Genomic DNA, 57,671 nt, shown 5'->3' with positions numbered 1-57,671 from the left:
ACTGCGCCGGATACCGCCACCCGCCCCCTTGCTCCCGACGTCGAGCAGGCCGAGGCCGCCATCGTCGAGCACTACCCCCGGCTGGTGCGGCTCGCCTATCTGGTGCTGCCGCCCTCCCTCGGCCGCAACCGGCGGGTGCTCACCGCCCATTCGCTGACCCAGCGGGCGCTGCCGCGCGGGCGGCGGGGGGTCGTCCCCGTGGACGTGCGGGGCGGGGTCCCGGCGCAGCGCGGCGAGCCGGGCGGGGCCGAGTCGGGGTACGCGTACGTCCGGCTGCGGGTGCTGCGCTCCGCCCTGGAGGCGGGGGTCCCGCTGACGTTCCGCTCGCTGCCGCTGCGCGGGCAGCTGCCGGCGCCGCTGCCCCGCGTGTGGGGGCTGCGACTGTTCCCGCGGGCGGGCGGGGCCGAAGAGCTGGCGCTGGACCAGTGGCTGGCCACGCTGGGCGGCCCCGGCCGGGCGGCCTGCGTCCTGCGGGCGCTGGAGGGGCTCTCGGAGCCGGAGGTGCTCCGGGTGCTGGCCGAGGCCGGGGTGGCGGACCCCGCGGGGGCGGTCGCGGAGTCGGGGGACCCGGCGCACGACGCCCTGTTCTCCTCCCCCGAGTTCGATCCGTGCGTGCTCCAGGCCCGGCCCACCGACCTGCTGCGCCGCCGCCGGTTCGCCCGGGCCTCGCTGGCGGGCGCGGCCGCCCTCGCGGTGTGCGGGGCGCTGCTGGCGCTGCCGGGCGGGGGCTGGGGTTCGGACGGGCCCGCGGCCCCGCCGTACGCGCTGAACGCGGCGGCGCAGGCGGCCCTGGACCCGGGGCAGCTGGTGCGGGTCGCTCCCGCGGTGTGGCGCACGTCCTCCCGTACGGACTACTCCGCCTGGCCCGCGCGCGGCGACCGCGCCGGGGACACCGGGCTGCTGCGCCGGGCGCTGGCCGTGTGGGCGCGGCCCGGCCGGGCGGTGGTGGTCTCGGCCACGCCCGGCACCCCGTCGGGTCCGCCGATGGGCCCGGCCCAGCTGCTGTTCGCGGGGACCGTGGACCAGGCGGTGGTGGTCCTGATGTACGACGGGCTGCGCGTGGTCCGGTACGCCGAACCGCGCACCGGCACCGCGGGCGCGGCGCTGGACTTCGCCCGGACCGACGGGGCCTCGGCGGACACGGCGACGGGTCTGGTGCTCAGCCGGGTCGACGGCAACGTCCGCTACCTGACGGCCCCCTGGATCACCGGCGCCGCCCTGCGCGACCTGCTCAAGCCCGCCGAGGCCCCGGCGCCCCTCAAGCTCACCCCCGACGGGGTCACCCCGCCCCTGGTGGGCCCCGCGCCGGGCGGGAACTGTACGAGCTGGAACGCCCTGTCGCTGACCGGCGACGGCGCGACCCGGCTGGTCACGGACCTGGGCGAGCTGACCCCGGCCCGGCTGACCTCCGGCGCGCCGGGGGCCGCGCGGGACGTGACGGAGGCGGCGGAGCTGGGCGACTGGGCGCGGATCGCCTGCCTGCTGCCCTCGGTGCGCTCGCACGGGGTCCGTACCGTCAACGCCTGGACGTACGCGAAGCAGCCGCTGCCGGAGAACGACGGGACGGCCGCCTGGCTGTGCACCCGGGCGGAGACCTGGCAGGGCACGGCGGACCGGGTGCAGGCCCAGTTCCTGGCGCCGGGCGCGCCCGGGGCGGCCCAGGCCGCGAAGGCGGAGGGCTCGCCCGCTTGCGGGCCCCGGGAGCCGCGGGTGCTGGCCGGAGTGCTGTGGAAGTCCCGCGCGGGGCAGTGGTACGTCCTGGCCGCGGGCAGCGCGCAGTTCGCCTCGCTGTCGGTGTCCGGCGGCGGGGTGACCGGCTCCGCCACGGGCAACCGGCTGGCGGTGAAGGCCCCGGAGGGCGCGCAGGTGGACCTGACGGGCAAGCTGACGGACGGCACCAAGGCCGGGGTGCTGCGCTAGCCTTCGCCGTCGCCCGCCCGCCCGCCGGGGCATCAGCCCGCCCGTCGGGCCATCAGCCCGTCAGGGAGCGGCCCGTGGTGGAGCCGAAGCCCAGCCAGGTGTGGCGGTTGCCCCACCAGCACCAGCCGACCTTGGGGGCCTCGCGCCGCTCCCGGCCGTCGCGTCCGGTGCCGTTGCTGATCCAGATCGCCGGGGTGCGGGCGTCGGGGGTGCCGTTCGGCTTGCGCAGCCGGGAGCCGATGGTCATGAAGCAGCGGTCGCGCTCCAGTACCTCCGGCCGCTGGAGGATCCAGTGGATGCCCTCGGTGAGCACGAGCGGGCTGCGGCCCTCCCGCGCGAGCGCGGGCAGCGCCTCCTGCGGGCTCCGGTTGGCCATGCGGTCACCTCGGTCGACGCCGGTCACCAGGTAGAGGGGGGCGTCGGGGAGCTCGACGCCGTCGGGGGCGAAGCGGTCGACGTCCGTCATGTCGACCACGACGAAGCCGGGCTTGCCCGCCCGGACGAGCAGCGGTGCGAGGACGGAGGCGGGCGCGCGGTCCGGGTGGACGGCGAGCAGGACGTCCTCCCGCGCGCCGCCGGCCGCGGCGGCGAAGGCGCGCAGCTCCTCGACGGGGATCCCGGCGAGCGCGTGCACACCGAGCCGGACCAGGTGTTCCGCCTGGGCGGCGAGCGGCGGCAGGGACGGGAGGGGCGGCGCGGGGTCGGATACGGGGGCGGGGGCGGGAGACGGGAAGTCGCTCAAGCCGGTCCTCTGTTCGCAGGGCGCACGCGGGGTCCACCCTGAACGGAACCACCCCCCGAAATGTTCCCGGCGAACCGGCGAACCGGCGAACCGGCGCCCCACGGGCCCCGATCCGGGCGCGGGGGCGGCACATTGGCCGTGCAAGGGGGTTTTCCTCTTCCGTACCCATCAGTACATTGACGCCATGTCTAATACGCCGCTCGCGCCCGCCCCCGTGGCGACGGAACACATAGACCTCCACCCGCGGAACGTCTCGTTCTCCTGGGAGGACACCCCGCTCCACTGGCTGCCCGGCGATCCCTTCGCCGGACACACCATCAACGTGCTGCACCTGCTCCTGCCCGCCGGTGAGCGGTGGTTCGTGCACGTCTACAAGCAGGTCCTCCCGTACATCACGGACGAGCGGCTGCGGGCGGACGTCATCGGCTTCATCGGGCAGGAGGCCATGCACGCCGCCGCGCACGACGACGTCCTCCCGCACCTGCGGCGCCTCGGCCTCGACCCGACGCCGTACACCGCGCAGGTGGACTGGCTGTTCGAGAAGCTGCTCGGGGACCGTACCCTGCCGCCCGGCAAGGCCCGCCGGTGGTGGCTGATGGAGCGGGTCGCGATGATCGCGGCGATCGAGCACTACACCGCCTTCCTCGGCGACTGGGTCCTCAACGCCGACGAACTCGACCGCCGCGGCGCGGACCCGATGATGCTGGACCTGCTGCGCTGGCACGGCGCGGAGGAGGTCGAGCACCGCTCGGTGGCCTTCGACCTGTTCATGCACGTCGACGGCAGCTACCGCCGCCGGGCCAGGACCTGGGCCACCGCCTTCACCGCCCTGGTCTTCCTCTGGCAGCGCGGCGCCCGCTTCTTCATGGAGAACGACCCCTCGCTGCCCGCCGCCAAGGCCTCCCTCGGCCAGTTCTTCCGGGCCGGACAGCAGGGGGTGCTGCCCTCGGCGGGTGCCATGGCGAGGTCGATCCCGACCTACCTCTCCCGTACGTACCACCCCTCGCAGGAGGGTTCGACGGCCCAGGCCGTCGCCTACCTGGCCACCTCCCCCGGCGCGTCCGGCGGGGTGCGGCCGTGAGGCGGGCCCTGGCCGTGACGGCCCTCGCGGGGGCCGCGGTACTGACCCGGCGGGCGCTGCGCAGCCGTATCGGCCGCTCCCCGCTGTGGCCGCTGCCCGCCCTGGACACCCCCGTGTCGGGGTACTCGCCGCGCCGGCTGCTGCGCGTACGGGTCGCGGCCCGGGCCGAACCGGCCGACGGGGTGGTGCTGCTGACGCTGGAGTCCGCCGAACTGCCGCCCTGGACCCCGGGCGCGCACGTCGACCTCGTCCTGCCCTCGGGGCTGGTCCGCCAGTACTCGCTGTGCGGGGACCCCGCCGAGCAGGGCCGCTACACCATCGCGGTCCGGCTCGTCGAGGACGGCCGGGGCGGCTCCCGCGAGGCGCACGCCCGGCTGGAGGTGGGCACCGAGCTGGAACTGCGGCCGCCGCGCAACCGGTTCGAGCTGCTCCCCGCCCCCTCGTACGCCTTCGTCGCGGGCGGCATCGGCATCACCCCGGTCCTGCCCATGCTCCGCGCGGCGACGGCGGCGGGCGCCGGCTGGACCCTGCTGTACGGGGGCCGCTCGCGCGCCTCGATGCCGTTCCTGCCCGAACTCGCCGCCTACGGGGACCGGGTGACGGTGGTCCCCGAGGACGAGGCGGGCCTGCCGGACCTGACCCCGCTCGGGGCGGCCGCGCCGGGCACCCTGGTCTACTGCTGCGGGCCCGAGCCGCTGATGCGGGCTGCCGCGCAGGCCGCGGCGGACCCCTCGGCGGTGCGTCTGGAACGCTTCGCTCCGGCGGTGGCCGCAGCGGCCCGCCCCTTCACGGTGGAACTGGGCCGCTCGGGCCGCACCGTCGAGGTCGGGGCCGGGGAATCGGCGCTGACGGCGGTGCGCCGGCTGCTGCCCGACACCCCGTACTCCTGTGAGCAGGGCTTCTGCGGGACCTGCCAACACCGGGTGCTGGCGGGCGCGGTGGAGCACCGCGACGAGCTCCTCACGGACGGGGAGCGGGCGGACTCGATGCTGCTGTGCGTCTCGCGCGCGGCCGGGGAGCGCCTGACCTTGGACCTTTGACTTCCGCTTCCCCCCGAGGGGAGAAGTAGGGTGTCGGCATGACAACCGGGGTGCGACGCAGGATGGGTGTCGAGGAGCGGCGGCAGCAGCTGATCGGGGTGGCCCTGGAGCTGTTCAGCAACCGCTCCCCCGACGATGTGTCGATCGACGAGATCGCCGCGGCGGCCGGAATATCCCGGCCGCTCGTCTACCACTACTTCCCGGGCAAGCTCAGCCTCTACGAGGCCGCGCTGCGGCGGGCCGCCGACGAGCTGGCGGATCGTTTCGTCGAGCCGCGCGAAGGCCCCCTCGGGGCCCGGCTGCTGCGGGTGATGGGCCGCTACTTCGCCTTCGTCGACGAGCACGGTCCGGGCTTCTCCGCGCTGATGCGGGGCGGTCCGGCGGCGGGCAGCAGCCGGACCAACGCGATGATCGACGAGGTCCGGCAGGCCGCGTACGAGCAGATCATCACCCACATCGGCGTGGCGGATCCGCCCGCGCGGCTGGAACTCGTCGTGCGTTCCTGGGTGTCGCTGGCCGAGTCGACGGCGCTGCTGTGGCTGGACGGGCGGCGGATCCCGCGGGCGGAGCTGGAACTCCAGCTGGTGCACGACTTCGCGGCGCTGGCCGCCGTGAGCGCCGCGTACGACCCGGAGATGGCGGGGATCCTCGTTCAGATCCTGGCGGGCGAGCCGGCCGACGGGCCGTTCGGGGAGCTGGTGGGACGGCTGGCGGCGCTGGTCCCGGCCTCCCTTCCGGGCGAGTGATCCGGTCCGGAACGCGATAATGCCCGCGTGATCATTGACGACGGGATCTTGTTCCGGCAGGCCGGGGAGAAGGACGCCGCCACGCTGGTGAAGCTGTACGACCAGGCGGCCCGCTGGATGCGCAAGCAGGGCATCGACCAGTGGAAGCCCGGGGAGAAGGACGTCGCCCATTTCCGGTCGGTGATGCGCACCGGGGAGGTGTGGCTCGCCGAGGACGCCGACGGGCGGGTGGTGGGCGCGTACGAGCTGTGGTGGTCCGACGAGGAGGCCTGGGGGGTCCAGCCCCCCGTCGCGGGGTACGTCCACCGGCTGATGGTGGAGCGGGAGGCGGCCGCCCCGGGGACCGGGCTGCGGATCCTCGACCACGCCGAGCGGCGGACCGCCCGGACGGGACGGGAACGGGCGCGCCTGGACTGCCGGGCGTCGAACCCGCGGCTGCTCGCCTACTACCGGGCCGCGGGCTACCGGATCGTCGGCGAATGCCCCTCGAAACAGGGCGACGGCGGCCGGGTGTACGGGGTGATCCTGCTGGAGCGGCGCCTCGACGTCTGAGGCACGGCGCCCGTCCCGACCGCAAGCACCCCGCGTGCGCCATGCCGGGGCGGCTCTCGGCCGTGCGTCCCGGTTGGCGTTGCCCCCGCGTCCGGAGCGGCGGTACTGATGGTCGCGACCAGTCGGTACCAGGAGGGGAACACCATGAGGAATTCCACGAGCAGGACCGCGGGGGTCTTACTGGGCGTCGCGCTGGCGGGCGTGCTGGGGGTCTCGGGAACGGCCACCGCCGCGCCGCGGCCGTCCGTGCCCGCCCCGGCGCCGGCCCCCTCGGCCGCGGCGGCTCCCACGGCCGTCGCGGCGGCGCCCGCGTCGGTGATCGCCGAGGTGGAGGCGGCGGCGGCCCGGCACGAGGCGCTGGCCCCGGCCGCCCGGACGGTCTGTTACGCCGCCCACGTCGAGGGCGTCGGGTGGCAGGGCACGGTGTGCGACGGCGCCGTCGCCGGGACCACCGGGCAGGGCCGCCGGATGGAGGCCGCGGTGATCGCGACCGCCGGGACGGGCGGGGTCTGCGCCAACGCCCACCTGGCGGACATCGGGTGGCAGGGCTGGGCGTGCGCCGCCGACGGCAGGGCGGTGACGGTCGGCACCACCGGCCAGTCGCGTCGGATGGAGGCGCTGGGCGTCCAGGTCGGCAACGGCAGCGTGGCGGCGCAGGCGCACGTGGCGGACTACGGCTGGCTGAACGCGGCCGCCGGGAACCCGGTGTACGTGGGGACCACGGGCCAGTCGCGGCGCATGGAGGCCGTGCGCATCTGGGTCTGACGGGCGCCGCATGGCGCTGAACGGCACGGAACGGGCCGGGCGGCGCTGAACGGAGCTGACCGCGGGTGAGCGGGTGGGGCGGTGCCGGACCGCGGCCGGCACCGCCCCGCCCGCCCCGCGGTCAGGACCGCTTGAACACGGCGACGGTCCGCGCCGGGACGGTGAACGTGCCCGCGGCCGCCTCGTAGCCGGACCGCTTCACCACCGGGTCGGAGCCGGCCGCCTGGACCGGGTGCAGGGCGTAGCGGGTGCCCGCGAGGGCCTGGACGCGCTGGGTGCGCTCCTCGGGCGCGGAGTTGAAGACCACGACCAGGTCGCCCAGGGTCATGGTGAGGACGCCCGGGGTCTCCTCGGTCCCGGACAGCGGGAAGGCCAGCGCGGCCTGGACGGCGTCCGCCGTGGTGAGGGCGAAGGCGCTCTCCGTCGTACGGATCCTCAGCAGGTCGCGGTAGGCGGCCGAGGTGGCGCCGGTCTCGGCGCAGCCGGGGACGGCCGTCCCCTTCAGCAGGGGTGCGGCGTACGGCCACTTGGCCCGGTTGTCGGCGGCGGGCGGCAGGCCCCGGCCGAAGCCGTTGCCGCTGCGGCAGTCCCAGTGGATGGCGTTGAACCAGTCCCCGCTGTCGAAGGAGTTGCGGTCCAGGGACTTCGAGCGGAGCAGGTCGCTGCCGGCCTGGGAGAGCGCCGGGCCCTGCGAGAGGGCGGCCGTGGCCAGGGCGAGGACCTGGGCCCGGCCCCGGTCGGCGGGGGTGGTGGTGGCGGGCAGTTTGTAGGCGAGGGCGTCGTAGAGGCTCTCGTTGTCGTGGGCGTCCACGTAGGCGAGGGCGTCGCCGGGGGCGGCCGCGTAGCCGGCGGGGGCGCCGTTGTAGTCCACCTCGGAGCCCTTGGTGCGGCGGCCCGCGGAGTCGGTGAACGCGTAGGAGGCCAGATTGCCGGTGAGCCCGACCTTGATCAGGTCCTGGTCGTGCAGGAGGCGGGCGCGCTGCTCGTCGGGGGTGCCGTTGGCGGGGGCCCCGTTGGGGGCGGTGAACAGTCCGGAGGCGAAGCCCTGGACGCGCGGGTCCTCGTCGAAGGGGCCGCCGCCGCGCACGGCGTCACGGGCGCGGTCGGAGAAGGTGGCGATGCCGGTGCCGGCCATGTTCTTCTGGGTGGCCTGGACGAAGCGGGCGTCGTCGGCGACCTCGCCGAAGTTCCAGCCCTCGCCGTAGAGGACGATCTTCTTCCCGTCCACGCCGTCCTTCGCGGGGGTGAGCGCGTCGAGGGCCGTGCGGACGGCCAGGATGTTGGCCTTGGGGTGGTGGCCCATCAGGTCGAAGCGGAAGCCGTCGACCTTGTACTGCTTGGCCCAGGTGACGATGGAGTCCACGACGAGGCGGCCCATCATGGCGTTCTCGGGCGCGGTGTTGGAGCAGCAGGTGGAGCTGGCGACGGCGCCGTCGGCGAGGAGGCGCTGGTAGTAGCCGGGCACGATGCGGTCGAGGACCGACGCGTCCGACTGGCCGGCCGCCGCGGTGTGGTTGTAGACGACGTCCATGACGGTGCGCAGCCCGGCCGCGTTCAGCCCCTGGACCATCCTGCGGAACTCGACGGTGCGGGCGGTGCCGTTCGGGTCGCTCGCGTACGAGCCCTCGGGGACGGTGTAGTGCAGCGGGTCGTAGCCCCAGTTGTAGGCGTCCTTCGGGGCGGCGGCGGCCACGCAGGCCTGCTGGGCCTCGGAGTCGGGGGCGTGCGCCGTGAGGTCGCAGGCGGGCGGGGTGCGGTCCGCGGCCCGCTCGGGGACGGTGGCGAAGTCGAAGACGGGCAGGAGGTGGACGTAGGAGGTGCCGGAGGCGGCCAGCTCGCGCAGGTGGCGCATGCCGTCCGAGCCGGTGTCGGTGAAGGCGAGGTACTGGCCGGGGTGGCCGCTCGTGGGGTCCTCGGCGGAGAAGTCGCGCAGGTGCAGTTCCTGGATCCGCGCGGAGGCGAAGGGGACGGGCGCGGGCTTGCGCAGGCCCTGCCAGCCGGGCGGGGCGAGCTTCGGGTCGGCCAGGTCCACCACGAGGCTGCGGGTGGAGTCGGCGGTCAGGGCGGTGGAGTAGGGGTCGGTGACGAGGTTGCGGACGACCTGGCGGGTGCTCGGGGCCCAGACGGTGACGGCGTAGCGGTAGGGCTTGCCGGTCCAGGAGCGGTCGCCGCGCACCGACCAGACGCCGGTGGCGTCGTCGCGGCGCATGGCGACGGTGCGGCCGTCGAGTTCGAGGGAGACCTCCCGGGCGGTGGGGGCCCAGACGGAGAGGGTGGGGCGGCCGTCCTTGAAGACGGGGCCCAGGGGTGCGTTCGTCGCGTACAGGTCGTCGAGGACGCCGGCGAGCTGGACGCCGGTGGCGGCGAGGACGGCCCCGTTCGCGGCGCGGGCGCTCGCGACGAGCTGGCCGCGCGGGGCTTCGCGGACCCGGTCGCGGTCGCGGGGGTCGACGGTGAAGGCCCGGTACGCCGCCAGGTGCGGGAACTTCTGCTTCTGGGCGGGGGTGAGCGCGGTGCGCTCCAGCCGCAGCCAGCGGGCGCCGTTCTCGTGCAGGACGCCGTTCTCCGCGGTGATCCGGCCCTCGGGGGAGGCGAGGAGCTGGGCGGAGGCGGCGGCCTCGGGGGCGTTCCAGGCGAGGGTGTCGCGGTCGATCCAGACGGCTTCGGCCTTGGTGAGGTCGAGGGCGGCGGCCGCGGCGGCGGGCTGTGGCAGGAGGTAGTGCTCCGTGCCGCCGAGCATCCACACCTCGTGGCCGGTGGCCTTGAGGTCGAGGGACTGGTCGGTGGGGAGGTCCTTCTGGTCGCCCTTGTGGAGGATGTAGCTCAGGCTGGTGGCCCCGGCGGCGAGGGGGACCTCGTAGACGGCGCCGTAGGAGTCGGTGCGGACGGGGAGCAGCGGCTTCGCCCAGTCGGTGGGGGTCGCGGCGCCGGTCCACACGTGCAGGCCCCAGCCGTCGTAGGAGCCGTCGGGGCGCTGGTAGTGCAGGACGGCCTTGGTCTGGTCCTGGGGCGGTGCGGCGGGGGGGTCGGTGCGGGCGGGTTCCTGGCCCTGTTCGAGCCAGATCTCGCCGGTCCTGGTCAGGTCGACCGTGCGGTCGGCGGGGACGTCCTTGGTGCCGTCCTTGTCGATGACGAGGTAGTTCAGCGTGGTGGCGCCGGGCTTCAGGCGGACGTACGCGAAGGCGCCGTAGGCGTCGCGGCCGGTGAAGGGGTGGCCCTGGGGCCAGGGCGTGGCCTCGCCGTCGGCGAGGTCGCCCCAGGCGTAGAGCCGCCGGTCCGTGTAGTCGCCGTCGGGCCGGTGGTAGTGGACGACCGCGTAGTCGCGCCGGGTCGCGGTGGGGACCTCCGCGGGCGGGGCCTGTCCGGCGGTGGAGGCGGCGAGGGCGGAGGCGGTGCGTCCGGTGGCGTCGACGGCGACGGCCTTGTAGCGCAGGGGTGTTCCGGCGGGGGCCGTGACCTGCTGGGTGACCGTGTAGGGGGCGTGGTCGGCGGAGCCGAGGACCTGCCACTTCCCGGCGCCGGTCTGGGCGGCGAAGACCACCCGGTTCAGGCCGCCTCCGGTGACGTCGGCGGACAGCTCGACGGTCCCGGTGGCGCCGGGCGCGGGGGGCTTCAGCGTCAGCGCGGGCGCGGTGACGGGCGGGGCGAGGGGGGCGGCGGCCCGCAGGACCACCGAGCCGAGGGCGGGGACGGTGACGGTGAGCTTGCCGGCGGCGGAGGCGCGCGGGGCGGCGAAGACGGCGGCGCCGCTGCCGGTGCCGGTGCCGGCGTAGAGGGTGCGGTAGGTCGCGCCGGCCGGGGCGTCGAGTTCGACCGTACGGGCCCCGGTGCCGTTGTTGGATGCGACGAGGTACTCGGTGCGGGTCTTGGGGTCGGTCCGGGCGAAGGCGTACACGGAGCCCTCGGAGAAACGTTCGCTCTGGATGCCGTCGCGCAGGGCCGGGTGGTCCTTGGTCAGCTTCGAGAGAGCACTGATCTGCCGGTAGAGCGGGTGTCCCGGATCGTAGGCGTCGCTCGCGTGCGTGCGCGCCGTCCCGAGCTGGTCGTCGTCCAGGTAGTCGGCGATCCCCGTGGCGAACAGCGGCTGGCGGGCGTCCTTGTCGCCGCCGGAGCCGGTGAAGCCCTGCTCGTCGCCGGAGTAGACGACCGGGTTGCCCCGGGAGAAGAACATCAGCTCGTTGGCGAGCCGGTAGCGGTCGAGGAGCTCCTGCTCCCCCGCGCCCGGCCGGTCCTGCTTCAGGAAGGTGCCGAAGCGGCCCATGTCGTGGTTGCCGAGAAAGGTCACCTGCTCGTAGGCGTTGGCCTTGTCGGTGGTGTACCGGTAGTCGGCGGCCAGTACGGAGCCCAGCCGGCCCGCGTCCGCGCCCTGGGAGGCGTAGGCGCGGACGGCGTCCTGGAAGGGGAAGTCGAGGGTGGCGTCGAGGCGCCCCCGCGTCACGTACGGGGAGGTGACGGCGGTGTCGGCGGAGTAGACCTCGCCGAACATGAAGAAGTCCTTCCGGCCGCGCTGGGCGGCGTACTTCTCCAGGGCGGTGGCCCACTTCGTCCAGAAGGGGGTGTCGACGTGCTTGACGGTGTCGATGCGGAAGCCGTCGACGGCGAAGTCCTTGACCCACTTCTCGTAGATCTTCTCCATCCCCTCCACGACCTCGGGACGCTCGGTCCACAGGTCGTCGAGGCCGGAGAAGTCGCCCTGCTCCGCGGACTCCCCGGCGAAGGTGGAGTCGCCCCGGTTGTGGTACATCGCCGGGTCGTTGAGCCAGCCGGGCGCCTTGAGGTCCCTCTTCGCGTCGGGCACGAAGGGGGTGCGGGGGAAGGTGGCGGGGCCGGTCTTCGGGAAGCCCTTGCCGTAGGCGGAGTCGTCGAAGGGGACCCCGTCCTTCGTCAGGTACGGAAAGGCCCCCTTGGACAGGTAGTCGTGGGAGCCCTCCCGGTAGTCGACCACGTCGGCGGTGTGGTTGGTGATGACGTCGAAGAAGACCTTCATCCCCTTCGCGTGCGCCTTGTCGATGAGCCGCGTCAGGTCGGCGTTGGTGCCGAAGTGCGGGTCGACCTGGGTGAAGTCGGTGATCCAGTAGCCGTGGTAGCCGGCCGACTCGTCCTTGCCCGTCCCCTGCACCGGCTGGTTCTTGAAGATCGGCGCCAGCCAGATGGCCGTGGTGCCGAGCCCCTTGACGTAGTCGAGCCGGTCGGTGAGCCCCTTGAGGTCCCCGCCCTGGTAGAAGCCCTTGTCGGTGGGGTCCAGCCCGGTCTGCGAGCGGCTCCCGGTCAGCCCGCCGCGGTCGTTGCGCGGGTCGCCGTTCGCGAAGCGGTCCGGGAGCAGGAAGTAGAACTGCTCGCGGGTCAGGTCGTGCCGGGCGGGCTCGGCGGCCAGTTTCGCGTCCGGGGGCGGTGGCGGCGGCTGGGCGGCGGCCGAGGCGGGGAGGGCGGGCAGGAGCGTCACGGCCAGCGCGGCGGCGAGCGCTCCTGCGGCGGGGCGTATCACGGGGGATCTCCTCGGGTACGGGGGTGGGTGCTGCGGATCAGCCGCGCCAGGTGTCGGTCAGCGTGACCGTGCCGTTCGCCGGGACGGTGGCGGTGCGGTTGGCCCCGCTCTCCCAGGTAACGGTCCCGGCGGCGTCCTTGCGGAGGTACTTGTAGGCGAAGGCCGCCCCGGCGGGCAGGCCCACGTCGAGCTTCCAGACGGGGTACGCGGCCGGGTCGAGCCTGAGCGCGGCGCCGGCGTTCCAGCCGCCGAGCTCGGCCCGGTCCCCGGTGACGTACACGTCCTGGCCGGGCACGGTGGTGGCGCTGACGGCGAAGGAGGCCCCGGCCCCGGCGGGCGCCTGCGCGCACGTACGGGCTCCGGCGTGCAGGGCGAGGGCGGTCCCGGCGCCGAGGGTGGCGGTGAACCGTCCGCCGGAGTCCACGCTCACGGCCCGGCCGCTCTGCACGTCGCAGTAGCCGCCGGCGGGCAGGGAGGTCTGGAAGGTGCGGGTCAGCGGCCCGGTCTCGTGGTTGATGACCACGTACGCCTTGGACCCCCGGCCGAAGGCGATCTGGTCGGCCCCGTTGTCCCACCAGTCGGTGACGCCCTGCCCGCGCGCGGAGTTCCGGAAGCCGACCATGGAGGAGATCTCCCGCCAGGCGTGCTGGCACTTCCACCCGTCGGCGTAACAGGTGTTCACGGAGCCGCCGTTGGGGGGACCGGCGTCCTTGTCGGTCCACTCGTAGCCGGAGTGCACGTCGGGCGATCCGTAGGGCCAGGCCAGCATGAACACGCTGGCGAGGGTGTAGGCGGAACCGTCCTTGTAGCTGAGGGTGTCCCCGCCGCGCTCGGTGTCGTGGTTGTCGACGAACACCCCGGCCTGCCCGCTCGGCAGGTACCCCCACGCCTCCCCGAAGTTCTTCAGGTAGGCGAGGTTCTCGTTCTGGAACACCCGCTTGAGGTCCCGCCCGTAGCGGAACTCCTGCACGTCGCCGTTCCCGAGGTACTCGCCCGGCTGGACGGCCTCACCGGCTCCGTATATCGCCTCCTGCTTCCAGTAGACGCCCGGATTGCTCAGCCGCGACTTGATGGCGGCGAGGTCGGCGGCGGGCATGTGCTTGGCGGCGTCGATCCGGAACCCGTCGACGCCCAGCGACAGCAGGTCGTTGAGGTAGCCGGCGATCCGGCCCCGCACGTAGTCCTCACCGGTGTCCAGGTCGGCGAGCTGCACGAGCTCGCAGTTCTGGACGTTCGCCCGGTCCTGGTAGTTCGAGACGGTGGCCCGGCAGTCGTCCATGTCGGCGCCCGAATAGAGCCCCGGGTAGCCGTACTTCGTATACGGGGACCCCCCGGTCCCCACCCCGTCACCGGCGGCCATGTGGTTGATGACGGAGTCGGCGACCACCTTCACCCCGGCCCCGTGGCAGGCGGCGACCATCCGCTGGAAGGCCGCCCGGTCCCCGAGCCGCCCGGCGATCTTGTAGCTGACGGGCTGGTACGAGGTCCACCACTGGGGCCCCTGGATGTGCTCCTGCGGCGGCGACACCTGCACGTACCCGTACCCGGCGGGCCCGAGGCTGTCGGTACAGGCCTTGGCGACGGAGTCGAACCGCCACTCGAACAGCACGGCGGTGACGTCCTTCTCCCCGGGCGCGGCGGCCTGCGCGGAGGGCGCCGGAACGGCGACGGCGGCAGCGGCGAGCACGGACGCGGCAAGCAGACTTCTGCGGCTTCTTGCTGAGCGGGGCATGGGGGCCTCCTGGCGGAGAGGTGGGGGGATTGCCGCTGACCGTAGGGGCCGCCCAGGCGTGTTGCAAGAGCTTGCGCAAGAGATTGCAGAATTGTTTCCGGCGGGGGGTGGGGGTGAGGGGCGGGGCGGGGCGGGGCGGGAGCTTCGGGAGCGGGGTACGAGTGACGGGGCGAGCGGGGAGCGGGCGGGAGTAGGGGCGGCGGGGTCCAGCGGAGCGGCCTCAGGGAGGGTTTGGTGGTCTCCCGTCAGTCTCATCGTCCTTCCGCGTCGGGCCGGTCCCTCAAGGGCGCTCCTTCGTCGCGTCGCTTCGCGATGGCCTTCGGCCACCCTTGACCGACCGTCCCGCCACGGAAAAACGAAGACTGCCGGGAAACCCCCAAAAGAACGTTCACGGGGCAGTGAGCCTGGCCGATCGTCATCAGGGAGCCGAGACCCCCACCGCAAGGGACCCCAGGTGGGCCCGATGTCCGGCCCGCGTGCTGCCATTCCGGGCCGGGGGCGGCCAGACCACACCAAACAGCGACCAGAACAACCGGGCGGGACATCCGGCGCATCGGATCGCTACGCGCTTCTCTCGGCATAGCGTCCGCCGGCCGCCTGTGGCCGGACATAGGCCGCCCAAGGCCCGTGGAGGGCGGGCAGTCACGCGTCTGCGGCCGTGATGGAGTGAGAGAGCGAGAGGAGTGAGTTTTCGTGCAGTGAGCCGATTTCCGGCCGCTCTCCGTCCTCCGAGGGTCAGTCGCCCGTCAAGTAGGGCCATTTCTTCGCCTTGGGCGGCTTATGTCCAGCCACAGACGGCCGGCGGACGCTATGCCGGGCGAAGCGCGTAGCGATCTGATGCGCGGGGGCTTCTGCTGGAGCCGCAGGCTCGTCGTATCGCTGTCTCGTGTGGTCTGGCCGCCCCCGGCCCGGAATCTGGTCTGGGAGGGCCGGATGTCGGGCCCACCTGGCCCCTCGGCGGTAGGGGTCTCGGCTCTCTGATGAGGACAGGACTGTCAGTCGTGCCCCGTGAACGTTCTTTTGGGGGTTTCCCGGCAGTCTTCGTTTTTCCGTGGCGGGACGGTCGGTCAAGGGTGGCCGAAGGCCATCGCGAAGCGACGCGACGAAGGAGCGCCCTTGAGGGACCGGCACGACACGGAAGGACGAAGACTGCCGGGAAACCCCCAAACCCTCCCTGATGCCGCTCCATTGGGCCCCGCTCCCCCACCCCCGCCCGCGCTCGGGCAGGCGGGTGGGCAGGCGCCGGGACGTGGAGGGGTCGAGGGGGAATAGCCGGCCCGGGCCCCGCTCCCCCACCCCCGCCCGCGCTCGGGCAGGCGGGTGGGCAGGCGCCGGGACGTGGAGGGGTCGAGGGGGAATAGCCGGCCCGCGCCCCGCCCCCTCAGCTCCCCGGCCGGGCCTGGGCCGTCGAGCCCCTCACCACCAGTTCCGGCTGGAAGACGTACTCCGTGCGCTGGACCGGGGTGCCCGCGACCGCCTCCAGGAGGGCGCCCACCGCCGCCGTGGCCATCGCGCGGACCGGCTGGCGGACGGTGGTCAGGGGCGGGTCGGTGAAGGCGATGAGCGGGGAGTCGTCGAAGCCGACCACCGAGACGTCCTCCGGGACCCGCAGCCCCCGTTCGCGGGCCGCGCGGACGACGCCGAGCGCCATCATGTCGCTCGCGCAGACCACCCCCGTGCAGCCCCGGTCCAGCAGGGCGCCGCCCGCCGCGTGGCCGCCCTCGACGGTGAACAGCGTGCTCCGCACCAGCCCTTCGGCGGCGGCCCCGGGCCGGGCCGCGAGGAAGCCCTGCTCCTTGCGCGCCGACGGGACGTAGCGCGTGGGCCCGATCGCCAGGCCGATCCGGCGGTGGCCCAGCTCCTCCAGGTGCCGTACGGCCATATCGGCGGCCGCCCGGTCGTCCGGGGACACGAACGGGGCGCTGATCGCCTCGTTGAACCCGTTGATCAGCACGAACGGCACCCCCCGCGCCGCCAGCCGCTGGTAGCGCGCCGGATCGGCCGAGGCGTCGGCGTGCAGCCCCGACAGGAAGACGATCCCGGTGACCCCCCGCTCCTCCAGCTGCTCGACCAGTTCGTCCTCGGTGGCTCCGCCCGGGGTCTGCGTGCACAGCACCGGCGTGTACCCGTGCCCGGCCAGGGCCTGCTCGATGACCTGGGCGAACGCCGGGAAGATCGGGTTGGTGAGCTCCGGGATCAGCAGCCCGACCAGCCCGTTGCTGCGCCGCTTGAGCCGGACCGGCCGCTCGTAGCCCAGCAGGTCCATGGCGGCCAGCACCCTGTGCCGGGTCCCGGCCGCCACCCCCGCCTTGCCGTTGAGCACGCGGCTGACGGTCGCCTCGCTGACCTCGGCCTGCGCGGCGATGTCCGTCAGCCTGAGGGGGGAGGTCACCCCTGCCACCACACCGCCGTGTCGGCCGGGAGGAGGTCCGCCTCCCCGGTCAGGGCCTGGCTGGCCAGCAGCACGGTCCCCGGCGCGGGCAGCCGTACGGGCTCCTCCGTCGTGTTGACCGTGCAGACGAAGCCGCCCCGGCGGAAGGCCAGCACCCCGTCCGGCGCGGGCAGCCACTCCACCGCGTCGCCCGCGCCCAGCTCGGGCCGCTCGCGCCGGATCCGCAGCGCGGTGCGGTAGAGCTCCAGCGTGGAGTGCGGGTCGCCGGTCTGCGCGGCCACGCTCAGCGCCGCCCACCCCTCGGGCTGGGGCAGCCAGCTGCCGCCCGCGCCGAAGCCGTACGGGGCCTCGGTCCCCGACCACGGGATCGGTACGCGGCAGCCGTCGCGCAGTCCGTCCTGGCCGGTGGCGCGGTGGAAGGCCGGGTCCTGGCGGACCTCGTCCGGCAGGTCGGTGACCTCGGGCAGGCCGAGCTCCTCGCCCTGGTAGACGTACGCGGACCCGGGCAGCGCCAGCATCAGCAGCGCCGCCGCCCGCGCCCGGGCCAGCCCCCGGGCACCGCCGCCGTAGCGGGTGACGTGCCGCACCACGTCGTGGTTGGACAGCACCCAGGTGCTCGTCGCGCCGACGGGCCGCATCGCGTCGAGGGACTCGTCGATGGCGGCGCGCAGCGCCGCCGCGTCCCAGCCGGTGCCCAGGTAGTGGAAGTTGAAGGCCTGGTGGAGCTCGTCGGGGCGCAGGTAGAGCGCGGTGCGTTCGGCGCTGGGGGTCCAGGCCTCGGCGACGCCGATGCGGTCCCCGGCGTACTCGTCGAGGACGGTGCGCCAGGAGCGGTAGATCTCGTGGACGCCGTCCTGGTCGAAGAAGGGCAGGACCTGGTTGCCGAGGAGCTTGAGCTGTTCGCTGCGGCCGAGGTCGGGCAGGCCGGGGGCCTTGACGAGGCCGTGGGCGACGTCGATGCGGAAGCCGTCCACGCCCAGGTCCAGCCAGAAGCGCAGGACGGAGCGGAACTCGTCCTGGACGGCGGGGTGGTCCCAGTTGAAGTCGGGCTGCTCGGGGGCGAAGAGGTGGAGGTACCACTCGCCGTCGGCGACGCGGGTCCAGGAGGGTCCGCCGAAGAGGGACTCCCAGTCGTTGGGCGGCAGTTCGCCGTCCGCTCCGCGTCCGGGCCGGAAGTGGAAGCGTTCGCGCAGCGGGCTGCCGGGGCCTTCGCGGAGCGCCTGCTTGAACCATTCGTGCTGGTCGGAGCAGTGGTTGGGGACGAGGTCGACGATGATGCGCAGCCCCAGCGCGTGGGCTTCGCGGATCACGGCGTCGGCGTCGTGCAGGGTGCCGAACATGGGGTCGATGGCCCGGTAGTCGGCGACGTCGTAGCCGGCGTCGGCCTGCGGGGAGGCGTAGAAGGGGCTCAGCCAGACGGCGTCGACGCCGAGCTCCTTGAGGTAGGGCAGGCGGCTGCGGATGCCTTCGAGGTCCCCCATGCCGTCCCCGTTGGAGTCGGCGAAGCTGCGCGGATAGACCTGGTAGATCACCGCTTCTCTCCACCAGCCGGGCAGGGTGCCGGTGGGGGTGGAGAGCGTTTCGGCGAGGTGCTGGGTCATGTCGTCCTTGAAGAGATCGGGCCGGTCATGCGGAAAGGGGCGGGGCGCGGGTGGTCAGCCCTTGGTCGCGCCCGCCGTCATCCCGGCGACGAGGTGCCGCTGGGCGAAGAGGAAGAAGATCGCCGCCGGGATCGCGATGAGCACGGAAGCCGCGCTCATGGCGCCCCAGTTGGAGGTGTACTGGGTCACGAAGGTCTGGAGGCCGCCGGCCAGGGTGAGGTTTTCGTCGCCGACCATGAAGGCGGAGGCGTACGCGACTTCGCCCCAGGCGGTGATGAAGGCGTAGAAGCCGGTGACGGCGAGGCCGGGCTTGGCGAGCGGGAGGATGAGCCGCCAGAAGGTGCCGAAGGGGTTGAGGCCGTCGACGCGGCCGGATTCGTCGATCTCGACCGGGATCGTGTCGAAGAAGCCCTTCATCATCCAGGCGCAGAACGGCACGGCGATGGTGAGGTACGTGATGATCAGGCCGAGGGGCTGGTTGAGCAGTCCGAGGTCGCCCATCAGGTTGTAGAGCGGGACGATGAGGATGGCCATGGGGAACATCTGCGTGATGAGCAGGGTCCACATGAGCGGCTTCATGCCGGGGAACTTGAAGCGGCTGACGGCGTACCCGGTGGTGGCGGCGATGAACACGCCGAGGACGGTGGTGACGCCCGCGACGAGGACGGAGTTGGCGAACCAGCTGAGGAAGTGGCTGTCCTCCAGCAGGTAGCGGTAGTTGCCGAGGTTGGGTTCCTTCACGAAGTCCGTGGTGATGGCGTACTTCGCGGGCTTGAGGGAGGTCAGCAGGATCCACAGCACCGGGAAGACGGCGATGACGGACGCGAGCAGCAGCGTGACGTGCAGTGCGGCGGAGGCGAGCGGGGAGCGCCGGCCGCGCTCGCGGACGGGCGTGGCGGGACGGCCGGCGGCCTTGCCCGCCGCAGGCTTCGCCGCCTTCTCCGCCCCGCGCTCCGCGCCGGCGTCCGGGGCCTGCTTGGTGGTCACGGTCACCACACCTCTCCCTGCTTGCGCAGCGAGCGCCGGTAGACCAGCGCGAAGATCATGAGCAGGGCGAGGATGAGGACGCCCCAGGTCGCGGAGCCGGCGAAGTCGCGCGGGCTCGCGATGAAGGCCTCGCGGAAGGCCTGGGTCACCAGGATCTCGGTGGAGTCGCCGGGGCCGCCCCGCGTCAGCAGGAAGATCACCGGGAACATGTTGAAGGTCCAGATGGTGGAGAGCAGGATCACCGTCATGCTGACGGCGCGCAGCCCGGGCAGCGTGATGTGCCGGAACCGCTGCCACGGGCTCGCCCCGTCCATCTCGGCGGCCTCGTACAGCTCGCCGGGAATGGACTGCAGTCCGCCGAGCAGGGCGACCATCATGAAGGGGACGCCGAGCCAGACGTTGACGGCGATGACGGAGAACTTGGCCCAGGTCGGGTCGTCGAGCCAGGGCACGGCGGAGATGCCGCCGCCGTCGAGGACCTTGTTGAGGATGCCGTTGTCGCGGTTGAAGAGGAACCGCCAGGCGAAGACGGAGACGAAGCCGGGGACGGCCCAGGGCAGGATGAGCGCCATCCGGTAGGCGGCGCGGCCCCGGAACCGCCGGTTGAGCATGGTGGCGAGGCCCAGACCGAGGGCGAAGGTGAGGGACACGCACGCGACGGTCCACACCACGGTCCACACCAGCCGCTGCCAGAAGACCGGGTCGCCGAGCACGGCGGTGTAGTTGTCCAGCCCGACGAACCGGTACGTCGCCTCGATGTGGCGGACGCCGATGGTGCGCGAGACGTTGCGCTCGTTGGCGTCGGTGAGCGACAGGTAGACGCCCCGGACGAGCGGCCACCCGATGATCACGCCGAGGACGAGGACGACCGGGGCGATCATCGTCCAGGCGTACCAGTGCGTGGCGAGGGCCCGGGCGAGGCCGCGGCCCGCCCGGGGAGGTGCGGTGGCGGTCGAGCGGCTGGGGCCGCGGGCGGCGCCGGAGTCCTCCCCGGCGTCCGCGCCCGCGGCCTTCGCCACCGACCGGCTGGTGTCGGCAGCCATCGTTGTCGCTACTTCCAGCCCTTGAGGATCTTGCGGAACTCGACGCCGGCCGCCTTGGCCGCGTCCTCGGGGCTCGACGCCCCGGTGACGGCCTTGGTGTACTCGACCTTCAGCGGCTCGAAGAGGGAGCCGTTCTCCGGGATCCAGGCGCGCTCGACGGCCTTGTCGACGGCCGGCTTGAAGAACTGGACCATCTCGCTGGCCTTGACGTCGGGCTGCTCGTAGGCGGCCGTGCGCGTCGGGAGCAGGCTGAGGTCCTTGGCGGACTGGACCTGGACCTCCTGCGAGGTCATGTACTCGACGAAGGCGTGCGCGGCGGCCGTGTTCTTGGAGCCGGCGTAGACGGCGAGGTCGTGGCCGCCCTGCGGGGCGCCGGCCTTGGCGGAGCCGGCCGGGACCGGGGCGACGCCGAGGTTGGCCTTGTCCTTGAACTGGTCGCCCGCGTAGCTGTCGGCCACGGCCCAGGGGCCGTTGATCATCATGGCGGCCTCCCCGGACTTGAAGGCGGTCTGCATGTTGGTCCAGCCGTCGGTGGCGTTGGTGGTCGCCGCTCCGGAGGTGACCAGGTCGCGGGCGGCCTTGAAGGCCTTGACGCCGGCGGCGTTGTCGACGGTGACCGTCTTGGTCTTGGCGTCGACCAGGTCGCCGCCCTCGCCGTAGATGAAGGGGAGGAACCAGTAGGAGTCGTCGCCGCGCAGGTAGAGGCCGGTCTTGCCGGTCTTCGCCTTGATGGCGGCGGCGGCGGTCTTCAGCTCCTCCAGGGTCTTGGGGGGCTGGACGCCGGCGTCGGCGAGCATCTTCTTGTTGTAGAAGAGGCCGAGGGTGTCGATGACCTGCGGGACGGCATAGGTCTTGCCCTCGAACTTGCCGCTGGCGGCGGCCTGCGGCAGGAACTCCGCGTCGATCTTCTTCGCGGTGTCGGCCGGGACCTCGTCGAGGTAGCCGAGCGAGGCGAAGTCGGCGACCCAGCCGACGTCGGCGCGGATGACGTCCGGGGCTTCGGAGCCGCTGCTGAAGGCGTTCTTGACCTTGTTCTGGGCGTCGCCGTACGGGACGTTGACGTACTTGACGGTCACCTTCGGGTGCTTCGCCGTGAACGCCTCGGCGATCTTCTGGAAGCTCGCCTTCTCGGCGTCGTTCGAGGTGTCCCACCACGTGACCGTGCCGGAGAGCTCGCCGCCGGCCTTGGTGTCCCCACCGTCGCCCTTGGTGTCACCGCCGCAAGCCGTCGCCGCGAGCGCCAGGGTCGCGACCAGCGCGGTGGCCGCTATGCCACGCCGCATATGAACTCCTTCGATGATCCCGGACGCGCCCTCGCGGTCCCGAGTTGCCAGGAACGTAACAAGCCTGAAAGCCGACCGAAAGACCTTGCGGCAATTTTCTGCAAGAGGAGCTGATCGTTACATCCGTGTGTCCGTACGGTTGCCGCGGCTTGCTGTCAGTTCGAGTCCCCTTCGATGGCCCGGGCCCGCAACCAGGGGGCGTGTGCTCGCGTTGACCCCGATATGACCCACGAGTTGACGGCCCTCCCGCTTGCAAGCTCTTCCAGCAACTCCACGGCAAGCGGCGGCTGGTGGCGCGACGCCGTCATCTACCAGGTGTACGTGCGCTCCTTCGCGGACAGCGACGGCGACGGCGTCGGAGACCTGCGCGGGGTGCGCGAGCGCCTCCCCCACCTGGCCCGCCTCGGCGTCGACGCCGTATGGCTGACCCCCTTCTACGTCTCCCCGCAGGCGGACGGCGGCTACGACGTGGCCGACTACCGGGCCGTCGACCCCCTCTTCGGAAACCTCGCCGACGCCGACGACCTCGTCCGGGCCGCGCACGAGCTGAACCTCCGGGTCATCGTCGACGTGGTCCCCAACCACACCTCCGAGCGGCACCCCTGGTTCCGCGCGGCCCTCGCCGACGAGCCGGGCGCCCGCGCGCGCTACCTCTTCCGCCCCGGCCGCGGCGCGGACGGCGCGCAGCCGCCCAACGACTGGGAGTCCGTCTTCGGGGGCCCGGCCTGGACCCGCGTCCCGGACGGCGCCTGGTACCTGCACCTGTTCGCCCCCGAACAGCCCGACCTGGACTGGGATCACCCCGAGGTGGCCGAGGAGTTCGCCTCCGTCCTGCGGTTCTGGCTGGACCTGGGCGTGGACGGCTTCCGCGTCGACGTCGCCCACGGCATGGTCAAGGCCCCCGGCCTGCCCGACATCGGCCGGGGCGCGCAGGCCACCCTGATCGGCACCGAGCCGCTCCCCTTCTTCGACCAGGACGGCGTCCACGCCATCCTCCGCTCCTGGCGCCGCCTCCTCGACTCCTACGGGGGCGGCCGCATCGGCGTCGCCGAGGCCTGGGCGCCCACCTCGGAGCGGCTCGCGCTGTACGTCCGCCCCGACGAACTCCACCAGGCCTTCAACTTCCGCTTCCTGAACTGCCCCTGGGACCCGGCCGCGATGCGCACCGTCATCGACGAGTCCCTCGCCGCCACCGCCTCCGTCGGGGCCCCCACCACCTGGGTGCTGTCCAACCACGACGTGGTGCGGCACGTCACCCGCTACGGCGGCGGCGCCCGGGGCCTCGCCCGGGCGCGGGCGGCGGCGCTGCTGATGCTGGCGCTGCCCGGGTCCGCGTACGTCTACCAGGGCGAGGAGCTCGGCCTGCCCGAGGTCACCGACCTGCCGGACGAGGTCCGCCAGGACCCGGCCTTCCACCGCACCACCGGCCAGGACGGACTGCGCGACGGCTGCCGGATCCCGCTGCCCTGGACCGGCACCCGGCCGCCGTACGGATTCGGGCCCGGCGGCAGCTGGCTCCCGCAGCCGGCCGACTGGGCCCCCCTGAGCGTGGCCGCGCAGACCGGCGATCCGCACTCCACGCTGGAGCTGTACCGGGCCGCGCTGGAGCTGCGCCGCGCCCTGCCCGGCCTCGGCTCCCCGGACGCGGGCCCCCTGACCTGGCTCCCCTCCCCCGAGGGCACGCTCCTGTTCACCCGGCCCCACTTCGCCTGCACCCTCAACACCCGGCCCGCCGCGCTCGAAATGCCCGCGCCCGGCCGCCCGGTCCTCTCCAGCTCCCCCGTGGAGACGGACGGCCGCACCGTGCTGCTGCCCGCGGATTCGTGCACGTGGTGGGCTTTGTGAGGCGGGGACCGGTACAGTCCAATCCCGTGACCGCACGGCTAGCCGACATCGCAGCCCAGGCGGGGGTCAGCGAAGCCACAGTCAGCCGCGTGCTCAACGGCAAGCCCGGTGTGGCCGCGGGCACCCGTGAATCCGTGCTGGCCGCGCTCGACGTGCTCGGCTACGAGCGGCCCGTACGGCTGCGCCAGCGCAGCGCGGGGCTCGTCGGACTGATAACCCCCGAGCTGGACAACCCCATCTTCCCGGCGCTCGCGCAGGTCATCGGCCAGGCGCTGACCCGCCAGGGGTACACCCCCGTCCTGGCCACGCAGACGCCCGGCGGGTCCACCGAGGACGAGCTGACCGAGATGCTCGTGGACCGCGGGGTCTCCGGGATCATCTTCGTCTCCGGGCTGCACGCCGACACCACCGCCGACATGGGCCGCTACGACCAACTCCGCGGCCAGGGCGTCCCGTACGTCCTCATCAACGGCTTCTCCGACAAGGTGCGCGCCCCCTTCGTCTCCCCCGACGACCGGGCCGCCATGCAGCTCGCCGTCACCCACCTGACCGCGCTGGGGCACACCCGCATCGGCCTCGCCGTCGGACCCAAGCGGTTCGTGCCGGTGCTGCGCAAGATCGAGGGCTTCCGGCTGGGGATGAGGGAACGGCTCGGTCTCGACGAGGCCGCGACCGAGGAACTGATCCAGCACTCCCTGTACACGCTGGAGGGCGGACAGGCCGCCGCGGCCGCGCTCATCGCCCGGGGCTGCACGGCCGTCGTGTGCGCGAGCGACATGATGGCCCTCGGCGCGATCCGGGCCGCCCGCCAGCAGGGCCTCGCGGTCCCGCGGGACGTGTCGGTGGTCGGCTTCGACGACTCCCCGCTCATAGCGTTCACCGATCCGCCGCTCACCACCATCCGCCAGCCCGTGCAGGCCATGGGGCAGGCCGCGGTGCGCACGCTGCTGGAGGAGATCGGCGGTACGCCGGCCCCGCACAGCGAATTCGTCTTCCTTCCGGAGCTGGTGGTCCGCGGGTCCACCGCCTCCGGCCCGGGGCAGCGCCGCGGCGCGTAGCCGCGTTCCCCGCGGATCGCGTGTAGTCCGCAGGGCGGAGGGCAGGCGCAGAAGACCGTCCCGAGGGATGATCGGAGGCGAGAACGCATCTGGCAGACTCTCTCCCCATGGGTGAATCGAGCGTGAAGACACTGGAAACCCGGACGGACGTCTCGTCACCCCCCGTGACCGAGAGTGAGGCCCGTCCGGGGTCCGAGCGCACCCTCCTCACCCGGCTGCGGCTGCCCCGCCGGCCGCGCATCTGGTTCGAGGTCCTGCTGATCGCGGTCAGCTACTGGACGTACTCGCTGATCCGCAACGCGGTGCCGGAGCAGAAGGCGGCCGCCCTGGCGAACGCCGACTGGATCTGGAGCGTCGAGAGCGCCCTGGGCATCGCGGTGGAGCACTCCGTCAACCACGCCGTGAACTCGGTGACGTGGCTGATCGTGGGGATGAACTACTACTACGCCACGCTGCACTTCGTCGTGACGATCGGCGTGCTGGTGTGGATCTACCGCTTCCATCCGGGGCGTTACGCGGCGACGCGGCTGGTCCTCTTCGCCACCACGGGCGTGGCCCTGGTCGGCTACTACTTCTACCCGCTCGCGCCGCCCCGGCTCATGAACGGCGGCGGGTTCGTCGACACCGTGCTGGTCCACCACACCTGGGGGTCCATGGCCTCGGGGAACCTCAAGCACATGTCGAACCAGTACGCGGCGATGCCTTCCATGCACATAGGGTGGTCGCTCTGGTGCGGGCTGACGATCTTCGCGGTCGCCTCCGCGCCATGGGCCCGAATCCTGGGCCTGCTCTACCCGACGGCCACCCTCGTCGTCATCGTCTCCACCGCGAACCACTTCTGGCTGGACGCCGTCGGCGGCATGATGTGCCTGGCCTTCGGGTACGCCGCCTCGCGCCTGTGGTACGGCTCGCTGCCGCACCGGCTGCCGCGCCAGCCGGTGAACACCGGGCCGCACCCCGCCTCGGCCCTGCTGAACCGCTTCCGGCGGTAGCTCCCCGCCTCAGCCCTCCCCGTGGGTGATCCGGCCGCCCGAGACGGTCAGGCGTACGGGGGCCCCGGCCAGCTCGTCCGGGCCCGCGGTGACCGGGTCGACGGTGAAGGCCGTCAGGTCCGCGCGCAGCCCGGGCGCGATCCGGCCCGCCACCGCCTCCTCCCCCGCCGCGAGCGCCGCGTGCGAGGTCATGCCCTCCAGGGCCATCAGCCCGGTCAGGACCCGTCCGCCGGACGCCGCGCCGCGGGGCCGCAGCGCGGTGGCGAGGACCTGGCGGGCGTCGTGGTGGGCGATGGGCCAGTCCGAGCCGAGGGCCAGGACGGCTCCCGCGTCGCGCAGGTCCCGGCAGCGCCAGGCCCGTCCGGCGCGTGCGTCGCCGAGCCGCTTCGACCACTCGTCGGTGTGGTCGGCGCGGGTGTACGCGGTGTGCGGGGGCTGCATGGAGGCGATCACCCCCAGCTGCGCGAACCGGCCCAGCTGGTCGTCGGGGACGGTCTCGATGTGCTCGATCCGGTGCCGCATGCGGGCCCGGGGCCCCAGGCCCTCGACGGTGTCGAGGACGTGGCGGACGGCGGCGTCGCCGATGGCGTGGGTGGCGGTGCGCACCCCGGCCGCGTCCAGGATCCGCACCGCGCGGGAGTAGGCGCGCGGGTCCGGCCAGAAGGCCTCGGTGCCCTGGCCGTGGCAGTCGGCGTGCTCCAGCCAGGCGGTGCCGCCCTCGACGGTGCCGTCCATGAAGAACTTGACGCCGCCGATCCGCCAGTGGCGCCCGGCGGTCGACTGGAGGGCGATCAGGGCGGCGAGCTCGTCGTCGTCTGCGCCGGGCATGCACCAGGGGGCCAGGCGCAGCCGCAGCGGGAGGTCGTGCTCGTACTCCAGGCCGGCGAGGAGCGCGGGGACATCGCCGTCGCCGAGGTCCATGACGTGGGCGCCGGTGAGGCCGGTGGCGGCCATGTCGGCGAGGAGGGCGAGCAGCCGGGCGCGGCGCTCGGCGGGGGTGGGCTTGGGGGCGAGGGCTGCGACCAGGGCCATGGCGGCGTGCTCGACGAGGTGCCCGGTGGGGCGGCCGTCGCCGTCGCAGACGATCTCGGAGCGCTGCGGGAACGTACGGGGGCCGGTGATGCCCGCCGCGGCGAGGGCCGGGCCGCTGGCGAGGGCGGAGTGGCCGTCGTAGAGGCGCAGGAAGGCGGGGGCGCCGGCCAGGGCGTCCTCGATCGCGGTCCGGTCGACGGGGCGGCCGCCGAAGGCGTTGTGGTCGAGGCCATGGCCCAGCACCCAGCCGCCGGTGCGCTCGGCGGTGCGCAGGACGGCGCGCAGCCCGTCCAGGTCGCGGACGGCGGAGAGGTCGGTGCCGGTGGCCATCTCGATGCCCCAGACCGGGTGGCTGTGGGCGTCGGTGAGGCCGGGGGTGAGGGTGGCGCCGGCCAGGTCGACGACGCGGGTGCCGGGTCCGCGCCAGTCGCGTACGTCGCGCTCGTGGCCGACGGCGACGATGTGCCCGTCGGCGATGGCTACCGCGCCGGCTTCGGGGCGGGCGGGGTCGAGGGTGCGGACGCGGGCTCCGGTGAGGACGGTGTCGGCAGCGGGCACGGCGTTTCTCCTTGGCGGGGTGTGGCGGGGCGGTCTTCGGCGGGGCGGTCTTCGGCGGGGCGCTCTTCGGCGAAGCGGGCGTAGACCTCGGGGCGGCGTGACTCCAGCCGTCCGGCCAGGGCGAGCCCGGCGAGGAAGACGGCGGGGACGAGCGCGACGAGGACGGTGTTGACGGTCGGGGAGGCCATGGTGAACAGGCCGACCTTGGAGACGACGAGACAGATCGCGACGGTCAGCAGCACGGCGGCGGCGACGGGCGCGATCACGGTCCGCCAGGGTCCCTCGGAGTGGGCGGTGCGCCGGAAGTAGACGGGTACGGCGATGGCCGCGAGCAGCATGAGCGCCATGAGGCCGATCATGCCGGGTGTGTTCACCCAGAGCAGGAGCTGCTGGTACGGGTCGGCTCCGGCGAGGGCGAAGCCGAGCACGATGACGGCGCCGAGGACGGTCTGGGCGGCTCCGGCCAGGTACGGGGAGCGGTGGCGGGGGTGGACGCGGCCGAGGGCTGCGGGCAGCACGCCCTCCTCGGCGAGGGCGAGCACGTAGCGGTTGATGGCGTTGTGGAAGGCGAGGAGGGAGGCGATGACGCTGGTGACGATGAAGAGGTGCATCAGGTCCGCCGCCCAGGGGCCGACGTAGGTGCTGATGGCGGTGAAGAAGAGGCCGCCGGGGTCCTGGGCGGCGGCTGCGGTGACGTCACCGGCGCCGTAGGCCTGGATGACGGTCCAGACGATGAAGGCGTAGAAGAGGCCGAGGAAGGCGACGGCGATGTAGGTGGCGCGGGGGACGGTGCGGTCGGGGTCGCGGGCCTCGCGGCGGTAGATGACGGTGGACTCGAAGCCGGTGAAGGCGGCGAACGCGAAGGCCAGGACGGCGGCGGTGCCGGGGACGAGGACGGCGCCGGGGGCGAAGGAGCCGGCGGAGAGACCGTGGGCGCCGCCCTTGAGCAGGACCCCGCCCGCGAGGAGGACGAGTATCCCGGTCTCGGCGACGAGCAGGACGCCGAGCAGCTTGGCGCCGAAGTCGATGGAGCGGTAGCCGCCGTACCAGATGAGGAGGAGGCCGGCGAGGGAGACGGGCAGCCAGGGGATGTCGAGCCCGGCGAGGGCGCGGCCGGTGTCGGCGGTGGTGGTGCCGAGGAGGCCGTAGACGCCGATCTCCATGCCGTTGTAGCCGATGAGGGCGAGCAGGGCGGCGCCGATGCCGACGCGCTTGCCGAGGCCGCGGGCGATGAAGGCGTAGAAGGCGCCGCCGCTGGTGACGTGGCGGCTCATGGTGGTGAAGCCGACGGCGAAGACGGCGAGGGTGAGGCCGGCGAGGAGGTAGCCGGCGGGGGCGCCGATGCCGCCGAGGAGGATGGCGACGGGGGCGACGCCCGCCATGACGGTGAGGGGGGCGGCGGCGGAGACGACGAAGAAGGAGATGTCGGCGGTCCCGAGGGCGCCGGTGCGCAGCGGATCGGTGCGCACCGGATCGGCGCCCTGGGCGTCGGGGAACGGGGCGCCGGGGAGCGGGGCGTCGGGGAGCGGGGCGCCGGGCGCTGGCGGTCTGTACTGCTCGGGCGTTTCGGGCATGCGGAGGCACCCTTCTGCGAACGGCAGGCGGCGGGGAAACAAAAACCTAAAGGCTTTCGGTTCGCGGCAATGTAGCCTCCCGTTTTGGCGTACGGGAAGACCTGGACGAGGGAGAACACCGATGGCACGGCCGCGCACCCCCCTGCTGGACCGGGAGCGGATCGCCACCACGGCCCTGCAACTGGCGGCGGAGCAAGGGGACTTCAGCGTTCCGCAGATCGCCCGGGCCCTGGGGGTGCAGACGGCGTCGCTGTATCACCACGTGGACGGCCGGGCCGGGGTGGTGGAGCTCGTACGCGAACGGGTGTGCGCCGCGATCGACGACGCGGCGCTGGCGCTGGAGCCCTGGGACCGGGCGCTGGAGGCCTGGGCCCGCTCCTACCGGGCCGCCTTCGCCGCCTATCCGCGGGCCATCCCGCTGCTGATGACGACCCCGGTGCGGGAGCCGAGGGTGCTCGCGCACTACGAGCGGGCGGTGGCGCTGCTGCGGACGGCCGGATTCCCCGAGGAGCGGGTGATGCCGCTGCTGACCGGCCTGGAGAACCTGATCCTGGGCTCGGCCCTGGACCTGGCGGCGCCCGAGGCCATGTGGGAGCCCTCGGAGCACACCCCGCTGCTGGCCGGGGCCCTGGCGGCGGGCGGCCCGGGCCGGGCCGACGCGGCGTTCGACCTGGCCCTGACGGCGCTGCTGTCCTACGCCGCGGCCCTGCGGGCCCCGTAAGGGCTCAGGCCCCGTAGAAGAGGTCGTCCACCACCGCGCGGGCGCGGCGCGTCGTACGGCGGTAGTCGTCCAGCATCTCGCCGACCCGGCCCTCCGGGTAGCCGAGGTAGCGGCCGACCGCCGCCAGTTCGCGGACCTCGGTCGGGAAGGTGTCCCCGGCCCGGCCGCGGACCAGCATGACGGCGTTGCGGACGCGGGTGGCGAGCACCCAGGCCTCGTCGAGGACCTGCGCCTCCTCCGTCGGGATCAGCCCGGCGGCGTGCGCGGCGGCCAGGGCCCGGCGGGTGCGGGTGGTGCGCAGGCCCGGTTCGGCCCAGGCGTGCCGCATCTGCATGAGCTGGACGGTCCACTCGACGTCGCTGAGGCCGCCGCGGCCGAGCTTGGTGTGCAGGGTCGGGTCGGCGCCGCGCGGCAGCCGCTCGGCCTCCATCCGGGCCTTGAGCCGGCGGATCTCCCGTACGGCGTCCTCGCCGAGGCCCTCGACGGGGTAGCGCAGCGGGTCGACCAGCTCGATGAACCGGCGTCCCAGCTCCTCGTCCCCGGCGACGGGTTCGGCCCGCAGCAGGGCCTGGCTCTCCCAGGTCAGGGACCAGCGGCGGTAGTAGGCGGCGTAGGAGGACAGGGTGCGCACGAGCGGGCCGGAGCGGCCCTCGGGGCGCAGGTCGGCGTCGATGAGCAGCGGCGGGTCCGCGGTGGGCAGCTGGAGGAGCCTGCGCATCTCGGAGATGACGGACTGGGCGGCCTTGGCGGCCTCCTGTTCGTCGACGCCCTCGCGGGGCTCGTGGACGAAGAGGACGTCGGCGTCGGAGCCGTAGCCGAGTTCGTGCCCGCCGAAGCGGCCCACGCCGATGACGGCGAAGCGGGTGGGGAGGGTCTCGCCCCACTGGTCGCGGACGGCGGCGCGCAGGGCTCCGGCGATGGTGGCGGCGGTGAGTTCGGAGACGGCGTCGCCGACCCGGTCGACGAGGGCTCCGGGGTCCTCTTCGGCCGGGTTCTCCTCCGTACCGTAGGAGGAGATGATGTCGGCGGCGGTGGTCCGGAACAGTTCGCGGCGGCGGACCCCGCGGGCGGCGGTGACGGCCGCCTCGCCGCTTTCGGCGCGGCCGACGGCGGCGAGCACCTCCTGTTCGAGCGCCTCGTGGGCCCGCGGCTCCAGCCCGCCGGGGTCACCGAGCAGGGCGACGGCCTCGGGGGCCCGCATCAGCAGGTCGGGGGCGAGGCGTCCGGCGGAGAGCACGCGGGCCAGGTTCTCGGCGGCGGCGCCCTCGTCGCGCAGCAGCCGCAGGTACCAGGGGGTCTTGCCGAGGGCGTCGGAGACCTTGCGGAAGTTGAGCAGTCCGGCGTCCGGGTCGGCGGAGTCGGCGAACCAGCCGAGCATGACGGGCAGCAGGGTGCGCTGGATGGCGGCCTTGCGGCTGACGCCGGAGGCGAGGGCTTCGAGGTGGCGCAGGGCGGAGACCGGGTCGGCGTAGCCGAGGGCCTCCAGGCGCTGGCCGGCCGCGCGCGGGGAGAGCCGGGTCTCGCCGGGGGTGAGCTGGGCGACGGCGTCGAGGAGGGGCCGGTAGAAGAGCTTCTCGTGCAGGCGGCGGACGGCGGAGGCGTGCCTGCGCCAGGCCTTGTTGAGCTCGGCGACGGGTTCGGTGCGCAGGCCCATGGACCGGCCCAGGCGCCGCAGATCGGCTTCGTCCTCGGGGACGAGGTGGGTGCGGCGCAGCCGGTAGAGCTGGATGCGGTGCTCCATGGAACGCAGGAAGCGGTACGCGTCGTTGAGCTGGGCGGCGTCGGCGCGGCCGACGTAGCCCCCGGCGGCGAGGGCGTGCAGGGCGTCGAGGGTGCTGCCGGAGTGCAGGGTGGCGTCGCTGCGGCCGTGCACGAGCTGGAGCAGCTGGACGGCGAACTCCACGTCGCGCAGGCCGCCGGGGCCGAGTTTCAGCTCCCGGTCGATCTGGGCGGCGGGGATGTTGTCGACGACCCGGCGGCGCATCTTCTGGACGTCGGCGACGAAGTTCTCGCGTTCGGCGGCCTGCCAGACCAGCGGGCTTATGGCGGCGATGTACTCGGCGCCGAGCTCCTCGTCCCCCGCGACGGCGCGCGCCTTGAGCAGGGCCTGGAACTCCCAGGTCTTGGCCCAGCGCTGGTAGTAGGCGAGGTGGGAGGCCAGGGTGCGCACCAGGGGGCCGTTGCGGCCCTCGGGGCGCAGGTTGGCGTCGACGGGCCAGATGGTGCCCTCGACGGTGGTCTCGGAGCAGATCCGCATGAGGTGGGAGGCCAGGCGGGTGGCGGCCTGGATGCCCTTGCCCTCGTCGGTGCCGGGGGCCGCCTCGCCGACGAAGATGACGTCGACGTCGGAGACGTAGTTGAGCTCGTTGCCGCCGCACTTGCCCATGGCGATGACGGCGAGCCGGCACTGGCGGGCGTCCTCGGGAGCCGCGGCGGCGGCGATGCGCAGGGCCGCGCGGAGGGTGGCGGTGGCGAGGTCGGCGAGTTCGGCGGCGGCCTGGGCGACGTCGGTGGTGCCGCAGACGTCACGGGCGGCGATGGAGAGCAGGCAGCGGCGGTAGGCGACGCGCAGGGTGACGGGGTCGTCGGCGTCCGCGAGGCCCTGTTCGAACTCGGCGAGCCCGGGGTGCAGGTCGGCGGCCTCGTAGGTGACGAGGGCCTGCCAGTCCCGGGGGTGCCGGGCGAGGTGGTCGGCGAGGGCCTCGGAGGCGCCGAGGACGCCGAGCAGGCGGTCGCGCAGGGGCTTGGCGCTGACGAGGGTGTCGAGGAGGCGGGGCAGTTCCTCGGGGGTCTGGGCCTCGGCGAGCCGGACCAGCCCGAGGAGGGCGAGGTCGGGGTCGGCGGTGGCGCCGAGGGCGTCGAGCAGGACCGGATCGGCGCGTACGGCGGCCAGCGCGTCGGCGTCGAGGAGCCGGGCCGCGGTGGAGGGGTCGGTGAACCCGCTCCGCAGCAGTCGGATGAAGGTGCTGCTCCTGCGTCCCGGGACTGTCATCCCGCCGCCTCCCGAGTGCGTCGCCGCCGGTGGTCGGCCGGCGCTGCCGGTGATGGTGGCCGGCCTGGGGGCGAGCCTAGCCGGAGCAGGCGTTCGACTCACCCGCGTGGCGTGGCGAATATCATGAGGCGGATTATCGGATTTTCTGATTACTTATAGATCTATGCGTCAGGGGCCCGGTCCCCGTGCGACCGGTTGCGAGGAGCCCCATGTCCGAAGGACGCCCGTTCTCCGCTCCGACGCCGCCGTCCGTCCCGGGCCCGCGCCGTCCCGGCGCGGCGGTCCTCACCCTCCCCGACGCGTCGGGGCCGCACGGTGGTTCCGCTGAGGCCTGTGGGGCCGGCGGTTCTGACGGGGCCGGCGGTTCTGGCGGTTCCGGTAGGGCGGCCCCGGTCCCCGCGCAGGGCTCCCGCCCCGGGGAGGCCCCCGGCCCGGCCGCGTACGCGCACGGGCGGACCGCCCACCACCGCCCGGCACACCCCGCCCGGCACCGGGCGCGGACCGTCAAGACCGTCGCCGCCCTCGCGGCCGCCGCCGCGGCCGGGATGCTCGCGCTCCGCGGAAACGAGGCCTTCGCCGCCCTGGAGGCCCCCACCGGCCCCGACTCCCGGCTCACCACCGCGACCACGGCCGGGGCTCCCGATCCCGGGCGGGTCCTTCAGATCGTCGCGCACCCCGACGACGACCTGTACTTCATGAACCCGGACCTCGGGTACTCCATAGCCACCGGCCACCCCGTGACCTCGGTCTACCTCACCTCCGGCGAGGCCGACGGCATCAACGCGGGCGTCGCCAAGGAGCACTCCACCCCGTCCGACAAGCCCGCGTACGCCGAGGCCCGCCAGAACGGCATCCGCGCCGCCTACGCGAAGATGGCCACCGGCGACCGCGGCAGCGCCTGGAAGCGCACCGTCGTCCCGACCGACGGCGGCGGCCAGGCCGAGGTCGACGTCCTCGTCGCCAAGCCCGAGGTCAACCTCGTCTGGCTGCAGCTGCGCGAGGCCGGCAACGTCTACGGCGACGCGCCCGACAGCCTGCACGGCCTGTGGGACGGCCGGGTCCCGCACCTGGAATCGGTGCTCGCCTCCGGCACCCCCGTCAAGCAGCGGTTCACGTACACGAAGGACCAGGTCGTCCGGACGATCGAGGGGATCCTGGCCCGGTACAAGCCGACGACGATACGGATGCAGGACCCGACCCCCGGCCGCTACCCGGACTCCAAGCGCTACACCGACCACCAGGACCACTTCTACGGGGCCCGGTTCGTGCAGATGGCCTCCGACGCCTACGCCCGCGAGGTCCACGACCGCCCGCACTTCGGCGTCCAGAACTACATCGGCTACTTCAACGGCTCCCTGCCCAGCGCCCTGGACCCGGGCGAGGCCAAGGAGAAGCTGGACATCCTGGGCACCTACGCCTGGCTCGACCGGACGAACCACTGCGGCAGCGCCGCCGGCTGCGGTGACCTCAAGGTCGCCGACCACCCCTCGGGCAACCGCTGGACCGACTCCATCAACTACGCCCGCGGCACCAGCACGTCCTGGCTCGCCTCCGACCGGGACCAAGGCCTGTGGGCCTTCAAGGTGCTCGACGGCCAGGTGGCCGTCTGGCACCGCACCGGCCTGATCGGCAGCTGGAGCGGCCCCGCGCTGCTCCCCGGCACCGGCATGGACCAGGGCATCTCCACGGTCACCCTGCCCGACGGCCGGATAGCCGCCTACGGCACCCGCACCTCCTTCGGCGCCCGGCCCGCCGACTACCGGCGCGAGGTCGTGTACGCCGTCCAGCGGGCCCCCGGCTCCCCGGAGTTCGGGGCGTGGGAGTCGCTCGGCACCCCCGAGGCCTCCGACGACACCTGGACCTCCGACATCAGCGCCCCCGCCGTGTCCGTCGACGGCACCGGCCTGGCCGCGGTGTACGTGCGCGACGGCGCCTCCGGCCTGCGCGGCCGCGTCCAGCGGGCCGACGGCAGCTGGGGCCCGTGGGAGCACCACGGCGGCGCCGACCTGCACGGCACCCCGGCCACCGCGACCGACGGCGCCGGCCGTCGGATGGTGTTCGCCGCCACCACCCGGACGGTGATCGGCTGGGCCCAGCCCGAGGCCGGCGCCCCGCTGGGGCCGCCCACCGCCACCGGACTGCCCGACACCACGCTCCCGCTGACGGCGGAGGGCCGCGAGGGCGGGGTGCGGCTGTGGTTCCGCAAGCCCGGCTCCGGCAACGTCCGCACCGCCCTGATCACCGGCGACGGCGGCCTGAAGGTCAACAACCTCACCGACCTCGGCGGGCTCCAGGGCTTCGGCTCGGTGACGGCGAGCGGGCACGTCCTCGCCGGCCGCGCGGCGGGCGGGCAGCTCGGCTCGGACCTGGGCGCCGGCCGGCCGTGGCAGCGCTCGCCGCTGCTGTTCGTCGGGGCCCCGTCCAGCACCATGACCGGGAAGAACATGGTCAGCCTGGCGGTGGTCGGGCTCGACGCCCGGCTGTACGTCACCTCCTCGGCGGACTCCGCCGACGCGCACCTGTCGCCCTGGCAGCCGGTGGGCCCGCGCAACTCGGTCCCGTAGGGGGCCCGTAGCGGGCCCGTAGCGGGTCCGTAGTGGGTCCGTAGTGGGTCCGTACGCTCCCAGACCGGCAGATAAGGCGCATATCTTCCTTCAACACCCCACACCGGGGTGTTGTTTGCCATGCGGGCCATTTCGCCAGGTCTCGGGCTCCGCCTCGCCTTCTCACAACCGGTCATTTCCGCAAGAGACACGTCATCGGCGGAATCGGTGAACCAACTCGCCCGATTCCGCCTCTCAGTGACTGCACAGCGGTTCTTCCAGCCCGTCCGGAACGACCTAGAGGCGTGACCCGATGCCCGTATCCCGCCGCCGTTTCCTCCTCGCGGCCGTGGTGCCCATGCTCACCGTGGGCGCCACCGGCGCACTCTCCATCGCTTCCGGCCGGCCGACCTCGGCCGAGGCCACCCAGACCGACGGGGCCGGCCGGCCGGCCGCCGCCCTCCCCGTCAGCACCACCGCCGGCTCGGTGGTGCAGATCGTCGCGCACCCCGACGACGACCTCTTCTTCATGAACCCCGACCTCAGCCGGACCCTGCTGGCCGGACTCCCGCTCACCACCGCCTACCTCACCTCCGGCGAGGCCGACGGCCGCAACGAGGCGCACGGCGGCGAGGCCAGGGACCCGGCGCAGCCCGCCGACCGCGCCCGGTACGCGGAGGCCCGGCAGAACGGCATCCGCTCCGCCTACGCCCAGATGGCCACCGGCGACCGCACGAGCGCGTGGACCCGTACGGTCATACCCACGGCGGGCGGCGGACAGGCGGAGCTCGACGTCCTCGTGGCCCGGCCCCAGGTCCACCTCGTGTGGCTCCAGCTGCGCGAGGCCCGCAGCCCGGCCGGCGAGAACCCCGACAGCCTGCGCGGCCTGTGGAACGGCGCGATACCGGCGCTCGGCGCCCAGCTCACCACCGGCACCCCGGTCGGGCAGGCGTTCACGTACACCAAGGACCAGGTGGTCCGGTCGATAGCCGGGATCCTGGAGCGCTACCGGCCGACGACGATACGCATGCAGGACCCGACCCCGAACCGGTACGAGCAGACCGGCAAGTACACCGACCACCAGGACCACATGTACGGCGCCCGCTTCGTGCAGGCCGCCACCGCCCAGTACGCCGAGACCGTCACGGACCGGCCGCGGTTCTCGGTCCAGAACTACCTCGGCTACCACAACGGCACCCTCCCCCACGCGCTGGACCCGCAGACCGCCGCGACGAAGATCGGCTTCCTGAAGACGTACGCCTGGCAGGACCGCACCGACTACTGCGGCAGCCCCTCCGGCTGCGGGGACCGCAAGGTGGCCGGCAGTCCCACCGGCCGCAACTGGGCGCAGTCGCTGCGCTACGCCCGCGCCGACACCACCTCCTGGCTCGCCGAGGGCACGCCCGGCCGGCTCTGGGCCTTCGCCGCGCTGGACGGCCGGATGGCGGTGTGGTCCCGGGATCCGGCCGGGTCCTGGACCGGGCCCGCGCTGCTGCCCGGCACCGGCATCGACTCCGGCGCCTGCACCGCCCGCCTCCCCGACGGCCGCGTCGCGGTCCTCGCCACCCGCACGGCCCTCGGGTCCCGCCCGGCCGACTACCGGCGCGAGGTGGTGTACGCCGTCCAGTCCGCGCCCGACGGGCCGTTCGGGCCCTGGCAGTCGCTCGGCACGCCCGAGCCGGGCGACGAGGGCGGCACCTCCGCCATCAGCGCCCCCGTGGCCGTCGCCGATGCCGACGGCCGGCTCACCGTCTACCTCCGCGACACCCGGCGCACGCTGCGCGCCCGCGTCCAGCAGCCGTCGGGGGCCTTCACCGACTGGCAGCGCCTGGGCGGCGAGGACCTGCAGAGCGACCCCGTCGCCCTCACCGACGCGGCGGGGCGGCGGCACGTGTACGCCACCACCACCCGCTCGGTCCTGGCCTGGACGCAGCCCGCCCCCGGCGCCCCGCTCGCCGGGCCCTTCCCCACCGCGCTCCCCGCCACCACGGTCCCGCTGTCGGCGGCCCGGGAGGGCGCGGGCGTGCGCCTCTACTTCCGGCGCCCCGACTCGGGGGCGGTGCGCAGCGCGCTGGTCACGGCGGGTCCGGGCGCCCCGCGGGTCACCGCTCTCGCCGAGTCCGGCGGCCGGTCGGGCTACGGCGCGGTCGGCGTGGCGGGCCGCGTCCTGACGGGGCGGGCCGACTCCGGGACCGTCGCGGCGGCCGCGTTCGGGGGGCCGCCCGCCTGGGCGGAGTCCCGCATGCTCTACGCGGGCGCCCCGGCGGCGGTGCTCACCCCGGCGACCACCACCGTCACCGCCGTCCTGGGCCTCGACGCCCGCCTGCACACGACGACCGCCCAGCCCACCACCCCCCACCCCACCTGGCACCCGGCAGTCCCCCCGCCCGCGGGGTGACCTGCGGGCGGGGCAGGGGCACCCGGCCGGGGCCGCCGATACCTACGCGTCGGTGTTCCCGGACGCCGACGAGAACGTCAAGGCGCTCAGCACGTATCTGGGACACGGCGATCCTGGCTTCAGGCTCCGGACCTGCACGCACCTCATGCCGAGCAGCGACGGGCGGACCCGGAAGGCCGTGGACGGGGTCTACAGGGCCTCGGGTTCCGCGCCGGACGGCCCACAGACGGCCAGGGCCGGTCAGACGGCTCCGGGCCGGTGGTCGATGACCACCGGCCCGGAGTGTCGTACCTGCCGCGATAGGGCTCCGACCTGCGGTTACAGGACCGGGAGGTTCTTGCGGAGTTCGAAGGCGGTGACCTCCGAGCGGTACTCCTCCCACTCCTGCTTCTTGTTGCGGAGGAAGAAGTCGAAGACGTGCTCGCCGAGGGTTTCGGCGACCAGTTCGCTGCGTTCCATCAGGGAGATGGCCTCGCCGAGGTTCTGCGGGAGGGGTTCGATGCCCATCGCGCGGCGTTCCGCGTCGGAGAGGGCCCAGACGTCGTCGTCGGCGCCCGCCGGGAGTTCGTAGCCCTCCTCGATGCCCTTGAGGCCGGCCGCGAGGAGGACGGCGTAGGTGAGGTACGGGTTGGCGCCCGAGTCGATCGAGCGGACCTCGACCCGGGAGGAACCCGTCTTGCCCGGCTTGTACATCGGGACGCGGATCAGCGCCGAGCGGTTGTTGTGGCCCCAGCAGATGTACGAGGGGGCCTCGCCGCCCGCGCCCGCGCTGCGGGAAGAGCCGCCCCAGATGCGCTTGTAGGAGTTCACCCACTGGTTGGTGACCGCCGCCGTCTCCGCCGCGTGGCGCAGCAGGCCCGCGATGAAGGAGCGGCCGACCTTCGAGAGCTGGTACTCGGCGCCCGACTCGTAGAACGCGTTCCGGTCGCCCTCGAAGAGGGAGAGGTGGGTGTGCATGCCGGAGCCGGGGTACTCCGAGAACGGCTTCGGCATGAAGGTGGCCTGGACGCCCTGCTCCAGGGCCACCTGCTTCATCACCAGGCGGAAGGTCATGATGTTGTCGGCCGTGGAGAGGGCGTCGGCGTAGCGCAGGTCGATCTCCTGCTGGCCGGGGGCGCCCTCGTGGTGGCTGAACTCAACCGAGATGCCCATGGATTCGAGCATGGTGATCGCCTGGCGGCGGAAGTCCATGCCGACGTTCTGCGGAGTGTGGTCGAAGTAGCCGGAGTTGTCCGCCGGCACCGGGCGGGAGCCGTCCAGCGGCTTGTCCTTCAGCAGGAAGAACTCGATCTCCGGGTGGGTGTAGAAGGTGAAGCCCAGGTCGGAGGTCTTGGCGAGGATGCGCTTGAGGACGTAGCGGGGGTCCGCGTAGGACGGGGAGCCGTCCGGCATCAGGATGTCGCAGAACATCCGGGCGGTCCCGGGGGCCTCGGCGCGCCACGGCAGTATCTGGAACGTGCTCGGGTCCGGCTTGGCGATCATGTCGGACTCGTAGACCCGGGCGAAGCCCTCGATGGCCGAGCCGTCGAAGCCGATGCCCTCGTCGAAGGCCTGCTCCAGCTCGGCGGGGGCGACCGCGACGGATTTGAGGAAACCCAGCACGTCGGTGAACCACAGGCGCACGAAGCGGATGTCGCGTTCCTCGAGCGTCCGGAGGACGAATTCCTGCTGCTTGTCCATGCCTTCATCCTCGCAGTTCAGACGATCTGTGCACCACCGCCCCGAGGGACCGGGGGGCACAGTCGGGCCCGCCCAGTATCGCCATTGGTGGTTTCCGCCACATTACGCACCCCCGAAAGCCGATGACACCCCCGCACTGACCACCGAGGCGTCATGAGCATTACCATCTGCGCCCATGGGGGGCTGGAAGCACGCGCGCAACGGGAGCCACGGGCATCCCGTCCGGCGGGCTGCCCTCCTGCTGCTGATCGCCTTCGGCGTGGCGGCCGGCGTGGCGTTCCTGTGCGTGCGTCCCGTGAGCGGGCACGGGGACGCAGGGACGCGGGCCGGGGCACGGGTTCAGGTCGAGGTCGAGGTCCAGGTTGCCGTGCGAGTGCAGGGCCAGGGCCAGGTCAAGGTCCAGGGCCAGGTCAAGGTCAAGGACGGCCGGGTCCGGGCCGCCGGGCAGGTGGCGCGCGTCGCCTGCGTGTCCCCGTACGACCTGCCCGGCTGCTCCCCGCTGGCCCGGGTGACCCCGGCCGTGCTGCCCGCTCCGCCGTCCGCCGTGGCCCTGCCGCCGGCCGGGGCGGCGCCCGCCGCCCGCCCGTCCGCCGTGGCGGGACCGGTCCGGGCGGCCGGGCCGCCGCCGCGCGCCCCCGGCCTGTACGTCCTCCAGGTGCTGCGGACGTGACGGCCGCGGCGCGCCGAGCGCACCACCGGCTCCACCCCGACACCCCCCTCAGCAGAAGGAACCAGGGCACATGGCCAGCAGGACGTCCGAAAACAACTCCCGCCAGAACCGCATAGCCGAAATGCGCCGCGCCGAAAAGGCACGCGACCGGCGCAACAAGTTCCTCGCCATCGGCATCTCGACCGTCATCGTCGCCGGGCTCGTCGGCTTCGGCTCGTGGCTGCTGATCGACCAGAAGCAGAAGGACAAGGACGCCGCCGCGGCCCGCAAGGCGCCGGTGTCCGGCGAGCGGGACTGGGACGTGAAGAAGCTCGGCCGCAACCACGTCGACACCCCGGTGAAGTACGAGATGAACCCGCCGGTCGGCGGCGACCACAGCCCCCGCTGGATGAACTGCAACGGCGACGTCTACAAGAACGCGATCCCCGAGGTCAACGCCGTGCACTCGCTGGAGCACGGCGCGGTGTGGGTGACGTACAACGAGAAGGCGGCCCCGGCCGACGTCGAGACGCTCGCCGGGAAGGTCGGCAAGACCCCGTACACGCTGATGAGCCCCGTCAAGGAGCAGGCCGGCCCGATCATGCTGAGCGCGTGGGGCAAGCAGCTGACGGTGGACAAGGCGGACGACCCGCGCGTGGCGCAGTTCTTCACCAAGTACGTGCAGGGCGCGCAGACCCCCGAGCCGGGGGCCGCCTGCACCAACGGGCTGGCCGACAAGTGACCCGTACGTACTGGGCCGCCGGCGCGGCCGTCGTCCTGGCGGTGCTGTTCGCGGTGGGGGCCACGGTCGCCACCGCGACCGGCGGCCCGGGCGGCGCCGACGCCGCCGGGTCCGCGAAGGCACCGGCGCTGTACTCCCCCGACGCGGGCTTCGCCCGTGACATGGCGGTGCACCACCAGCAGGCGGTGGAGATGTCCTTCATCGTCCGCGACCGCACCCAGGACGACCCGGTGCGCGGCCTCGCCTACGACATCGCCAACACCCAGGCCAACCAGCGCGGCATGCTGCTGGGCTGGCTGGACCTGTGGGGGCTGCCGAAGGTGCTGGCCGACGAGCCGCCGATGTCCTGGATGCAGGCCGCCGAAGGGGGCGGCGAGCACGCGGGACACGCCGGGCACGGCGCCGCCAAGCCGGGGGCGCTGATGCCGGGGATGGCGACCAGGGAGGAGCTGGACCGGCTGGGTGCGGCGAACGGCCGGGACGCGGAGGTGCTGTACCTCCAGCTGATGACCGACCACCACAAGGGCGGTGTCGCGATGGCCAAGGGCTGCGCGGTGCAGTGCCGGACGCCGGCCGAGCGGGCGCTGGCACAGGGGATGGTCGAGGCCCAGCAGTCGGAGCTCACCCTGATGGCGGACATGCTCAAGCAGCGCGGGGCTGCCCCGCGCGGGTGACGTCAGGGGGCGGTCGCCGTCGCGTGCCGGACCGCCCGGGCCACCTGGTCCGGGCGGTCCAGCATGACGAGGTGACCGGCGGGTTCGGCCACCTCGAAGCGGGCGCCGATCCGGTCGGCGAGGGCCGCCTGGCGGGCGAGCCAGCGCCGGGCGGCGCGGCCGGTGCCCCCGCCGTGGCCGACGAGGACCGTGGCGGGGGCCGTCAGCGGGTGGGCCGCGCGCAGGGCCGGCAGTTCGGCGGCGGTGTCGGGGTAGCGGGCGTTCTCCAGCAGGGCACCCCGCCAGACCCGGCCGGTGCGGTAGCAGCGGCGTACGAGGTCCCGCGCGGCCGGGTCCGCGGCGCCCCCGGCCCGGGAGGCGCGGACGGCGGCCCGCCGGGCGGCGGGGCCCAGCGCGGCCGGCAGCCCGGCGGCGGTGACGGCCCGGCCGAGCGCGCGGGCGGCGCCGGTGCGCAGGGCGGACGGGAGCAGGGCGCGGGGGGCCTCCTCGACGCTGGAGTCGACCAGGACGAGCGCCGCCGTACGGTCCGGGTACAGCCGGGCGAAGGCTTCGGCGTGGAACCCGGCGAGGGAGTGCCCGGCGACGGTGACGGGGCCGCGGAGGCCGAGCGCGTCGAGCAGGGCGGCGATGCGGCGGGCCTCGTCGGCGGCTCCCGAGGGGCCGGGGGCCGGGGCGGGGGCGCTGAGTCCGTGCCCGGGGCGGTCGAAGCGGACCACGGTGCGGCCGTGGGCGACGAGCAGGGCGGCGACCGGGTCCCAGTCGAACCAGGCCATCGCGAGCCCGGCGCTCAGCACCACGACCGGCCCGCTCCCCTCGACGACCACGTGCAGCGGCACCCCGTCGACGCGCACGATGCGGCCGGGGACGGGGCGTGTGGGCGGGGCCGTCACGTGCGGCGCTCGCGGTGGACGGAGAGGGCCAGCACCCCGAGCCAGATCGCCACCAGCAGCACCTGGAGCCGCTGGCCCGCGCCCATCGCCCACGTCCCGTGCCCGGCGGTGAACAGGGCGATGGCGGTCAGGGTCCAGGCGGTGGCCAGCAGTTCCAGGACGACCAGGGCGGGGCCGAAGCGGGCGAGCGGCGCGAACCAGCCGTAGCGGCGGGCGGCGACGGTCAGGGCCACTATCCCGACGAGCGCGCCGGTCATGGCGAGGCTGCTGCTGACGGCGTGGGCCTGGTGGGTGGCCGGTACCAGGCCGGCGGTCTCCCGGGCGGCGCACACCGGGTCCACGGTGGGCCGGCAGCTCAGCGGGAGCCAGGCGTCGGCGGCGGTGGCGGCGCCGAAGAGGGCGACCCCGGCCCAGCCGGCGACCGCCCAGGGGCGGCGCGACTCGGGGTGCCGGGGCAGCCGCGCCAGGGCGAGCAGCCCGCCGGCGAAGGCGAGCACCCCGGCGGTGAAGTCGGTGGCCCGGAAGAGGCCGCCGAGGGGCTGGTCCTGGGCGGCGAGTTCACTGACGTAGGTCTCGATGGGGTTGAGGCCGGTGGAGAGGACGACCTCCAGCACCCAGGCGGTGTAGGCGGCGGCGCCGAGCCCGATGAGGACGGCGACGGCCCGGGCGCCCGCCCGGCTGCCCTTCGCGGCGTGTGTACGCATGGTGAGACTGATCCTAAGCAGAACCGGTTCGGACGCGGGGCTCCGCGCGGAGCCGCCGCCGGGGACCACCGTGGGACGCGCCCGGGCCGTCCGGCCGGGTCCCTTGCCCGGTAGGACGCGCGGGGCGGCGCCCGTGTTCCCCGCCCCCGGTCCGGATCGCCCCGTACCACCCCGTACCGGACACGGGGAGGCGGTTCCGCCGGGAGCCGGACGGTTCACCGGCCTCATCGGCTGAGGCGCCTCCGCAACGCCCCGGAACACCCCGGCGGCACGGGATCCAGGACATCGCGTCAGAAAGACGATTAGACTGGGTTCCGTGCCTCAACTTCGTCTCGCGCTGAATCAGATCGACTCGCACGTCGGCGACATCACCGCCAACGCCGACTCCGTCGTCCACTGGACCCGGCACTCGGCCGAGCAGGGCGCCCACCTCGTGGCGTTCCCGGAGATGGTGCTGACGGGGTACCCCGTCGAGGACCTCGCCCTGCGCGGCTCCTTCGTCGAGGCCTCCCGCGCCGCCCTCCGCGGCCTCGCCCGGCGGCTCGCGGACGAGGGGCTCGGCGAGCTGCCGGTCGTCGTCGGCTACCTCGACCGCAGCGAGAAGGCCGCGCCCCGCCTGGGCCTGCCGGCCGGCTCCCCCGAGAACGCGGCGGCCGTGCTGCACCGCGGCGAGGTGGTGCTGCGCTTCGCCAAGCACCACCTCCCCAACTACGGGGTCTTCGACGAGTTCCGGTACTTCGTGCCGGGCGACACGCAGCCCGTGATCCGGGTGCACGGCGTCGACGTCGCCCTGGCCATCTGCGAGGACCTCTGGCAGGAGGGCGGCCGGGTCCCCGCCACCCGCTCCGCCGGGGCCGGGCTGCTGGTCTCCGTCAACGCCTCCCCCTACGAGCGCGACAAGGACGACGTCCGCCTGGAACTGGTGCGCAAGCGGGCCCGGGAGGCCGGCTGCACGCTCGCCTACCTCGCGATGATCGGCGGCCAGGACGAGCTGGTCTTCGACGGCGACTCGATCGTCGTCGACGCCTCCGGCGAGGTCATCGCCCGCGCCCCGCAGTTCTCCGAGGGCTGCGTCCTGGTGGACCTGGACCTCCCGGCCGCCCTCCCCGACGCCCCCGAAGGCACCGTCGAGGACGGCCTGCGCATCGACCGCGTGATCCTCTCCGAGGAGCCCCTCGCCCCCTACGAGCCCGTGGTCCCCGGCGGCTACGCCGACCGGCTGGAGGACGACGAGGAGGTCTACGACGCGCTCGTCGTGGGCCTGCGCGCGTACGTCAGGAAGAACGGCTTCCGCTCCGTCCTGATCGGGCTCTCCGGCGGCATCGACTCCGCACTCGTCGCCGCCCTCGCCTGCGACGCGATCGGCGCGCAGAACGTGTACGGCGTGTCCATGCCCTCGAAGTACTCCTCGGACCACTCCCGGGGCGACGCGGCCGACCTCGCCGACCGGACCGGCCTGAACTTCCGGACCGTGTCGATCGAGCCGATGTTCGACGCGTACATGGGCGCGCTGGGCCTCAGCGGTCTCGCAGAGGAGAACCTCCAGTCCCGGCTGCGCGGCACGACGCTGATGGCGCTGTCCAACCAGGAGGGCCACATCGTGCTGGCCCCGGGCAACAAGTCCGAGCTGGCCGTAGGCTATTCGACCCTCTACGGGGACTCCGTCGGCGCGTACGGCCCGATCAAGGACGTGTACAAGTCGGACGTCTTCCGGCTGGCCCGCTACCGCAACCGGGCCGCCGAAGAGCGCGGCGAGATCCCGCCGATCCCGGAGAACTCGATCGTCAAGCCGCCGAGCGCCGAGCTGCGGCCGGGGCAGGTCGACACGGACTCGCTGCCGGACTACCCGGTGCTCGACGCGGTCCTGGAGCTGTACGTGGACCGCGACCAGGGGCTCGACGCCATCGCCCGGGCCGGGTTCGACCGCGAGCTGGTCGCACGGATCCTGCGGATGGTGGACACCGCCGAGTACAAGCGGCGCCAGTACCCGCCGGGCACCAAGATCTCCGCGAAGGGCTTCGGCAAGGACCGCCGGCTGCCCATCACCAACGGCTGGCGCGAACGCTGACCCGGCCGCCCGCGAACCCGGCGTGAGGGGGGCGCCGTCGGTGGTCAGGGCCTGCGTACGGCCGTCGGACACCGAGCGCGCCCACAGGTCGTGGCCCTGCCGGTACACCACGGCCTTGCCGTCCGGGGAGGGCACCTCCAGCGGGCTGCCCGGCGGCGTGGAGGCGGCCCCCTCGCGGACGTAACCGTCCAGGGTGCAGCGCCAGTACGCGCCGAGCGCGAAGAACAGCACGGCGTCCGCGGTGAGCTCGACGGCCGCGAACGGCAGGGCCCGGGGGTCGACCCGCTGTCCGGAGGCGGCGGCCAGCGCGGCGGCGAGGCGGGCGTGGTCGAAGGCCGGTTCGCGGGTTCCCGCCGCCGGGTCGAGGGGGGCATGGGGAAGGGCGCACTGCGGCTGGCGGACCATGTGCATCCGCAGGGTCCACCGGTGATGTGCGTACCCGTGCGCGGCGTCGGCGAGGTGTGCGCGAACGGGCACGTCGTGGTGCGCGGACAGGCCACTCGGGGGGCGTGAGTGGACCTACGTTCAACCGCGGCGACAACACTCCGGGCGTTCCCCGCCCAGTCGCCGCCCGGCCCCGTTGAACGAAGAAGGTCGATATCCGTGCTCAAGAGGCTCTACGCGATGCTGCTCTCCATGGCCGTGGCCATGGGACTGGTGACCACCCTCAGCACCCCGGCATCCGCCAGCTACAACGTCATCGACTACAACGTCTCGCGCATCACCGACGGCGGGCAGGAACACGCCGCCAACTACTTCCGGGTGATCGGCGCCATCCACACGCTGTCCTACGGGGACACGACCGGCCAGACGGGCATCACCCAGACCCAGGACAACTTCGAGGAGCGGCTCATCCAGGTCCGTATCCGTGACACCGGCGGCAGGGATCTCGTCTCCCTGTACTTCTGGCCTGACACCCTCTACCTCGCGGGCTTCTACGCCGCCCAGGGCGCCGGCCCCGACCGCCACTTCGCCTTCAACGACGACCGCAGCGCCGCGTTCTCCAGGGCCCTGAACATCGGCCCCGTACGGCTGCTCGGCCGGACCGGGAACTACGGCAGCCTGCCGGGCGGAAACAACAGGGAGACCATCCGCCTCACGCCGCAGAACATGTACCACGCGGCGACCGTTCTCTCGACCGCCACCGGCTACACGGACGACGTCGGCCGCCAACTGCTCTTCATGGCGCAGGCGTTCGCCGAGGCATCGCGCTTCGGACCGATCCTCGACCGCGCCTACAGCAACTTCTACCACCACACCGACACCGCCCTGGGCACGGACTACGCGGGGCTGGAAAACCAGTGGTCGGCCCTCTCCGACTTCGTCAACGCGCGACTCCACAACCGTCCCGCGTCCATCTCGATCTTCGGCCAGAACGTCACCAACTTCGACCAGCTGAGGCAGCGCGTGTCCTTCGTGGAACTGCTCGGATCCCGCGTCCAGCGATAGACCCGCAGCGGGCCGCAAGCCAACAGGGCCTCCGGGCCACGGAGGCGAACAGCGGCACGCTGCTCACTCCCCGGCCCCGAGGCCCTGCCCGCGCGCCCTGCCCGCGCGGCCCGCCCGGCCCGGACCACGCGTCGGTACGACCCGGCACGCGCGGGCACAGGACCGTGTCGACGCGTACGTACGGACGCGCCGCTACGGGCGGACGGTCAGGCGGGCCGCCACCGGGAGGTGGTCGCTGCCCGTGCGCGCCAGGGTCCAGGAGGCCTCCGGCTTGATCCCGCGGACCATGATCTGGTCGATGCGGGCCATCGGGAACTGCGCGGGCCAGCTGAAGCCGAAGCCGTGGCCCGCCGCGCCCTGGGTGGAGCGCATCTGGGAGGTGACCTCGGACAGGGCGCGGTCGTTCATGGTGCCGTTGAGGTCGCCGAGCAGGACGACCTTCTTGAGGCCCTCGCTGGCCAGGGCCGCGCCCAGCGCGTCGGCGCTGTTGTCGCGCTGGTTGGCCGTGAACCCGGCGTTGAGCTTGACGCGGACCGAGGGCAGGTGGGCGACGTAGACGCCGACCTCGCCGAAGGGGGTGGCCGCGGTGGTGCGCATGGCGCGGGTCCAGCCGAGGCGGATGTCGACGGGCTTGCTGGAGGTCAGCGGGTACTTGCTCCACACGCCGACGGTGCCCTCGACCGCGTGGTACTTGTACGTGTCCGCCAGGGCCTTCTCGTAGACGGGAACGGCGTCCCCGGTGAGCTCGGTCAGCGCGAGCACGTCGGCCCCGGACTTGGCGACGGACTCGGCGGTGCCGCGCGGGTCGGGGTTGTCGGCGTCGACGTTGTGGGTGGCGACCATGAGGTTGCCGCCGCCCCCGGACTTGTCGGTGATCAGTCCCCCGAAGAGGTTCACCCACACCGCGGTGGTCAGCAGTATCGCGATCAGCGCGGTGGCGGACTTGCGGACCACGGCGGCGACGAGCAGCAGCGGCACGGCCACGCCCAGCCAGGGCAGGAAGGACTCGGTGAGGCTGCCGAGGTTGCCGATGTCGTTGGGCAGTTCCGCATGGAAGATCATGATGAGCGAGACCAGCGCGGCGAGCGCGGCGGTCACGATCCCGCGCCGCCAGATGCCCGGGTCCCGCCTCAGTTCGGCCAGTCGGCGCCGGAGACCGGATCCGGAGGAGCCGGGCTCGGAGCCGCCGTTCCCCGTCTCCGTCATGTACGCCTGTGCCATGCCATTTTCCTCGCTGCCGTGCTCGCGCTCCGTCCCCGCCCCTTGACACTAGGCGATGTACGGAGCCTTACGTGCCGTCCTCGCGGCCCTTCTTTCCGGAGGACGAACGGCCGTGCGGCTCGGGTTCCGCTTGTCACGAAACGCGCACATTGACCTGCGCGCGCCTGGAGCCCCGCCAGGAGTGTGACGTACGGGTCAGCGCGTCGTATCCCGGCCACTTCCGCCCACGGCCGGGAGGGTGCCACCATGGTGGATGAGTCCGGGGACGCCGTGAGGGCGCCTCGAGATGACACTAGGAGCAGTTGCAATGACGCACGCCGTTTCGCCTGCCCGCGAAGCCGCCTCCGCCACGCTGTACGGAGGCTCGGGCACCCGGCGCATCACCGTCCGCGACCTCGCGCTCGCCAAGGAGCGCGGCGAGAAGTGGCCCATGCTCACCGCCTACGACGCCATGACGGCGTCCGTGTTCGACGAAGCCGGCATTCCGGTGATGCTCGTCGGTGACTCCATGGGCAACTGTCACCTCGGCTACGAGACCACCGTCCCCGTGACGATGGACGAGATGACCCTGCTGTCGGCGGCCGTCGTACGGGGCACCAGCCGGGCCCTGATCGTCGGCGACCTGCCGTTCGGCTCGTACCAGGAAGGCGCCGTGCAGGCGCTGCGCAGCGCGACCCGGCTGGTCAAGGAGGCCGGGGTCGGGGCGGTCAAGCTGGAGGGCGGCGAGCGTTCGCTGGCCCAGACCGAGCTGATCGTGCAGTCCGGCATCCCGGTCATGTCCCACCTGGGCCTGACCCCGCAGTCCGTGAACGCCATGGGCTACCGGGTCCAGGGCCGCGGCGACGAGGCCGCGCACCGGCTGCTGCGCGACGCGAAGGCCGCGCAGGACGCGGGCGCCTTCGCGGTGGTGCTGGAGCTGGTCCCGGCCGAGCTGGCCGCCGAGGTCACCCGGTCCCTGCACATTCCGACGGTCGGCATCGGCGCGGGCTCGGAGTGCGACGCCCAGGTGCTGGTGTGGACCGACATGATGGGCCTGACCGGCGGGAAGATGCCGAAGTTCGTCAAGCAGTACGCGAACCTCCGCAAGACCATGGGCGACGCGGCGAAGGCCTTCGCCGAGGACGTGGTCGGTGGAACGTTCCCGCAGGAAGAGCACGCCTTCCACTAGTCCGCCAGGCCGGTCCGCACGGCCGGTCCGCACGGCCCACGACCAGTCCGCACGGCCCGCGACAGCCGGCCGGCCGCCCGTTCCACGGGCTGTCGGCCGGCTGTCGGTCGTTTGTCGGAGCGTTGTCAGTGGCCGGTGGTCCCATGGTGGACATGACGCGAAACGACAACACCCCCCACGCCGTGGAGGTACGGGGACTGGTCAAGCACTACGGCGAGACCAAGGCCCTCGACGGGGTCGACCTGGACGTGCGCGAAGGCACCGTCCTCGGTGTCCTCGGCCCGAACGGCGCCGGCAAGACCACCCTGGTGCGCTGCCTGTCCACCCTGATCGTCCCGGACGCCGGGACCGCGCGGGTCGCGGGCTACGACGTGGTCCACCAGCCCCGGCAGCTGCGCCGCACCATCGGCCTGACCGGCCAGTACGCCTCGGTCGACGAGAAGCTCTCCGGCCGCGAGAACCTCTACATGATCGGCCGGCTGCTGGACCTGCCCCGCAAGGAGGCGCGCCGCCGCGCCGACGAACTGCTGGAGCGGTTCAGCCTGACCGACGCCGCGAAGAAGGCCGTGATGCACTACTCCGGCGGCATGCGCCGCCGGCTCGACCTGGCCGCCTCGATGATCGGCCGCCCGGCCGTCCTCTACCTGGACGAGCCGACCACCGGTCTGGACCCCCGTACCCGCAACGAGGTGTGGGACGAGGTGCAGCGGATGGTCGCCGAGGGGGCGACCGTGCTGCTCACCACCCAGTACATGGAGGAGGCCGAGCAGCTCGCGAGCGAGCTGACGGTCATCGACCGCGGCAAGGTCATCGCCAACGGCAAGGTGGACGAGCTCAAGGCGCGCGTCGGCGGCCGCACCCTGCGGATCCGGCCCGCCGATCCGGCCGACCTGCCGGGCATGGCCCGCGCCCTCGCGGAGACCGGGCTGGACGGCGTGGCCGGTTCCCAGGCCATTCCGGACGAGGGCACGCTGCTGGTGCCGATCCTGGCGGACGAGCAGCTGACGGCCGTCGTCGGTCTGCTGGCCGCCCGCGGGTACGGGATCAGCGACATCGGCACGTACCTGCCCAGCCTCGACGAGGTGTTCCTGTCCATCACCGGCCAGAAGCCCGCCGTCCAGGACTCCCTTCCCGCCGAGCAGACCGAGGAGGTCGCGGCATGAGCACCGTAACCACGACGAAGCCCACCACCGCGGCGCCCTCGCCGCTCTCCGGTCCGCACCCGGCCGCCGAGGGGCGGATCGGCCTGCGGGGCAACCTCCGCCACATCGGCGCCCTGGCGCGCCGCAACATGCTCCAGATCAAGCAGGATCCGGAGTCGATGTTCGACGTCCTGCTCATGCCGGTCATCTTCACGCTGCTGTTCGTGTTCGTCTTCGGCGGCGCGATCTCCGGCAAGGGCAACCAGGGCGAGTACGTCAACTACGTCGTCCCGGGCCTGATGGCCATGATGGGCATGAACATCGCGATGGGCGTCGGCACCGGCGTCAACGACGACTTCAAGAAGGGCGTGATGGACCGCTTCCGGTCCATGCCGATCGCCCGTTCCTCGGTGCTCATCGCGAAGATCGTGGTCGAGCTGGGCCGGATGATGGTCGCCATCGTGATCCTGCTCGGCATGGGCTTCCTGCTGGGCCTGTCGATCAAGTCCAACGTGCTGGACCTGCTCTTCGCCATCGGACTGTCGGCCGTCTTCGGCGCCTCGCTGATGTGGATCTTCATCCTGCTGGGTCTCACCATGAAGACCTCCCAGGCGGTCCAGGGCATGGCGATGCTGGTCCTGATGCCGCTGCAGTTCGGCAGCTCGATCTTCGCCCCGCCGACGACGATGCCGGGCTGGCTGCAGAGCTTCACCGACGTCAACCCGCTGTCGAACCTGGCCGACGCGGCCCGCGGCCTCATCAACGGCACCCCGCTGGGGAACTCCGTGTGGATCACGCTGGCCTGGTCGGTGGCGCTGACGGCCGTCACGATGCCGCTCGCCGTCCGCAAGTTCCGCCAGAAGACCTGATCCGGGGCGGCCGGTCCGTTCGGATCGCGTCCCGGACGGGCCCCGTGCGGGGACGGTGCCGGATCAGATGAGGGCGGTGGCCTCCTCCAGGGTGAGGCTGCCGCCTTCGGCGTACGCGGCCCCGAACGCGGCGTCGCCCAGTGCCGCCCGCGCCGGTTCCTCGGCGCGGGCGGCGTCCTCGCGCTCCGAGAGGAGCGGGACGTGCGCGGCCGGCAGCTGGGCGCGGTAGGCGCCGAGCAGCCGGGCGGCGTCCTCCGCCCGGCCGGGGCCGCCCGGCGCGGCCAGCGAGACGGCGGCCGTCAACAGGAAGGTGGCGGGCAGCTGCGGGGCGACCATCAGCGCGAGCGGGTCGAGGGCGGCCGGCAGGGCGGCGCGGACCGTGGCCAGCGCCTGCGCGTAGCGGCCCTCCCGGTTGTCCAGCCAGGCCGTGGTGCCCAGCCGGAACACGTCGAAGACGGCGTAGGCCCCCACGGAGAACTCCGCGCGCAGGGCGTCGAGCTGGGCGCGGGCCTCGCGGAGCCGGCCGCCGCGGCCCAGGAGGGACGCGAGGAAGAGCCGGGCGGCGGGCACGGCCTCGGTGTCGCCGCCGAGCGCGATGACCTCGCCGAGGATCTCCTCCGCCTCGGGGCCGTGCCCGCTCTCGGCGAGGACCCCGGCCATCCGCACCCGGAGCACCGTCACCTGCGCCTTGGCGCCGAGGCGTTCGGCGTGCTCGATCGCCGCGCGGTAGTCCTGGGCGGCGAGGGCGTACGCTCCCGTCTTCTCGCGGGACTCGGCGCGCGCGGACAGGGCCTCGGCGCAGCCCCAGTCGTCGCCCAGGGCGCGGAAGAGGGCGTGGCTCTCGTCGGCGTCGCGGGCGGCGTCACCGCCCCGTTCGGCGCGGTTGGCGAGGACGTTGGCGCGCAGTTGCAGCGCGGAGGCCAGTTCCCAGTCGTAGCCGAGGGCCCGGGAGGCGTCCACGGTCTCGTCCAGGACGCGGCTGAGCTCACCGGCCGGTCCGGCGATCATCACGGCGTAGATCCAGAGGCCGGCCGGGGGGCGGCAGGTCTGCGGGAGGCCGGGCCGGTAGACGCTGAGGACGGCGTCGACCTGGGCGCGGACCTCGGGGGTCTGCCAGCCGTCGCTGCCCTGCTCGCGGGAGGCGAGGCGGATCATCTGGATGCCGCGCCAGGCCTCGGTGCGCAGTTCGCCCGTGTAGGGCGGGGGCGAGTCCACGAGGCGCTCGTGGACGGGCGGGGCGGGGGCGGCGGGCGGGGCGAAGGGGTCGGGGCCGAGGGTGGCGGCGAGGTCGGCCCAGTGCCGGGACTCGCCGCGCAGGTCGTGCATGAACCAGTACCAGACGAGGGAGTGGACGAGGCAGAGGACCTCGTCGGCCTCGTGGGCGGCGGCCGCGCGGCGCAGGGCGGTACGGAGGTTCTCGTACTCGGTGGTGATCAGCCCGGCGGCCGCGCGCTGGCGGTGCCCGCGGAGCAGGGGCTCGGTGGTGCGGGCGAGTTCGCGGTAGTGGACGAGGTGGCGCCGCTCGGTGGCGGGGCGGTCGCCGCCGGTCTCCGCGAGGCGTTCGGCGGCGTACTCGGCGACGGTCTCCAGGAGGCGGTAGCGCATGCCGTTCGCGGCGGGGTCGGGCTGGGCGAGAACGAGGGACTTGTCGACGAGGGAGCCGAGGACGTCGGCGACGTCGAGGGCGCCGTCGGGTTCGGCGCAGACGGCTTCGGCGGCGGCCAGGTCGCAGCCGCCGGCGAAGACGGACAGCCGGGCGAGGACGGCCCGTTCGGGGGCGTCGAGCAGCTCCCACGACCAGTCGACGACGGCGCGCAGGGTCTGCTGCCGGGGCAGGAGGGTGCGGGCGCCGCCGGTCAGCAGGCGGAAGCGGTCGTCGAGCCGGTCGGCGATCTGGCGCGGGGTGAGCAGGCGCAGCCGCGCGGCGGCCAGTTCGATGGCCAGCGGCAGCCCGTCGAGGCGGCGGCAGATCTCGGCGGCGGCGGCCGGATCGTCGGCGGGGCTGAAACCGGGGCGGACGGCGGCCCCCCGGTCGGCGAAGAGCCGCAGCGCGACGGGGCCGGGGAGGGGTTCCACCGGGCGCAGGAACTCCCCCGGCACGCCGAGGGGTTCGCGGCTGGTGGCGAGGATCTGCACGCCGGGGCAGTGGGTGAGGAGCCGCTCGGCGAGTTCGGCGGCGGCGCCGATGACGTGCTCGCAGTTGTCGAGGAGCAGCAGGAGCCGGCGGCGGGCGCAGTGTTCGGCGAGCCGGGCGAGCGGGGTCTCCCCGGGGCGTTCGGTGAGGGCGCGCAGTTCCTCGGAGGTGGCGCCGCGCAGCCGCGTCTCGCGGGCGCCGAGTGCGGCGAGGGTCGCTTCGGCGACGTCCTCGGGGTCGTCCACGGGGGCGAGCTCGACGAGCCAGACCCCGTCGGGCCAGGCGCCCGGCCCGGCGGAGTGCCGCGCGGCGGCCTCCTGGGACAGCCGGGTCTTGCCCGCGCCCCCGGGCCCGAGCAGCGTGACGAGCCGGGCCCGCGCGAGGTCCTCCCCGAGCACCCGGATGTCCTCCTCGCGCCCCACGAAGGAAGTCAGCCGCGCCCGGAGATTCCCACCCGGGGCCGCGGTCCCGGGGGGCGGGGTGGCCGGGGTCGCAGCCGGGGCGGCCGGGGCCGGATATCCGGGCTCCGGGGTGGCCGGGGTGGCCGGGGTGAACGGGGCCGCAAGGCCCGCAGCCGAAGGGGCCGGGGCGGCCGATGCGGGGGCGAACAGGCCCTGGGTGGCCGGGGCCGGGTATCCCGGCTCCGGGGTGGAAGGGGCCGCAGGGCCCGGGGCCAGGGTTCCGGGGGCCGGAACACCCGGGCCCGGGACAGCCGACCCCGACGTACCGGGGGCGGGGGCCCCGGGGCCGGAGGGCGGGGTACCGGGGGCCGGGGTGAACGGGGCCGCACTGCCCGGGGCCGGGGTGCCCGGGGGCAGTGTCCCCGGGGCCGAAGTGCCCGGGAACGCGGAGCCCGGGCCGGGAGCAGCCGGGCCCGGGGCAACCGGGTGCGGGGCAACCAGGCCCGGGCCAGCCGGGCCCGGGGCAACCGGGTGCGTGCCAGCCGGGTCCAGGGCAGCCGGGCCCCCGCCGACGGGGCCCGGGCCAGCCGGGGGCGGGGTGGGGTCCGGGGTCAGGAGGTGGGTGTGGAGGGCGCGGAGGGCGGGGCCGGGGTCCGTGCCGAGGCGGGCGGCGAGGTCGCGGCGCACGGCTTCGTAAGCGGCCAGCGCCTCCGCCGGGCGCCCCACCGCACGCAGGGCCCGGATCCGCAGCACCTGCAAGGGCTCGTCCAGCGGTCGGCGCGCGCACAGTTCGGCCAGCTCCGGCAGGGCCCGTTCCGCCCCGCCCAGGGCCAGGGCCGCCTCCAGCCGGCCCCGGCGCGCGTCCATCCGTACGGCTTCCCACCGCGCGGACTCCGCACCCGCCTCCGGCAGGGAGGCCAGCGCCGGGCCCCGCCACAGCGCGAGCGCCTCGTCGTACAGGGCCGCCGCCCCGGCCGGGTCCGCCTCCGCCGCGGCGTCCCGCACGAGCCGCTCGAAGCGGTACGCGTCCACGTCCTCCCGCGCCGCCTCCAGCAGGTAGCCGCCGTCGGCGGAGCGCACGGCGGCGTGCCCCAGCGCCCGGCGCAGCCGGCCGACCAGCGCCTGGAGCGCGGGCACGGCCTCGGCGGGCGGGTCCGCGTTCCAGACCTCGGCGACGAGCAGTCCGGCCGGCACCGCCCGGCCGGGGCGCAGGGCGAGCACGGTCAGCAGGGCGCGCAGGCGTGCGCCGCCGACGGCGACGGTGCTCCCGTCGTCGCGGGTGGCCTGGGTGGTGCCGAGGATCGCGTAGCGCACCGGCCCATTGTCCCCGGCCCCGCGCCCCCGCCGGACCGGTGCCCGGGATAGGTTTCGCCGCATGGGTCACCAGGGCAGCCGCGGCGAGCGGCAGATCAGTTCCGTATTCCTCGGCATCGTCGCCGTCATGGCGGTCACGGGCTGGGCGGTGTGGACCGGTTACGCCTCCAGCCCCGGACTGGCGGTGTTCCTGTTCGTCACGGCCGCGTGGGTCGTCTCGCTCTGCCTGCACGAGTACGCGCACGCCCGCACCGCCCTGCACGGCGGGGACATCACGGTCGGCGCCAAGGGCTACCTGACCCTGAACCCGCTGAAGTACACGCACGCGCTGCTCAGCATCGTGCTGCCGGTGGTCTTCGTGATCCTGGGCGGGCTGGGCCTGCCCGGCGGGGCGGTGTACATCGAGCGGGACCGGATCCGGGGCCGCTGGAAGCACAGCCTGGTCTCGGCGGCGGGTCCGCTGACCAACGTGCTGTTCGCGGCCGTCTGCACGGCGCCGTTCTGGCTGGACGCCCTCGACGGGGTCCCCCTGGAGTTCCGCTTCGCGCTGGCGTTCCTGGCGCTGCTCCAGGTCTCGGCGGCGATCCTGAACTTCCTGCCGGTCCCGGGCCTGGACGGCTACGGGGTCATCGAGCCCTGGCTCTCGCACCGGGTCCGGCGCGAGCTGGCGCCGCTGGCGCCGTTCGCCCTGATCGGGGTGTTCGCACTGCTGTGGATCCCGGAGGTGAACGCGTTCTTCTTCGGCGCGGTCGACGGCATCCTGCGCGGGCTGGGGGTCTCCGACCTGGAGACGTACTGCGGCCGGGACCTGTACCGCTTCTGGCAGGACACGGACGGCTTCTGCACGGCCGCCGGCCGCTAGAGCCCCCTAGGCGGCCGGCTGCTGCCGCTTGCCGGCCTTGGCCTTGCGCACGTAGAACCAGGCCATGTTGGAGGTCAGGCCGGCCAGCAGCACCCAGACGATCCCGAGGAAGCTGCCCTCCACGAAGGCGACCACGGCGGCGGCCACGGCGAGGACGCAGACGACAACGGCGAACACGGCAAGGCGGGGCATCGGGCACAGCTCCTCGGCGACACGGAACGGGGTCGAGCCCCTCCAGTGTCCCCCATCCCCGCAGGGGATCTTTTCCGCCTTCCCCTGATCTTGGCCGCGCCTTCTGGTTACGGTTCCCCCGGGGCCCGCCGGACACGTCGGCGGGAGAACGACAGCCCGGGCCGTGCCCGCGTACGCGGCGGTCCGGACACGTGGGGGGATGCGACATGCGGGAGATCCAGAAGGGCGCGAACGTCAGCCTGACCGCCCTCAGCGAGGACGCGGGCTCGGTCGTCGTGAGCCTGAGCTGGACCAGCGCTTCGGGTGCGGGCGACGCGGACGTCTCCGTCCTGCTGCTGGACGGCAGCGGCAAGGTCCGCGACGAGAACGACTTCTACTTCTACAACCATCCCGCCGCCGACGACGGCAGCGTGCAGCTGCTGGGCAAGACGCCGACGGAGAACGGCGACGAGGACCGCATCGGCCTCGACCTGACGGCGGTCCCGCCGGGCGTGGAGCGGATCGTGGTGGCGGCCAGCCAGTACGGCGGGGCGTGCTTCGGGGACCTGGACGACCTGCGGATGACGGTCGCGGACCGGTCCGGGGACCCGCTGGTCGGGTTCTCCATCGAGGACGCGGGCGTGGAGAGGGCGTTCATCTTCGGGGAGCTGTACCGGCGGGGCGAGGAGTGGAAGTTCCGGGCCGTGGGCCAGGGGTACGAGACCGGGCTCGCCGGGCTCGCGACCGATTTCGGCATCGCGGTGCTGGAGGAGGGCGAGGAGGCCGCCGGGGAGTCCGCCGGGGAAACCCCGAAGACCCTGGCGGGCGGGGAGTCCGCCCCCGAAGCGGAGTCGGGGTCGGCGGGTGCGGCCGTCGCGGTGGCCGTCACCGCCGCCGATCCGGAGGAGCAGGCGGAGCCGGAGCCCGCGCCCGCGGCGCCCGTGGCAGCGCCTGCCGTTCCGGCGCAGAGCCGCGGCCGGGGTCCCCGTACGACCAGGAAGAAGGTCACGCTCCCCAAGGTGCCCGGCAAGTCCCTCGCCGAGAACGAATCCTGGCGTCCCGCGCGCCTGTTCCCGGTGCCCTCCCTCAAAAGCGACAAGGAGCGGGAGGTCCGTGCGACCTCCGTGCTGCTGGCGGTCATGGCGCAGGTGCCGGAACTGGGCCGTCGGCTGACCGCCGGGTTCGGAGCGCCCGCGGGGCGGATGCAGACCTTCACCGAGGTGTCGCTGCCCCACGGGGAGAGCCCGCGCCGCCCGGACGGCGTGATCCGGGTCGAGCGCGCGGGCAAGCTGTGGACGGCGCTGGTCGAGACGAAGACCAACGGGAACCCGCTCCGGACCGAGCAGGTCCAGGAGTACGTGGACATCGCCGCGCGCCGCGGCTACGAGGCCGTGATCACACTCTCCAACGACGTGGCGCTCGAAGGCGTTCCGATGGTCGAGGTCAAGGTCGACGGCCGGCGCAAGCACAAGGTGACCCTGTGGCACCTGTCGTGGGCGGAGGTGGCCCATCAGGCCCAGCTGCTGATCCGCCACGAGGGGGTGGGCAACGCCGCCCACGCCTGGCTGCTGCAGGAGCTGCTGGAGTACCTCCAGCACGAGAACTCCGGCTGCCACGGCTTCCAGAACATGGGACCCGCCTGGGTCCCCGTCCGCAAGGGCATCGAGGACGAGACCCTCGGCGGCGGCGATCCGCGTGCCGTGGAGGTCGTGGAGAGCTGGGAGCGGCTCATCCGCCAGGTGTGCCTGCGCCTGGGCGGGGAGCTGGGACAGAAGGCGCTGCCGGTGCAGCGGGCCCGGCGGGGCAGCGATCCGCGGGAGCGGCGGGCGGCCGCGGGCGAGGCGCTGTGCGCGGACGGCCGGCTGACGGCGGAGCTGCGGATCGACGGCACGAGCCGGGTGATCGCGGTGACGGCGGACCTGCGGACGGCGAGGCTGCGCACCTCGGTGGAGATTCCGGCGCCGGCGGGCTCGTACCCGCTGTCCACGGTGAAGCGGCTGCTGCGGCTGCTCGCGGAAGCGCCCGCGGACCTGCACGTCGAGAGCCTGGTCGAGGGGGCGAACGGGCCGCGCGGGACGCTGGAGCGGCTGCGGCCGGAGCCGGCGGACCTGCTGCCCAGGGACGGTGCGCAGCTCACCGGGTTCCGGCTGACCCTGGTCAAGGGGATGGGCAATACGCGGGGCAACGCCGAATCGGGGTTCATCCGGAGCGTGGACGAGGCCGTGGAGCGGTTCTACCACGGGGTGGTGGCGCACCTGGGGGCCGTCGAGGGGCAGCGCTCGGGCGGCCGCCGGGGCTGACCTGGCAGGGCTGACCCGCCGGGGCTGGCCCGGCAGGGCTGGCCCGGCAGGGGCGGCCCGGCAGGGCTGGCCCGGCAGGGGCGGCCCGGCAGGGCTGGCCCGGCAGGGGCGGCCCGGCAGGGCTGGCCCGGCAGGGGCGGCCCGGCAGGGC

At 73.8% G+C, this 57,671-nt stretch carries 39 protein-coding genes (1 of these 39 cut by a window edge); 22 read left to right on the top strand and 17 right to left on the bottom strand.

Features of this window, described 5'->3' with window-relative positions; translation table 11 throughout:
* A protein-coding gene (locus ACFYYT_RS31365; protein WP_351828014.1) for a hypothetical protein crosses the window boundary here: on the top strand, positions 1–1,920 show its 3' portion. 12 nt of this gene lie to the left of the window's left edge; only the last 1,920 of its 1,932 coding nucleotides appear in the window; its start codon lies off the left edge, out of view; it ends in the stop codon at positions 1,918–1,920.
* A 52-nt stretch (positions 1,921–1,972) separates the two neighbouring features.
* On the opposite strand, the gene ACFYYT_RS31360 is transcribed toward ACFYYT_RS31365, so the two are convergent.
* Positions 1,973–2,599 (bottom strand): DUF5701 family protein, encoded by a 627-nt coding sequence (locus ACFYYT_RS31360; protein ID WP_351828012.1) that lies wholly within the window; start codon positions 2,597–2,599, stop codon positions 1,973–1,975.
* A 247-nt stretch (positions 2,600–2,846) separates the two neighbouring features.
* On the opposite strand from ACFYYT_RS31360, the gene ACFYYT_RS31355 reads away from it, so the two are divergent.
* From ACFYYT_RS31355 to ACFYYT_RS31335, 5 genes are all read left to right on the top strand, one after another.
* Complete coding sequence (locus ACFYYT_RS31355) at positions 2,847–3,743, top strand: metal-dependent hydrolase (protein WP_351827951.1); 897 nt, start codon at positions 2,847–2,849, stop codon at positions 3,741–3,743.
* Complete coding sequence (locus ACFYYT_RS31350) at positions 3,740–4,783, top strand: PDR/VanB family oxidoreductase (protein ID WP_351827948.1); 1,044 nt, start codon at positions 3,740–3,742, stop codon at positions 4,781–4,783. Before ACFYYT_RS31355 ends, ACFYYT_RS31350 begins: the two co-directional genes overlap by 4 nt.
* A gap of 38 nt (positions 4,784–4,821) precedes the next feature.
* Positions 4,822–5,529 (top strand): TetR/AcrR family transcriptional regulator, encoded by a 708-nt coding sequence (locus tag ACFYYT_RS31345; protein ID WP_351827946.1) that lies wholly within the window; start codon positions 4,822–4,824, stop codon positions 5,527–5,529.
* Between the two features lie 27 nt (positions 5,530–5,556).
* Entirely contained in the window at positions 5,557–6,081 is a 525-nt protein-coding gene (locus ACFYYT_RS31340; protein WP_351827944.1) for a GNAT family N-acetyltransferase, read from the top strand.
* Between the two features lie 144 nt (positions 6,082–6,225).
* Positions 6,226–6,846, top strand: a complete 621-nt coding sequence (locus ACFYYT_RS31335) for a polysaccharide deacetylase (protein WP_388610098.1) — start codon at positions 6,226–6,228, stop codon at positions 6,844–6,846.
* 121 nt (positions 6,847–6,967) lie between these two features.
* Here ACFYYT_RS31335 and pulA read toward each other — a convergent pair whose 3' ends face one another.
* From pulA to ACFYYT_RS31300, 7 genes are all read right to left on the bottom strand, one after another.
* Positions 6,968–12,331: a pullulanase-type alpha-1,6-glucosidase gene (pulA, locus tag ACFYYT_RS31330; protein WP_388610095.1), complete on the bottom strand. Its 5,364-nt coding sequence runs from the start codon at positions 12,329–12,331 to the stop codon at positions 6,968–6,970.
* A 37-nt stretch (positions 12,332–12,368) separates the two neighbouring features.
* A complete protein-coding gene (locus tag ACFYYT_RS31325; protein ID WP_351831164.1) occupies positions 12,369–14,063 on the bottom strand; it encodes a carbohydrate-binding module family 20 domain-containing protein in 1,695 nt (564 codons plus the stop codon).
* 1,381 nt (positions 14,064–15,444) lie between these two features.
* Complete coding sequence (locus ACFYYT_RS31320; protein WP_351828885.1) at positions 15,445–16,464, bottom strand: LacI family DNA-binding transcriptional regulator; 1,020 nt, start codon at positions 16,462–16,464, stop codon at positions 15,445–15,447.
* Positions 16,452–18,056 carry a glycoside hydrolase family 13 protein gene (locus tag ACFYYT_RS31315; RefSeq protein WP_351828883.1) on the bottom strand — a complete coding sequence of 535 codons (1,605 nt, stop codon included), beginning with the start codon at positions 18,054–18,056 and terminating at the stop codon, positions 16,452–16,454. Before ACFYYT_RS31315 ends, ACFYYT_RS31320 begins: the two co-directional genes overlap by 13 nt.
* 54 nt (positions 18,057–18,110) lie before the next feature.
* The gene (locus ACFYYT_RS31310) at positions 18,111–18,902 is read right to left on the bottom strand and encodes a carbohydrate ABC transporter permease (protein ID WP_351828887.1); all 792 of its coding nucleotides are present in this window, start codon (positions 18,900–18,902) and stop codon (positions 18,111–18,113) included.
* Between the two features lie 143 nt (positions 18,903–19,045).
* The gene (locus ACFYYT_RS31305) at positions 19,046–20,086 is read right to left on the bottom strand and encodes a sugar ABC transporter permease (RefSeq protein WP_351828880.1); all 1,041 of its coding nucleotides are present in this window, start codon (positions 20,084–20,086) and stop codon (positions 19,046–19,048) included.
* Positions 20,087–20,094: 8 nt separating this feature from the next.
* Positions 20,095–21,369: an extracellular solute-binding protein gene (locus ACFYYT_RS31300; protein ID WP_351828878.1), complete on the bottom strand. Its 1,275-nt coding sequence runs from the start codon at positions 21,367–21,369 to the stop codon at positions 20,095–20,097.
* A 222-nt stretch (positions 21,370–21,591) separates the two neighbouring features.
* Between ACFYYT_RS31300 and ACFYYT_RS31295 the strand changes: the two genes are divergently transcribed.
* From ACFYYT_RS31295 to ACFYYT_RS31285, 3 genes are all read left to right on the top strand, one after another.
* Positions 21,592–23,214 carry a glycoside hydrolase family 13 protein gene (locus tag ACFYYT_RS31295; protein WP_351828876.1) on the top strand — a complete coding sequence of 541 codons (1,623 nt, stop codon included), beginning with the start codon at positions 21,592–21,594 and terminating at the stop codon, positions 23,212–23,214.
* Positions 23,215–23,240: 26 nt separating this feature from the next.
* Positions 23,241–24,272: a LacI family DNA-binding transcriptional regulator gene (locus ACFYYT_RS31290; RefSeq protein ID WP_351828874.1), complete on the top strand. Its 1,032-nt coding sequence runs from the start codon at positions 23,241–23,243 to the stop codon at positions 24,270–24,272.
* Positions 24,273–24,379: 107 nt separating this feature from the next.
* Entirely contained in the window at positions 24,380–25,264 is an 885-nt protein-coding gene (locus ACFYYT_RS31285) for a phosphatase PAP2 family protein (protein ID WP_351828871.1), read from the top strand.
* Positions 25,265–25,273: 9 nt separating this feature from the next.
* Here ACFYYT_RS31285 and ACFYYT_RS31280 read toward each other — a convergent pair whose 3' ends face one another.
* Both ACFYYT_RS31280 and ACFYYT_RS31275 read right to left on the bottom strand, forming a co-directional pair.
* Positions 25,274–26,854 (bottom strand): amidohydrolase, encoded by a 1,581-nt coding sequence (locus tag ACFYYT_RS31280; RefSeq protein ID WP_351828869.1) that lies wholly within the window; start codon positions 26,852–26,854, stop codon positions 25,274–25,276.
* On the bottom strand, positions 26,776–28,428 hold the full coding sequence (locus ACFYYT_RS31275; protein ID WP_351828866.1) for an APC family permease: 1,653 nt from the start codon (positions 28,426–28,428) through the stop codon (positions 26,776–26,778). The genes ACFYYT_RS31280 and ACFYYT_RS31275 overlap by 79 nt, the downstream gene beginning before the upstream one ends.
* A gap of 121 nt (positions 28,429–28,549) precedes the next feature.
* Between ACFYYT_RS31275 and ACFYYT_RS31270 the strand changes: the two genes are divergently transcribed.
* Positions 28,550–29,149, top strand: coding sequence for a TetR/AcrR family transcriptional regulator C-terminal domain-containing protein (locus tag ACFYYT_RS31270; RefSeq protein ID WP_351828864.1), 600 nt, complete (start codon positions 28,550–28,552; stop codon positions 29,147–29,149).
* A 4-nt stretch (positions 29,150–29,153) separates the two neighbouring features.
* Here ACFYYT_RS31270 and ACFYYT_RS31265 read toward each other — a convergent pair whose 3' ends face one another.
* On the bottom strand, positions 29,154–32,141 hold the full coding sequence (locus ACFYYT_RS31265; RefSeq protein ID WP_351828861.1) for a bifunctional [glutamine synthetase] adenylyltransferase/[glutamine synthetase]-adenylyl-L-tyrosine phosphorylase: 2,988 nt from the start codon (positions 32,139–32,141) through the stop codon (positions 29,154–29,156).
* 209 nt (positions 32,142–32,350) lie between these two features.
* Between ACFYYT_RS31265 and ACFYYT_RS31260 the strand changes: the two genes are divergently transcribed.
* Both ACFYYT_RS31260 and ACFYYT_RS31255 read left to right on the top strand, forming a co-directional pair.
* Complete coding sequence (locus tag ACFYYT_RS31260; protein WP_351828859.1) at positions 32,351–34,705, top strand: PIG-L family deacetylase; 2,355 nt, start codon at positions 32,351–32,353, stop codon at positions 34,703–34,705.
* 292 nt (positions 34,706–34,997) lie between these two features.
* Entirely contained in the window at positions 34,998–37,082 is a 2,085-nt protein-coding gene (locus ACFYYT_RS31255) for a PIG-L family deacetylase (protein WP_351828856.1), read from the top strand.
* 318 nt (positions 37,083–37,400) lie between these two features.
* Here ACFYYT_RS31255 and glnA read toward each other — a convergent pair whose 3' ends face one another.
* The gene (gene glnA, locus ACFYYT_RS31250) at positions 37,401–38,762 is read right to left on the bottom strand and encodes a type I glutamate--ammonia ligase (protein WP_351828854.1); all 1,362 of its coding nucleotides are present in this window, start codon (positions 38,760–38,762) and stop codon (positions 37,401–37,403) included.
* Positions 38,763–38,937: 175 nt separating this feature from the next.
* Here glnA and ACFYYT_RS31245 point away from each other — a divergent pair, with 175 nt between their 5' ends.
* The 3 genes from ACFYYT_RS31245 to ACFYYT_RS31235 all read left to right on the top strand — a co-directional run bounded on the left by ACFYYT_RS31245 (position 38,938) and on the right by ACFYYT_RS31235 (position 40,827).
* A complete protein-coding gene (locus ACFYYT_RS31245; protein WP_388610082.1) occupies positions 38,938–39,432 on the top strand; it encodes a hypothetical protein in 495 nt (164 codons plus the stop codon).
* Positions 39,433–39,502: 70 nt separating this feature from the next.
* Positions 39,503–40,153 carry a DUF3105 domain-containing protein gene (locus ACFYYT_RS31240; RefSeq protein WP_351831864.1) on the top strand — a complete coding sequence of 217 codons (651 nt, stop codon included), beginning with the start codon at positions 39,503–39,505 and terminating at the stop codon, positions 40,151–40,153.
* Positions 40,150–40,827, top strand: a complete 678-nt coding sequence (locus ACFYYT_RS31235) for a DUF305 domain-containing protein (RefSeq protein WP_388610078.1) — start codon at positions 40,150–40,152, stop codon at positions 40,825–40,827. Before ACFYYT_RS31240 ends, ACFYYT_RS31235 begins: the two co-directional genes overlap by 4 nt.
* A gap of 2 nt (positions 40,828–40,829) precedes the next feature.
* Here ACFYYT_RS31235 and ACFYYT_RS31230 read toward each other — a convergent pair whose 3' ends face one another.
* Both ACFYYT_RS31230 and ACFYYT_RS31225 read right to left on the bottom strand, forming a co-directional pair.
* Positions 40,830–41,717 (bottom strand): alpha/beta fold hydrolase, encoded by an 888-nt coding sequence (locus tag ACFYYT_RS31230; protein WP_388610075.1) that lies wholly within the window; start codon positions 41,715–41,717, stop codon positions 40,830–40,832.
* Complete coding sequence (locus ACFYYT_RS31225) at positions 41,714–42,421, bottom strand: DUF998 domain-containing protein (protein WP_351826964.1); 708 nt, start codon at positions 42,419–42,421, stop codon at positions 41,714–41,716. Before ACFYYT_RS31225 ends, ACFYYT_RS31230 begins: the two co-directional genes overlap by 4 nt.
* A gap of 316 nt (positions 42,422–42,737) precedes the next feature.
* On the opposite strand from ACFYYT_RS31225, the gene ACFYYT_RS31220 reads away from it, so the two are divergent.
* Together ACFYYT_RS31220 and ACFYYT_RS31215 are read left to right on the top strand one after the other, a co-directional pair.
* Positions 42,738–44,489 (top strand): NAD+ synthase, encoded by a 1,752-nt coding sequence (locus ACFYYT_RS31220; protein ID WP_351826963.1) that lies wholly within the window; start codon positions 42,738–42,740, stop codon positions 44,487–44,489.
* Between the two features lie 603 nt (positions 44,490–45,092).
* Positions 45,093–45,938 (top strand): ribosome-inactivating family protein, encoded by an 846-nt coding sequence (locus tag ACFYYT_RS31215; RefSeq protein ID WP_351826961.1) that lies wholly within the window; start codon positions 45,093–45,095, stop codon positions 45,936–45,938.
* Between the two features lie 192 nt (positions 45,939–46,130).
* On the opposite strand, the gene ACFYYT_RS31210 is transcribed toward ACFYYT_RS31215, so the two are convergent.
* Complete coding sequence (locus ACFYYT_RS31210; protein WP_351826959.1) at positions 46,131–47,159, bottom strand: endonuclease/exonuclease/phosphatase family protein; 1,029 nt, start codon at positions 47,157–47,159, stop codon at positions 46,131–46,133.
* A gap of 307 nt (positions 47,160–47,466) precedes the next feature.
* Here ACFYYT_RS31210 and panB point away from each other — a divergent pair, with 307 nt between their 5' ends.
* From panB to ACFYYT_RS31195, 3 genes are all read left to right on the top strand, one after another.
* Entirely contained in the window at positions 47,467–48,327 is an 861-nt protein-coding gene (panB, locus tag ACFYYT_RS31205) for a 3-methyl-2-oxobutanoate hydroxymethyltransferase (RefSeq protein WP_351826957.1), read from the top strand.
* 143 nt (positions 48,328–48,470) lie between these two features.
* Complete coding sequence (locus tag ACFYYT_RS31200; RefSeq protein WP_388610068.1) at positions 48,471–49,490, top strand: ATP-binding cassette domain-containing protein; 1,020 nt, start codon at positions 48,471–48,473, stop codon at positions 49,488–49,490.
* Positions 49,487–50,338 (top strand): ABC transporter permease, encoded by an 852-nt coding sequence (locus ACFYYT_RS31195; protein WP_351826955.1) that lies wholly within the window; start codon positions 49,487–49,489, stop codon positions 50,336–50,338. Before ACFYYT_RS31200 ends, ACFYYT_RS31195 begins: the two co-directional genes overlap by 4 nt.
* A 63-nt stretch (positions 50,339–50,401) precedes the next feature.
* On the opposite strand, the gene ACFYYT_RS31190 is transcribed toward ACFYYT_RS31195, so the two are convergent.
* Positions 50,402–54,187 (bottom strand): BTAD domain-containing putative transcriptional regulator, encoded by a 3,786-nt coding sequence (locus tag ACFYYT_RS31190; protein ID WP_351826953.1) that lies wholly within the window; start codon positions 54,185–54,187, stop codon positions 50,402–50,404.
* A gap of 61 nt (positions 54,188–54,248) precedes the next feature.
* On the opposite strand from ACFYYT_RS31190, the gene ACFYYT_RS31185 reads away from it, so the two are divergent.
* Positions 54,249–55,049, top strand: coding sequence for a site-2 protease family protein (locus tag ACFYYT_RS31185; RefSeq protein ID WP_351826951.1), 801 nt, complete (start codon positions 54,249–54,251; stop codon positions 55,047–55,049).
* A gap of 6 nt (positions 55,050–55,055) precedes the next feature.
* Here the strand turns inward: ACFYYT_RS31185 and ACFYYT_RS31180 are convergent, their stop codons facing one another.
* Positions 55,056–55,241, bottom strand: a complete 186-nt coding sequence (locus tag ACFYYT_RS31180) for a hypothetical protein (protein WP_351826949.1) — start codon at positions 55,239–55,241, stop codon at positions 55,056–55,058.
* 206 nt (positions 55,242–55,447) lie between these two features.
* On the opposite strand from ACFYYT_RS31180, the gene ACFYYT_RS31175 reads away from it, so the two are divergent.
* Positions 55,448–57,520 carry a TerD family protein gene (locus tag ACFYYT_RS31175; protein ID WP_351826947.1) on the top strand — a complete coding sequence of 691 codons (2,073 nt, stop codon included), beginning with the start codon at positions 55,448–55,450 and terminating at the stop codon, positions 57,518–57,520.
* Positions 57,521–57,671 lie beyond the last annotated feature (151 nt).

Source organism: Streptomyces sp. NPDC002032, from assembly GCF_042890765.1.
GTDB lineage: Bacteria > Actinomycetota > Actinomycetes > Streptomycetales > Streptomycetaceae > Streptomyces.
The sequence above is the reverse complement of the archived record's forward strand: the minus strand, read 5'-3'. Positions and strand labels throughout refer to the sequence as shown.

What these genes read in the sequence shown, in the direction of transcription:
- ACFYYT_RS31355 (WP_351827951.1), top strand. Translation starts at nt 2,847, where the DNA reads ATGTCTAATACGCCGCTCGCGCCCGCCCCCGTGGCGACGGAACACATA.
- ACFYYT_RS31345 (WP_351827946.1), top strand. Translation starts at nt 4,822, where the DNA reads ATGACAACCGGGGTGCGACGCAGGATGGGTGTCGAGGAGCGGCGGCAG.
- ACFYYT_RS31335 (WP_388610098.1), top strand. Translation starts at nt 6,226, where the DNA reads ATGAGGAATTCCACGAGCAGGACCGCGGGGGTCTTACTGGGCGTCGCG.
- ACFYYT_RS31325 (WP_351831164.1), bottom strand. Translation starts at nt 14,063, where the DNA reads ATGCCCCGCTCAGCAAGAAGCCGCAGAAGTCTGCTTGCCGCGTCCGTG.
- ACFYYT_RS31315 (WP_351828883.1), bottom strand. Translation starts at nt 18,056, where the DNA reads ATGACCCAGCACCTCGCCGAAACGCTCTCCACCCCCACCGGCACCCTG.
- ACFYYT_RS31305 (WP_351828880.1), bottom strand. Translation starts at nt 20,086, where the DNA reads ATGGCTGCCGACACCAGCCGGTCGGTGGCGAAGGCCGCGGGCGCGGAC.
- ACFYYT_RS31300 (WP_351828878.1), bottom strand. Translation starts at nt 21,369, where the DNA reads ATGCGGCGTGGCATAGCGGCCACCGCGCTGGTCGCGACCCTGGCGCTC.
- ACFYYT_RS31295 (WP_351828876.1), top strand. Translation starts at nt 21,592, where the DNA reads ATGACCCACGAGTTGACGGCCCTCCCGCTTGCAAGCTCTTCCAGCAAC.
- ACFYYT_RS31285 (WP_351828871.1), top strand. Translation starts at nt 24,380, where the DNA reads ATGGGTGAATCGAGCGTGAAGACACTGGAAACCCGGACGGACGTCTCG.
- ACFYYT_RS31275 (WP_351828866.1), bottom strand. Translation starts at nt 28,428, where the DNA reads ATGCCCGAAACGCCCGAGCAGTACAGACCGCCAGCGCCCGGCGCCCCG.
- ACFYYT_RS31270 (WP_351828864.1), top strand. Translation starts at nt 28,550, where the DNA reads ATGGCACGGCCGCGCACCCCCCTGCTGGACCGGGAGCGGATCGCCACC.
- ACFYYT_RS31265 (WP_351828861.1), bottom strand. Translation starts at nt 32,141, where the DNA reads ATGACAGTCCCGGGACGCAGGAGCAGCACCTTCATCCGACTGCTGCGG.
- ACFYYT_RS31260 (WP_351828859.1), top strand. Translation starts at nt 32,351, where the DNA reads ATGTCCGAAGGACGCCCGTTCTCCGCTCCGACGCCGCCGTCCGTCCCG.
- ACFYYT_RS31255 (WP_351828856.1), top strand. Translation starts at nt 34,998, where the DNA reads ATGCCCGTATCCCGCCGCCGTTTCCTCCTCGCGGCCGTGGTGCCCATG.
- glnA (WP_351828854.1), bottom strand. Translation starts at nt 38,762, where the DNA reads ATGGACAAGCAGCAGGAATTCGTCCTCCGGACGCTCGAGGAACGCGAC.
- ACFYYT_RS31245 (WP_388610082.1), top strand. Translation starts at nt 38,938, where the DNA reads ATGGGGGGCTGGAAGCACGCGCGCAACGGGAGCCACGGGCATCCCGTC.
- ACFYYT_RS31240 (WP_351831864.1), top strand. Translation starts at nt 39,503, where the DNA reads ATGGCCAGCAGGACGTCCGAAAACAACTCCCGCCAGAACCGCATAGCC.
- ACFYYT_RS31225 (WP_351826964.1), bottom strand. Translation starts at nt 42,421, where the DNA reads ATGCGTACACACGCCGCGAAGGGCAGCCGGGCGGGCGCCCGGGCCGTC.
- ACFYYT_RS31210 (WP_351826959.1), bottom strand. Translation starts at nt 47,159, where the DNA reads ATGGCACAGGCGTACATGACGGAGACGGGGAACGGCGGCTCCGAGCCC.
- panB (WP_351826957.1), top strand. Translation starts at nt 47,467, where the DNA reads ATGACGCACGCCGTTTCGCCTGCCCGCGAAGCCGCCTCCGCCACGCTG.
- ACFYYT_RS31200 (WP_388610068.1), top strand. Translation starts at nt 48,471, where the DNA reads ATGGTGGACATGACGCGAAACGACAACACCCCCCACGCCGTGGAGGTA.
- ACFYYT_RS31195 (WP_351826955.1), top strand. Translation starts at nt 49,487, where the DNA reads ATGAGCACCGTAACCACGACGAAGCCCACCACCGCGGCGCCCTCGCCG.
- ACFYYT_RS31185 (WP_351826951.1), top strand. Translation starts at nt 54,249, where the DNA reads ATGGGTCACCAGGGCAGCCGCGGCGAGCGGCAGATCAGTTCCGTATTC.
- ACFYYT_RS31180 (WP_351826949.1), bottom strand. Translation starts at nt 55,241, where the DNA reads ATGCCCCGCCTTGCCGTGTTCGCCGTTGTCGTCTGCGTCCTCGCCGTG.
- ACFYYT_RS31175 (WP_351826947.1), top strand. Translation starts at nt 55,448, where the DNA reads ATGCGGGAGATCCAGAAGGGCGCGAACGTCAGCCTGACCGCCCTCAGC.